Here is a 56,819-nt window from a genome sequence, read left to right as displayed (position 1 = left end):
CAGGTTCAAATGATGCTGCTATAAAAGGTGAATGGGTAGCAACAATAAACTGTGCTTCGGGAGCCAATTTTTTATAATGATCCATTAAATCCATTTGCATGTCTGGATAGAGCGAACGTTCTGGTTCGTCTATCAAAATAATGGAATCTTTGGTGTCTAGTTTGAATAAAGGTAGAAACGACAATAACAATCCTTTAGTTCCTGTACTGGTATTTTGGATTGGAATTATCTCATCCGTTGTTTTTTTCTTAATTGGTACTGAATATTCTGTATTGGTGATATCAATTGCTAAATTTAATTTTTCAAATAGAGGATTTAGTTTAAAAGCAACCTTTTCTAGTACATTAGGATTGACTTTTTGCCATTTCTCATATTCAAAACGAAATTTTTCCACATCTTTAATGTATCCTTTATGGACAAGCTCTGTCATTATTTGAGTAAAATTTTTACGATAGTGTAAAATGTCATTCAAGAGATACAACCAAATTTCAGGAGCTACATTATCATCAAATAAGATATTAGGATTGGTGAGCTCACTTTTAGGATTTAGAACTTCATCACGATATTTTTCTAGAATATCAATTGGGTTTTTCGTGAAAATTTCGAGGTTTTTCTCTGAAATTAAGTTTGCTTTAAAATAAGAGGAAGGTTTTTTTGAATCAAATATTACTTGCGATTGGTAATCCTCGTTGTGGTTAAGTAGTGTTTGGTTGAGAATTTCATAATATACTGTTGGAATTTTTTTTTCTTCTTCAATTTTTAGTTTATAATTTATGTCACCCAATGAAAAATCTATTATTCCGGATAAATAATCATCTGAATTTTTTTCATTTGAAAAGTTGTTTTTATCCTCATATTTATATGCTTTGTGTAAATTACATACTTGCTCATAAATCAATTCCAACAACCCAGTCTTCCCTGTAGCACTTTGCCCAATAAAACAAATTTTATCCAAAGGTTTACCCGCTTTCGCTTTGTCCTTATAATCCAAAGGGTAAGTGAAATCAAAATCTAGATTTTCTAAATGTCTATATTGTTCTATATGTAATTTTGAAATTTTCATAAGGGGAAACTTTATTACAAAGCTAATTAAAAAATTATTGTCATTTTTGACTGCAAACTGCGACTAAAAACTCAAAAACTACTCACTAATAACTCTCAACGTATTCTTAACATCCTCAGCAATTCGTCTCGCTTCATTAATGTCAGCGTTCACGATCGTCACGTGCCCCATTTTTCTAAAAGGACGGGTTTGTTTTTTACCGTAGATATGTGGTGTCACACCGTTCCAACCTAAAACGGTTTCTATGTTTTCGTAAACCACATTTCCAGAAAAGCCTTCTTCACCAACTAAGTTTACCATGATTCCGGCCACTTTACTTTCGGTATTTCCGAGAGGCAAGTCAAGTACGGCACGCAAATGATTTTCAAATTGTGAGGTGTAACTTGCTTCAATTGAGTAATGTCCAGAGTTGTGTGGGCGAGGAGCCACTTCGTTGATAAGGATTTCGTCGTCTTCCGTTTGAAACATTTCTACAGCCAATAAACCAACGTGGTTAAATTGTTCCGAAACATTCAAGGCAATCGCTCTCGCTTTTTCGGCAACAGCGTCGTCAATGCGCGCAGGACAAATCACATATTCAACCTGATTGGCTTCTGGGTGAAATTCCATTTCGACCACAGGATAGGTTTTTATTTCGCCCGATGGATTGCGGCAAACAATCACCGCCAATTCATTTTTGAACGGAATCATTTCCTCTGCAATACATTCTACATCTGGCATACCTTCAAAATCGGTTGTGGCGCGAATTACTTTCACACCATTTCCGTCATAACCAAATTCAGTGCATTTCCACACAAACGGAATCAATATTTCTTCCATTTCAACCGCATGTTGCAACGCTTTTAAATTTGGAAAACGAGTATAAGGTGCCGATGGAATATTTTTCTGAACATAAAAATCTTTCTGAATCCCTTTGTTCTGAATCAAACGCAAGGTTTTTGGCGAAGGATAAACAGGCAATCCTTCCGCTTCAAGTTTTTCAAGTGCCTCAAGATTTACCAACTCTATTTCAAAAGTCAAAACATCAACTATTTTTCCAAAATTGTAAACCGTTTCAAAGTCCATCAAATCACCTTGAAAAAATTGATTGCACGCCACCTTGCTAGGTGCATCTTCACTCGGATCAAGGACATACGTTTGAATGTCAAATTTTCGCGTATCAAATAACAACATTTTACCAAGTTGTCCACCGCCTAGAATTCCCAATTTAAAATCAGAAGAAAAATAATTCATTTGTTTTAGTTGTTGTTTATTAACACTCAAAAGCAGTTGCTTCGCTCGTGTCATAGTAGTTGTCTGTGTTACCGCAAAGATACTTTATATAGGTCAAATTGAAAAGTGCTATTTTAGTTTCTTCAAAATATGCTTCGATACGGCTTTGTAACCCGCGCTATGAGTGCTAAAATCTTTAATGAGAATGGTTTGCAATTCAGGATGAATCCACTTGTATTCTAATCCTAATAGGTAGAGGCAACGCATGGCATACACCTTTGCTGCCACTTTGCAATCTGTGATTAACCAATCAAAATGCAGTGCAATCATCTTTTGTCGCTCCACATCAGTAAATTGAATACTGCTGTTACCGGTTTTATAGTGCGCTTCAAGCAGTAAAAACAATACTTTAGCAACGGGTCTAATCGCACTTTCATTCGTCAAAAGTTTACTTTTCGAACAAATCAAGGGTACATAAGGTTGCAACCACTCCAGTTTCTCATACGCTACGAGTTCAAGTGCCCAACAAGCTTTGTAGTGGTCTTCATTGTCAATTTCGAAACAAATTCGCATAAAGGTATTCATCAGTTCAGGGTGCTCCATCACATAGTTGGCGGCCATTTGGCGACTATTTTTATAGCCTGTTGTCTGCGCAATAATAGTGGTCAATTCGTTCATGATACTCATTAATAAGCTTTAAAAATACAAATTATCAATCAATTGCAATACTCAAATGTGAATTCTGTATCTTTGCCCTTTATTTTAAATTCCAAAAAGTGATTCAACTACATGACAAGATGTTTGTACCATTTATTTCTGCACAAGAAATAGACGATGCAATACAAAGTTTAGCTAAACAAGTAGAGGCCGATTTTGGCCATGAAACCCCAGTTTTTATTGGTGTTCTCAACGGTTCATTTATGGTTGTTTCAGATTTCATGAAATACTATAAAAAAAACTGTGAAGTTAGTTTTATAAAAATGGCATCGTACCAAGGTACAACGACTACCGAAGTGGTTAAGGAATTAATAGGTCTAAACCAAGACTTAACAGGACGCTCAGTGGTAATAATCGAGGATATTGTTGATACCGGAAATACCTTGATTGAATTAAAAGAATTGTTCAAAGCTCAAAATGTAAAAGAGCTGAAAATCGCTACTCTTTTCTTTAAACCAGAAGCCTACAAAAAAGACATCAAAATTGATTACATAGGTATCAGTATTCCAAACAAATTCATCGTTGGATTTGGATTGGATTATGATGAATTGGGACGCAATCTACCCGAAGTATATCAGCTAAACGATAAATAAAAAAATAACTACACATAACTATCATGATTAACATTGTTTTATTTGGGAAGCCAGGAGCAGGAAAAGGAACACAAGCAGAATTCTTAAAAGAAAAGTACAATTTGACACATCTTTCTACAGGAGATATTTTTCGTTTCAACATGAAAAATGATACCGAATTAGGGAAATTGGCAAAATCATACATCGATTTAGGAGACTTAGTTCCAGACGAAGTGACTATCAAAATGTTAGAAGATGAGGTGAATAAAAATACGCAATCAGCTGGATTCTTATTCGACGGATTCCCACGTACAATCGCTCAAGCAGATGCGCTAGATACCTTCTTGAAAATTAAAAACTGGAATATTACAGCAACAATAGCCTTAGAGGCAGATGATAATATTCTAGTTGCTCGTTTATTAGAAAGAGGGAAAACCTCAGGAAGAGCTGATGATCAGGACGAAGAAAAAATTCGTAACCGTTACGATGAATACAATGAGAAAACAGCACCTCTTATAGGGTACTATCAAGAACAAAATAAGTTTCACGCCGTTGATGGTATCGGAACAATAGAGGAAATCACGCAAAGATTGACACAAGTTATTGATAATTTGTAGCCAATCCAGCTGTACGTTACAAGTCCTCGTTCCAAAAACTATTTTTCTATAGTCATAAAAGGAGCTTCTTTCAGTCGCTCTTTTATGCCAAGAAAAATTAGTTTTTGGAACTCCGGGCTTTTCACTACCATCTGGGCTAAAAACGAATAGTGGTCAAAAGCCATTAAGAACCCATAAACAACATGTGTCTTTTACTTCATAATTTATAAAAAGTGGAAATAGTTATTATTTTTTTTCTGATACTCCTCAACGGACTTTTTTCAATGTCTGAAATCGCATTGATTTCGGCTAGAAAAAATCGACTAGAATCAGCCGCGAAAAAAGGGAATAAAAACGCTAGAATTGCTCTAGAACTGGCTAATTCCCCAAATAAATTTTTATCAACGGTACAAATAGGAATCACCTTAATAGGCATCTTAACCGGTATTTATAGTGGAGACAAAATCACCACTGACGTACAGGATTTTGTGAGTACTTTTGAAGTATTAAGACCCTATGCATCTACAATTGCAGTAGGTGTAGTAGTAGTTGTTTTAACTTTTTTCTCTTTAGTCTTGGGAGAGTTGTTGCCAAAACGTATTGGGTTAAATCATCCAGAACGTATAGCAAAATTTGTAGCTATGCCTATGAGAATAGTTTCTATTGTGACAGCACCTTTCATTTGGTTGTTGACCAATTCAACTGAGTTTTTGTTAAAGGTGATGCAAATCAAACCAACTGCTGATGGTAGGGTAACAGAAGAAGAAATAAAAGCCATCATAAAAGAAGGTACTGAAGGAGGAGAGATCCAAGAGATTGAACAAGATATCGTAGAACGTGTTTTTCATATTGGAGATCGCCGAATCAATTCGTTGATGACGCATAGAAAAGCAGTAGTTCTATTACCCTTGAAGGCAAATAAAGAGGAAGTACGAAAGATTATTTTAGAAGAAATTCATTCTATTTACCCCGTTTATGGAGAGAAATATGATGATATTGTTGGAGTAGTAGAGTTGAAAAATATTTTTGCAGACATTGAAAAGGATGACTTTAGCCTGCAAAAAAGCATGAGCCAAGCACGCTACATGATGGAGTATACTTCTGCTTACAAAGCATTAGAACAATTTAAAAAATCAAGTGTTCGTTACGCATTAGTTTCCGATGAATATGGCGTTTTTCAAGGAATGATTACCCTGAATGATATACTAGAAGCCTTAGTGGGGGATGCATCCGATTTTCATAAGGAAGATTTTCAGCTTATAGAAAATAAAGATGGTAGTTGGCTCGTGGACGGACATTATTCGTTACACGATTTTTTGACTTATTTTGAACTAGACGATTTAATCAATGATTATGAAGTAACCACAGTGAGCGGACTAATCATGACCGAATTGACACACATACCCAAAGAAGGCGAAATCCTAGTTTGGCAAAAAATGGAATTAACAGTCATCGATATGGATGGCGCAAAGATTGATAAAGTGATGGTAAAAACCATCAAACATTAAAATAGTTCTCATTCAAAGTTTTTAGTCGTAATATGCACTGAAAACCGCGACTGCGACTGAATACTATAGGAAATATGACAGAGGGGAATTTTGTAGATTACGTAAAAATATTTGTTTCATCTGGTAAAGGTGGAAAAGGATCTACTCACTTACATAGAGAAAAATTTATTGAAAAAGGTGGACCAGATGGTGGTGATGGTGGTCGTGGTGGTCACGTAATTTTGGTAGGAAGTAAAAGTCTTTGGACTTTGTTTCACCTTAAGTTTGCACGTCACGTCAAAGGTGGTCACGGAGGTGATGGTGGTGGCGCACGTAGTACGGGAGCCGACGGAGATGATAAGTTCATCGAAGTGCCATTGGGAACAGTGGTAAAAGACAAAGAAACAGGCGAAATCCTTTTTGAAATTACCGATGATGGAGAGAAACAAATTCTTTCTCGCGGTGGTAAAGGTGGATTGGGTAACTGGCACTTTAGAAGTTCAACCAATCAAACACCTCGTTACTCACAACCTGGATTGCCTGGAGTAGAGATGGATGTTATCCTTGAATTGAAAGTCTTGGCAGATGTTGGTTTAGTAGGTTTCCCAAATGCGGGAAAATCAACTTTACTTTCTGTATTGACTTCAGCAAAACCAAAAATTGCTGATTATCCGTTTACAACTCTAAAACCAAACTTAGGAATCGTCGCTTACAGAGATTTTCAATCTTTTGTAATAGCAGATATCCCAGGGATTATTGAAGGTGCAGCAGAAGGAAAAGGTTTAGGCCATTACTTTTTACGCCATATTGAGCGTAATTCGACCTTATTGTTCCTTGTACCTGTAGATACGCCAGACATCAAAGGGGAATACGATATCTTGGTTAACGAATTGACCAAATACAATCCGGAAATGCTTGATAAAGAACGTTTGTTGGTTATTTCAAAATGTGATATGCTAGATGATAGTTTACAAGAAGAACTTAAAGTAGAATTAGACGAAGCATTCAAAGATATTCCATACATGTTTATCTCTTCTGTAGCTCAACAAGGATTAACAGAGTTGAAAGATAAACTTTGGAAAATGTTGAACGACTAATAAGGGTTATTCTCTTAAAATAAACAAGTCCGTTTCTATCTAGAAACGGACTTGTTTGCTTTAAATTTACTATTACAGATCATTTGAAATCGCTATTCGATCAAAACCCAAAAATCATTATTAAAAAATAGTTCTTAGTATGAGAATTTGAAGAGTTATAGCGTATTGTTTATTGCTTATAGCTATCAAATAAATACTCCAAAGTTTCGGGAATATTATTGGCTTGCATTTTGGGATAGATAATGTTCATATTCAGCCAATTTTCTATTATTTGACCAAAATCATTTCCAACATCATATACTACAGGAACGCCTAGCTTCTTTAGGGCTTGAGCATTGCATTCTTGCTCATAATGATTTTTTATGGGAATCGATAAAATTTTCTTGCCGAGGTATAAAGCTTCTGCTGGAGTTTCAAATCCGCCACCGGTTATAATACCATCGCAATTGATTAAACTTTTATTGAATTTTTTTTGCCCCACAGGGAAAAAGTGTATATTACCAATCACATGTTCGTGTTCTACAGTGTCCAAAAACCAATGAAAATGTACATCAGGTAACGATTGGAACGCTTTTTCGAGACATTCCTTATCAAAAGAAGGTAGGTAAACAGTAATATGGCCGAGGTTTTGTGGCGTGGAATGTACTATGTCGTCCTTAATAATGGGAGGTCGAATAAAGGAATCGTAATTCTCAAAATGTAATCCGAGGTTCTGAGGTGCAGGTGCATAATGTTTGAAAATCAATTCGCCCATGATACTTCTTTTTTCTGGTCTAGGGGTATTATCCGAAATGAAACTTGCTTGATGTCCAAATTGTACTGAATGAACTTTTTGCATTTTGCATGCCAAAGCGGTAACCGAATCAAAATCATTTATGATGACATCATAATTTTTTAAGGGTAAATTATCGGCATCTTTGTAAATTTGACGGGGTCGAATATTTTTCACAATGTTAGGATAGTGTAAACCACCACATTTACTATAATACAAACTGCACCCTTTACTCTTGAATTTTACAGGAAGGTCAATGTCCAAAGTAGCATTATTCCCGCTGAGAAAAAAATCGACTTCGCCAAATTTCTTTAAATAAGGGTAAAGTTGTGTCGCCCTGCTGATGTGCCCGTTGCCAGTGGCTTGGATAGCATAAAATATTTTCATTTGGTTTTAATAATAAAAGCTAGTAAATGTTTTTTGTATAAAAATTTAAGCTCTAAATTGATTCAACTAAAGTAAAAGCTAATTGTTAGGAGAAGGTTTTTTAAAGTTTTTATTACCGTTATGATTTCATCAAGTAATTTATAAGAGAGGTTCTTCAAAAAATAAGGAATACCTATAAAATTTTCTTTATTTTTGAAGAATGAAATATCTTTTTATTTTATTATTTCCAATGATTTTGATGGCTCAATCTAGCTTTGAGAAAGCCAAAGAAAATTTTGACATGGATAAAAGTGAGCAGTCTCAAAAACAGTATGAATTGATATTAAAAAGTGATGCCAATAATCTCAAAGCCTTAGAAGCATTGGGGGATATTGCGGGGTTCAATAAATATTGGGATAAAGCGTTAGTATATTACAGTAAACTCAAACTACTGAAGCCGTATGAGGCGGATTATTACTATAAGTATGGTGGTGCATTGGGTATGAAAGCATTGGCAGTAAATAAGTTTCGAGCACTTGGAATGATTGGAGATATCAAAGCGTCTTTTGAAAAAGCCGTTGAGTTGAATCCAAAACATGTTGAAGCACGATGGGCTTTGATTGAACTATACCTCAAACTTCCTGCAATTATTGGTGGAAGTGAGTCCAAGGCAATTGCTTATTCCAATCAATTATTATCCTTGTCACCGGTTGATGGCTATTTAGCGCGAGGGCATATTGAAGAATATTATAATCGCTACAAAACGGCTGAATATTATTATAAAAAAGCAATTGCGGTAGGAGGCTCCAAGCATTCGTATAAAAAATTAGCTAGTCTCTACAAAGATAAAATGAACGAACCAGAAAAAGCGAAAGTGATTTTGGATGATTACAAACAAAAATAAACGTCAATTGATAACCATCAATTAGGCAACAACTTATAAAGAATAAATAATGAAAACACATTTTATTGCCATTGGAGGGAGCGCAATGCACAATCTAGCTTTGGCACTACACAACAAAGGATATCAGGTTACAGGGAGTGATGATGCAATTTTTGAACCATCAAAATCTCGTTTGGACAAAAAAGGAATACTGCCGGTAGAGCTAGGATGGTATCCCGAAAAAATCACGAATGATATTGAAGCTATTATTCTAGGAATGCACGCCAAAGCCGATAACCCAGAATTGTTGAAAGCACAAGAGCTAGGTTTGAAAATATATTCGTATCCAGAATTTTTGTATGAACAATCCAAGAACAAGACTCGTGTTGTTATCGGTGGATCGCACGGTAAAACAACGATTACTTCAATGATTTTGCACGTGATGCATTACCATAATATCGAAGTTGATTATATGGTAGGCGCACAGTTGGAAGGTTTTGATACAATGGTACACCTTACAGAAAAAAATGATTTTATGGTGCTCGAAGGAGATGAATATTTGTCATCACCAATTGATAGACGTCCAAAATTTCATTTGTACCAACCTAATATTGCTTTGATCTCTGGAATTGCGTGGGATCATATCAATGTTTTTCCTACCTATGAGAATTATGTAGAGCAATTTGAAATTTTTGTTGCGAAAATCACCAACGGTGGAATCTTAGTCTATAATGAAGAAGATCACGAAGTAAAACATGTGTCTGAAGCAGCTGGGAATCCTATTCGAAAATTACCATACACAACACCAAATTATAAAGTAGAAAACGGAACCACTTTGCTAGAAACGCCAGAAGGCGATATGCCTATTGAAGTGTTTGGAGCGCATAATTTGAATAATTTGGCAGGCGCAAAATGGATTTGCCAAAATATGGGTGTGGATGAAGCCGAATTTTATGAAGCTATCTCTAGTTTTAAAGGCGCGTCAAAACGTTTGGAGAAAATCGGTGAAAGCAAAGGCAAGGTGGCTTACAAAGATTTTGCACATTCACCAAGTAAAGTAGCGGCAACCACCAAAGCTGTAAAAGAACAATACCCAGATCGAAAACTTATTGCATGTCTCGAGCTGCATACCTACAGTAGTTTGAATGCTGAATTTTTAAAAGAATATGAGGGCGCTTTAGAGTATGCAGATGTAGCTGTTGTTTTCTACTCGCCAGATGCTGTGAAAATTAAGCAGCTAGAAGAGGTAACCTATGAGCAAATCGCAACCGCTTTTAATCGAAAAGATTTAATTATCTATACCAACCCAGTGGCTTTTAAAGAATACTTGTTTAGTTTGCAATTTGACAATTCGGCATTGCTATTAATGAGTTCAGGAAACTATGGTGGATTGAATTTTGACGAGGTAAAAGCTTTAATGCTATAATGTTTTTATAAGTCGAAAATAAAAAGAGGTTGTGTTTTAAAAATTAGTAGTTTTATGTTTGGTTCGCTATACTATAAACTACTGATTTTTTTACGTTATGGAAAACAATCATTTCCCAATTACCCACTGGTCCGAGGATGATAAACCTCGCGAAAAGATGATGCTCAAAGGTAAAAATGCTTTGAGTGATGCAGAGCTGATTGCCATTCTTATTGGTTCGGGTAGCCGAAATGAATCCGCGGTGGAGTTAAGCAAACGAATCCTAAATTCAGTAGGCGGAAACCTAAATGCTTTAGGTAAAATGACATTAACTCAGTTAACCGAGTTTAAAGGGATCGGAGAGGCTAAAGCAATTTCGATCATGGCGGCATCAGAACTTGGTCGTAGACGGAGGGCAGAGGATGCTGTAGAATTGACCAAGGTAACTTCAAGCAAATTAGTATTCGAAATCATGCAACCCATCATTGGGGAATTACCACACGAAGAATTTTGGATTTTGTATCTCAATAATTCAAACAAAATCATTTCCAAAAGACAATTGAGTATTGGCGGTATTACAGGTACGCTCGTAGATGTACGCTTAGTTTTTAAGAATGCTTTGGAACTAGGAGCAGTATCACTTATTTTGTGCCACAATCATCCCTCAGGAACTTTGGTGCCTAGTGAAGCAGATAAGAATATTACTCGAAAGTTAAAAATGGCAGGTGATAGCCTAGAAGTTAAAGTTTTGGATCATTTGATTGTTACCGAGAATAATTACTTTAGCTTTGTAGATGAAGGAATTTTTTAAGCAATATGACATTACCACACATAACAGACATTTTTTTTGATTTGGATCATACCCTTTGGGATTTTGATAAAAATTCGACACTAGCTTTCGCAACCATTTTCGCCGAAAGGCATCCAAGTATTCAAATTGATACTTTTATCAAAGAATATGTACCAATCAATCAATCGTGTTGGAAATTATTTCAGTATGATAAAATAACTCATCAAGAACTTCGTTATAATCGTTTAAAATTCTCTTTTGATGCCTTAAAATATTCGATTACAGACCAAGAAATTGATTTTATTTCAGATCAATATATCGATATACTACCAGATAGCAATCATCTTTTTGATGGTGCTATTGAAATTTTGGAGTATTTACAATCCAAATATACACTGCATATCATTACGAATGGTTTTGCTGAGGTGCAATGTCGTAAAATGACTAATTCCCAATTGACACCCTTTTTTGCAACTATCACTAATTCTGAAATGGCGGGAGTCAAAAAGCCAAATCCTATTATTTTTGAATATGCGTTGAATTTAGCAAATGCAACTAAAGAAAATAGTATTATGATCGGTGATTCTCTAGATGCAGATATTCAAGGTGCTTTGGATGTAGGTTTGGATGCCATTTATTTTGGAGAAAGTAATCCAGAGATTCACACAAGTATCAAACAAGTGAATCACTTATTAGACCTGAAAAAATATTTATAAAATGACAACTATAATAACAATAATTAAACTAAATATGAAAACGAAATTAATACTACTCTTTGCTATCCTATCGAATTCTCTTTTTGCACAATCAATCAATGATTATGCAGCTGTGATAATCCCTGTGAGATATAGTTTTCAAAGTGAAGACAATCAGTACAGACTATCGACCTTAACCAAATTCAATTTAGAAAAAGCTGGGTTTGTAGGTATTTATTCAAACGTAAATTTTGCAAACGAGTTTCCAGATCGCTGTAGTGTACTTAATGTAGATGTAGTAAAAGATTCTGGTTTCTTGACTACAAAATTATACATTGAATTTAAAGACTGTTATGGAAAAGTGGTGTACACTTCAGAAGTCGGTAAAAGTAAAGAAAAAGATTATGGCGAAGCCTATAAAGAAGCTCTGAATGATGCGTTCGAATCGGTTTACAAATTAGAATATAAATACAGTGGGAAACCAGTAGCTGCAAAAGCTATAGTTACAAATCAAGTCGAAACAGTAAAAGCTGTTGTTGTCAATACCCCCATTTCTACCGTTGTGACCAATTCAGCTGCAGATGTATTGTATGCACAACCCACACAAACGGGTTACCAGTTAATTGATAAAACACCCAAAGTAGTCATGAAATTAATGAAAACTGGAAATCCAAATTCTTTCATCGCCATCAAGGGAGATATTCAAGGGGTATTATCACTCAAAGATAATCAATGGTTTTTTGATTCGTATCAAAACGGTACTTTAGTATCTGAAGTAATAGCGGTAAAATTCTAATTAGCAAACCAGTTGAAGGATAGTAGTCAAAGGCTTAATACCCATACTTACCTTTCCATCGATTTTTCAAAAATTCTCGTGTTGTATTTTCACGAGAATTTTGACCTGGATTGTACAGGACAGTTTCAGTTAATTCTGTGGGTAAGTATTCTTGTACTTCAAAATTGTTTACATAGTCATGTGAGTACTTATACTCATCACCATAACCCAATTCTTTCATTAATTTTGTTGGTGCATTTCGTAAATGAATAGGCACCGATAAATCGCCAGTTTGTTTTACCAATTGCTGTGCTTGATTGATAGCCATATAACTCGCATTACTTTTAGGAGAAGTTGCCAAATAAATGGCACACTGACTCAAGATAATTCTACTCTCTGGATAACCAATTGTAGTCACAGCCTGAAACGTATTGTTGGCCATAATCAATGCTGTTGGGTTGGCGTTTCCAATATCTTCACTAGCAGCAATAAGCATTCGTCTTGCGATAAATTTCACGTCTTCGCCACCTTCAATCATTCTGGCCAGCCAATAAACGGCACCATTGGGATCACTCCCTCGAATCGATTTTATAAAAGCCGAAACAATATCATAATGCTGTTCACCACTTTTGTCATACAAAACCGTATTTTGTTGTGCCAATTGCAACACACGCTCGTTTGTAATTTTAATTTTGTCGCCAGAAGAAGCATTTATGACCAATTCAAAAATATTTAATAGCTTACGGCCATCACCACCAGAAAGACGCATTAAAGCCTCTGTTTCGGTTAATTCTATACTCTTAGCCTTTAAATAAGGATCCGTTTTTAAAGCTCTGTTCAATAAAGCTAATAAATCCTCCTTTGTGAACGGATTTAATATATAGACCTGACAGCGAGAGAGTAAAGCTGGTATTACCTCAAAACTCGGGTTTTCAGTCGTAGCCCCAATCAATGTAATCCAACCTTTTTCGACCGCTGCCAATAAAGAATCCTGTTGTGATTTACTAAACCGGTGGATCTCATCAATAAACAAAATGGGGTTTTTGGTCGTAAACAAACCACCACTCTGCTTTGCCTTGTCAATCACTTCTCGAATGTCTTTTACCCCCGAGTTGATGGCGCTCAATACATAAAAGGGTCGCTTAGATTCTTGTGCAATAATCTGGGCCAAAGTAGTTTTACCAGTTCCAGGAGGTCCCCACAATAGTAGTGAAGGGATGAGGCCTCTTCCTATTTGATGTGTTAACGAGCCATTGGGTCCCACAAGGTGCGCTTGGCTTATGTATTCTTCTAAGGATTGTGGACGTATACGTTCTGCTAATGGTGCTTCCATTTTTTTATTGTAAAATATATAAATTGGTAATCCTATATAAAAGTAGGATACAACAAAATTAAGGATTCTATTTTTAATTTGGAGCTATTCCCGCTCTACACTATATCTTTTATATCTCAAAAAAGAGTTATATAAATATGCCGTTTCGATCGGAGCTAAAATGGACTCGTGTTCTCAAGGGCAATTATGGCAAAAAGAGGAGTCAATAGTCACATAGTATGACATAATTGCACAATTGTCCTTTTTGGTTACATTATTGATTCCTTTATTGCAAAGAATAATTTATGGACAATGATATTAAATATTCCAATAGTGTTTGGGGGGTACCACTTTTTTTTGTGCTTTCCCTCTGGGTAGTATATTGGCTCCAAATACGATTTGATTACGATTTTATAGAAAACGGAATTTATCCAAGAACATTTTCGGGTTTACAAGGAGTAATATTTAGTCCATTTATCCATGCCGATTTAAGTCATTTGTATAATAATTCTTTGCCGCTGTTCGTTTTATTGGCTGCACTTCAATTTTTTTATGCCAAAGAATCGACTGCAATAATTGTTCTCGGAATCCTATTTTCAGGTTTAGGAACTTGGTTAATCGGTCGTTCTAGTTACCATATTGGGGCCAGTGGATTGATATATGTACTGTTTAGTTATATTTTTTTCAAAGGTATCCTCAGTAAATATTATCGATTAGTAGCATTGTCGTTAACAGTTATCATGGTCTATGGCGGAATGGTATGGTATGTGTTCCCCAAGGTAGATGAAGTGGTCTCTTGGGAAGGACACCTTGCAGGATTAATTACGGGTTTGATATTAGCTTTTATAAAAAAGACACCCGAACATCAAAAAATTATTAAATACGATTGGGAACGTCCAGAATATGATCCTTCTGGAGATAAATTCATGCAACGCTTCGATGAAAATGGAAATTTTGTGAATCTTCCAATTCCAGAACCTGTTCCTGAGGAATATTTTTATTCCAATTGGAATGTTAATTATGAATTAGTAGAAAATAAAAAAAACGAATCAGAAGCAGAGTTCTAATTCGTTTTAGATTGTATTTATTTCCAAAGTATCTAGTTCTCATTTCAGAGGCTAGGGAATTTAACTTCTCTGTCTTACTGCTTCGTATAAAAAAGCACCACAAGCTACAGATACATTCAGTGACCCGATAGTTCCAAACATAGGTAATTTTGCTTTTTCATCAACGATTTTAAGAACCGATGGATTAACACCTCGATCTTCAGATCCCATAATGATAGCGACTCCTTCATTTAATGAGATGTCATATATGTTCTTGTCTGTTTTTTCTGTTGCAGCTACGGTTTTAATACCACTTGCTTGTAGTAAGAAAATAGCATCTTTAATGTGTTCCACTTTACAAATCGGAATATTAAATACTGCACCTGCAGAAGTTTTTACAGTATCTCCGTTTACAGGAGCCGATCCCGACTTTTGAACAATAATTCCATTCACGCCTGTACATTCAGCAGTACGTATTATAGCACCAAAGTTACGAGCATCTGATATTTGATCTAATATTAAAAACAATGGAGCTTTTCCATTTTCTAATACTGTCTCAATCAAAGTCTCCAAATCAAAAAAGGAAATAGGAGAGATACTTGCAACTGCACCTTGATGATTGTTTGGTGTTAATCTATTTAATTTCTCAACTGGAACGTAAGAAAAATTGATATTGCCTCGTTTCAAAACTTTCATTAAGTCTTTCATCAATTCGCCCGAAGCTTCTTTTTGAATATATACTTTATCTACAGTAGCACCCGCTTGAATTGCTTCAATTATCGCTCTTATTCCAAATATTTGATGTTCTTTTTCCATGGTACAAAGATATAAAAAAACCATCAGCGAAAGCTGATGGTTTTAAAAAATTAGATATTCAGTAGTCTAATATTCATCTTCTAAGAATCCTGTTCTTTTATGTCCAGTATAAATCAAAACTTTTGTTGGATCATAGCTAAATGTAGCTTTAAATGATATTTTATCTACTACATGTCCTGCTTTAGATAATCCAGCACCTTTTTCAATTTTACCATCAGTGATAGTTACTGTTGTTCCATCTTCAAGTAAGTTGGGTACTGCTGTAGCTGTGAATGTACCTTTCGCAAGATCCATTGTTACTTTAGATTTTAAATACCAACCATGTTTTGCATCATCAATCCACATTGTATTGTCATTGGCAGCGGTGTTATATGTAGAATGTAAAGAATAATCTACTTCTATATCTCCAGTTGTATTGGTAATTTGTATATACCAATCTCCAGCATATGCTTCTGTAGATGTACCTCCTGCAGTTGGGTTTCCACCTTCGTCACATGATGCAAAAGAGGCGAAGACAAGAAAGCCAAGAAGGAGTTTTATTATATTGTTTTTTACTATATTCATTTTTATGATATTAAAGTTGAACTTGAGTTAATGTTGCTAAGAAATTATATGTTGTTGTACCTGTAACCCAGGTAGTATTCAAGACTAATTTCTTTGTAATAGGATTAACCGTTAATCCCGTTATATTTACTGTTCCTCCAAAGTAAGAATTTGTTTGCGTTCCTGGAAAGGTAAAGTTATTGGTTGGGATATCAATCGCTTTAATAATTCCTCCTGGAGATTCACTATGAGCGATTGCTCTACCAAACTCATACCAGCCTCCAAATGAATCAGATATTTGATATGTTCCGTCTGTATTTTTCCAAATATAGATGTATTCGATGTCAATATAAGAATCTCCATCATTTGTACCGTTTCTCAAAATAGTACTTGTGTAAACACCTTCGATACTATTAATTAAATCTCCAGTTTTATATACAATTACTTTTCTAGACCCTTTTCCAACAAATCCGTCAGAGTTTGTAGCGCTATAAGTAACAGCATACTCGTCCATTATTGAAGTGTCAAGAGTAGTTGATCCTCTGTATTTTCCTAGAGCTGTCGTTACAGTTGGTACTACTTTTGATCCTTCTTTTGCTACTGCTCCTGGATCAACATATGTAGATCCTTGTTTTACAAAATAGGGATTGTCTCCAGTAATAGTGAAAACTGCAAATGTTGTTATTTGTGATAAATTGTCCGTTTCTACATTAGAACAAGCAGTAAAAAGTGAGCTTGCAATAAAAATAGCGATGATTATTTTTCTCATAATTTTATATTTTATTTCCACCAAATGGCAGTTGTTATTGGTTGTAATACTGGTGTGTTTGGGTTTGCATTTCTTTCTGTTAAAGGATATGCTAATCGCTGTGGAAATAATCCATTTGTTGCACCATTTAAAGAATAAACAAATTGTCCTGCAATATAGGAAGCACTTGTTTGGTAAACAGTAGATGTTTTAGGATATCCAGTTCTATTTTTTTCAAAAAAGGCTTCAAAACCATTACCAGGAAAGCTTGCAATCCATTTTTGTGTGATGATTGCTTCAATTTTTTGTTCAAGAGTTCCTGTTGGGTAAGCATATGCTCCTGCCAATAATGTATCTGCAGTTAATCCATATCTTGCAAAGTTTGCATTTACAGCAGCTTCGTATAATTCTTTTGCACCTGTTCCAGAATTATATCTTTCCATAGCTTCTGCTTGTAGAAAGTAGCTTTCTTCTGCACTCAATAAAAATGCGGGTGTAAAAGCGCTTAGTTTTACAATTGCTATTGTTCCAGCGCCAACTGGGTTGTTGTAATCTCCTTGATTTAGGGAGTTTCCTGGAAGATAATATGCTGCTTTTCTACTATCTGCGTTAGCGTCAAAATAAGAAGCTAATGTTGTACTCATTCTTAAATTTGTAGCGACATTTAATTTTCTATTATTAAATTCAAACAAAGGGTTACTTTGATTCACTTCATTCTTAAATTGGTCCATTCCTGCATCAACTGTTAAGAATTCTGTTCCGGCTGTTATCATTGCTGTTATTCCAGCGCTTGCAATTGAAGCTCTACTACTGTTAGACTGTCTCATGAATACTTTAAGTTTTAAAGTGTTCGCGAATTTTGTCCATTCACTCATGTCTCCTGCAAATAATAAATCATCTTTGGCAGGAATACTACCTTTAGATGAAGATAGATCTTTTGAAAGTGCTAAATTCAAATCGTCTATCATGAAAGTGTAAACCTCTTCTCCTGTATTAAATTTAGGATTTAATAAAGTAATGTCATTAGCTTCTTTATATGGTATTGATCCGTAAAAATCGGTTAATACTTGAGATGCTTGTACTTCAAGAACAGTAGCTATTAAGAAGTAGTTCCAGTTTTCTTCAACCAAGGCTCTTCTTTTAATGTTTCTAATGTCTCCCAATGCATCATACATTCCGTCCCAAGCATAGTTGAAGTCTGATGTTCCAATCGAATAATTATCTATGTTTTTATACTGGTTTGCAGAATTACTTTGTGTCCAATACTGAGACCAAACTCCCCCAATAATGGCTAATGGAGCTCCCTCTGAACCAATCACTCCAATTATACCTGCAGGTAATTGTGCCGAAAGAGGCGCATTTATAGGATTTAGTGAATCTGGATCTGCATTGATGTCTAGGTCGGTATTACAGGCGGTAAATGTTGCTGAAATAACTAATATACTTATTATAAATTTTTTCATTTTCTTTCTTTTTAAAATGTTAGTTTGATGCTAGCACCATAACTTCTCTGTGAAGGGTTAGTTCCAAATTCACCTTGCTCACTTAATAATCCTGTTCCAAAAGTTGATAATTCTGGATCTACATATGGATTATCTTTAGGAGTCCATAAGGCTAAATTTTTACCATATAGGCTGAATGATGCTCTACTTAATCCCAATCTTTTAACTAATTCTGAGTTAAGGGTATATGTCAATGACACATCTCTTAGTCTAACAAAAGTTTTATCAATTACATGTGTTTGCTCGATTCCAGGATTATTAGTTGTATTATAGAAATTTGCAATTTCACCAATGCTTACTTCTTTTGTGTTTTCGGTATAGCCTGTTACTGCTCCATCACTATTGGTTACCTCATTAACTGAATTTGGAACAATAAATGTGTTTCTGTCATTGTATGTAGTCTCTATTCCATTTCCGACAAAGTTAGATAGTCTCTTAGTATAAGAGTACATTTTCCCACCTTGTTTCCAATCAAGTCCCATTGCTAAGGCAATGTTTTTATAGGTAAATACATTCTTCAAACCCATTACGAATTTTCTTTGTGCATTTCCGATATTTTGTTCATCATTTGTTATTTTGTAAAACCCAGTTGCTGGATCAACAACATATTGTCCTTGCTCATTTACTACAGGGACTTTTGCTGAAAACACTCCTAATGGTTGTCCTTTAACTGCATTAAAAGTTACTCCATAGTTACTAGCTAAATTTAATTTTTCTACTCCACCAGCGATATTCAGTACTTCACCTACGTTTTTAGTAAATGTTGTGGTGATATCCCATTTAAAGTCATTTGTTTTTACAGGAACAACATTTAAAAGTAATTCAACCCCTTGATTACGTACATCTAATATGTTTCCAGTTTGTGTCGCATATCCTGTTGATGTTGGTAAAGGTCTTTTGAATAATAGATCATTTGTTGTTCTACTATAAAATGATCCATCAAGAAAAACTCTTTTATTAAATAAACTAGTTTCAAAACCGAACTCGATTTCGTTTGTTCTTTCAGGTACCAAATCTTTATTTCCTAAATTTGATGAGAACTCGTATCCATTAACTCCTCCAATAGGCAAGAATATGTTTCCGAATCCTAATGATGCATTCCCGGATATTAATGCTGTTTGAGTTTGGTATGGATCAGTATCTTTACCAATTTCGGCATAAGATGCTCTTATTTTTAAGAAATAGTCTTGAGCGTCTAATACGATTGCACTTAATGCAGCAGATGAATAAAAGTATGAATTATTTCCTTGTGGTAAAGTTGACGACCAGTCATTTCTAGCTGTTACTGTTAAAAAATAACGGTTTTTGTATGCTGTTTCAACAGATCCAAAAGCACCAAAACTCTTTCTAAACAAATTGTTTTGTACAACTTGTGGTTTAACAGATGAGTTTGATAATTCATAGTATTCAGGAATATCTAAGTTTGTTATAGAAGCTTGTAATAAACTATTTTTCCTTTGATTTGTATTAAATCCTATAAAAGAAGTAATATTGATGTCATCATTAATTGTTGTATTGTAGCTTAAAATCATGTTAGAGTCAAATTGTACATTCTCTCTAGTGTTTTCTGTTACACCACCAACCGTTGGGATTGTCGCTGCATTATCTTGTGCAGATCCCGGAGTGAAGTTTATGATTGCACCGTAAGATTTTAGTTTTTCAACTCCATAATCTCCACCTACTTGGTAGCTAAGAGATAATTTTTCGTTAAATTGATAGTTGAAATTTACATTACCATATAACCTGTTTCCATCAATTTTAGTAGAGTTTTCATTTACTACAAAATATGGATTAGATGAATATGGTGTAAAGAAATTACTAGATGTTGCATAAGGATTGTTTATATAGTCTTTTTGATCAACTACACTAATATCTCTAGGTATTTGCAATAACTCTTGCATAAGTGTGTTACCTTGACCTGAAGCAGAACCTTGCCCTGTATTTACAGCATTTTGGTCCTTCTTAACATAGTTTATACTAGTTTTTACACTTAGTTTTTTTCCTTTTATTCCTGCATTTACACCAAATGTCTTTCTTAAATACGCATCAGCATTTGTAGGTATTATTCCATCAGAGTTAACATCAGTATAATTGATAGAGAAATTTGAATTTTCACTTCCACCACTAAGTCTTACGCTGTTTGTAAATGTATGTCCGATTGTGAAGAAGTCCCTTAGATTATTTTCAAGTGCTACATAAGGTTTTATTTGTTGTTGGTTGTCAATAATAGTCCCATGAAGTCTAACTTCACCATTAAAGGCAGGTCCCCATGAACCATTTTCATTACTAGCAGTGTTCGGAGATCCAGTCCAATTAGACCATGATTTTCCATTCCATCCTTGTCCAAATTCATTTTGTAAGTGTGGTACCCTTGCAACTTGTGAAAAATCAGATGAACTGCTTACTTCTACGGTTAATTTTTGATTATTTTTACCAGATTTAGTTGTAATAATAATAACTCCATTTGCAGCTCTTGAACCATAAAGTGCTGATGCAGCGGCTCCTTTTAAAACGGTCATACTCTCGATGTTGTTTGGATCTACATCTCCAATACCTGTTCCCGCATCATACGTTCTTGTCGCACTAGTTTCAGATGAACTTGAGGTATTGTTGTTAATAGGTGTTCCATCTACAATGTAAAGTGGGCTACTGCTTGATAACGAGTTAAACCCTCTAATAACTACCTTAGATGATGCTCCAACTTGTGCAGGGGCGCTAATGTCAACACCGGCAATTTTACCGGATAATGATTCAAAAACATTTGTATTGTTAACTTCGGTAAGTTCTTTACCAGTTACAATAGACGTTCCGGCTGCTAAAGCTCTTTTTTGTTTTTTGATACCAAAAGCAGTTACCACAGCTCCTTCTAATTGTACTGCAGTGCTTACTAATTTAGCGTTAAGTGTTGCTGAACTAGCGGTTAGCTCTTTAGTTTCCATGCCGATGTAGCTAAAGATAATAACTTGTTTTGGTGAAGCTTTAATGGAATATTTTCCATCAAAATTTGTTTGTGCACCAGATTTTGTTCCTTTTACAAGAATGCTTACTCCAGGTAAGGGCATTCCCATATCATCAGAAACAACTCCTGAAACAATTCTTTCTTGCGCAATGATAAATTGCGTTGTTAGTACTAAGATAAGTACTAAGATTCTACTGAATTTTAGTTTCATTTTAATAAATTTTGAATTAGTGTTACAAACATCTTAATTATTTGTTAACATTCCAAATATATTCGGAGCTATTCTTATGCATGCATATGAGTTTTAGGATTTAAACATAATAAAGGCGTTTTGTTGTAAATAATTCTTTTTTTTAACTTTTTAGAACTGAATATTATAATTGAGACTGACTATTGTGTTGGATAGGTTTGTTTTTTGTTGTTTTTCGACTCCATTTGCAAAGGTTAATTTTAGTAATCCGTTTTTTGTTTGAATGCCTAGCCCTATGCCGATTCCAGTGATGCTTTCACTTTTGTCTGTTGTAGAAAATGGATCTTTGAATACTGAATAGTCAAAAATAGAGTGGAGGTAGAGGTTAGGAGATACTACATACCTATATTCTGTAATTATCGAAGTAAGGAATTGTGCTTGTAAACTATTTTCTGCAAATCCTCTAATATTGGCTGTTCCACCAAAGCGATATAATTCGTTAGTGAAATAGCTTGGGCTTTTTAACAAATAATTTTGTAAATTAAGGTATAAATAGTTTTTTAAATTAAATTGAAAAGTAAAGCTTGCTTTTAAGTCAATGTAAAGTTGTTTGTTGGAGATGCTATTTTCTGATAAGTCGTTGTTGGTTCTTTTTCCGAAACCAGTTTTAATAGAGAGTGAGCTTTTTTGAGGAAATAAAGGTCTATTATAGTCGTAATTGGTATATTCGTAATTGGCTGTAAAAAATGAGTTTTTATAATCTTTTACTGTGGTATTATTGCTGTTCTGAATATCGCTTGATTCGGTAAACTGTACTCCTATATACAGACGGCTATTGTAGTTTATAAGGTATCCTATATCTGCTGCTGTTTTTGTGTTTTGAAAAATACTATCTTGTTTGAAAATGTTTATTTGTGCTTTCAAACCAATATTGGAGTTGAAAATATAAGGAACTTCTAAGTTGGTTGTAAATGTTTTTTGATTTTTCCCATCGGTTTTCCAGTATAGTGAAAATTGTTCACCAGCATTTAATGTGTTTTCTAGTTTTAGATCTAGGTAGCCATTTATGATTAGTTTGTTGTTGTCTCCAGTGTTAAATCCTAGGTATCCGTCAAAAGTATTTGATTTTCTTTTTTCAAGATAAACGTATATTTTAGTGCTGTCTTGTAATAATAGAATTTCGGGAAATTTAATTTGATTCATGAAACGGTATTTTTGAACGTCTTGGTAGATGTTTAAGACTGTGCTTTTGTTGAATATTTGTTTTTTAAATTTTAAATTTAATTGTTTGAGGTGTCCTGGTGGTAATATGTTTTTTTTGTCATTAGGATCCTGTTTTACTATGATTTCGTCTATTATTCGATTTGTTCCGCTGGTAAATAGTAAGTTTGCACTAATGTTATTTTGCTGTTTTTTAATATTGCTTAGGTTTATTTTTGCTAATGCATACCCTTTTTTTTCTGCTTTTTGTAAAGTTGAGGAAAGAAAGTTTTTTATTTCAATATAAGGTACGGTTATGCTGTCATTTTTAATAGGGTTTATGAATTGTCGTAATTCTGGATTTGTACCTATATATATATGTATGTATTTTGTTTGCTTTCCAAGTACAAAACTAGAAGTGTAAGTAGAGTCGTTTTTTTTTATAATAGTTCCTGGTATAGTTGTTATAAATCCAATGTTCAATAGTTTTTGTGTAGTTTTTTCTATTTCTTGACTTATGGCTTTTAGATTACTGTGTTTGGATTGATATGCTGTTGAGTCTATGATGCTGGTTTCTGTTAAGGTGTTTCCTTTAATTTTTAAATAAAAATTTTGGGCTGATAATGTCAGTCCTGAGATAAAAAGTAGATATAAAAGAATATGTTTTTTCAAGAAATTATAATTTTTATAAATGTAATGCAAATATCAATTGTTTGCAGGTAAAATCAAATATCTAAATAATCTTGTTGAAAATTAATGAATTAACGTTTGCGGAGTAAAAAATATTTCATACATTTGCAACCCCGTAAAAAGCGGGAATTAAAATTACATAATAAAATTTTAGTATTAATTATGCCAACAATTCAACAATTAGTAAGAACAGGAAGAACTCAGATAACTAAGAAGAGTAAATCGGTTGCTTTAGATTCTTGTCCTCAAAGAAGAGGGGTTTGTACGCGTGTTTACACTACTACACCAAAAAAACCAAACTCTGCAATGCGTAAAGTAGCGCGTGTACGTTTGACAAATGGTAATGAAGTGAATGCCTACATCCCTGGTGAAGGACACAATTTACAAGAGCACTCGATAGTATTAGTTAGAGGTGGAAGGGTAAAAGATTTACCAGGTGTTAGATATCACATCGTTCGTGGTGCCCTTGATACGTCAGGAGTAGCAGGAAGAACGCAAAGAAGATCTAAGTACGGTGCTAAACGCCCAAAAGAAGCAAAAAAGTAATTTAAAACGTTAGGAGTTATAAGTTAATAGTTATGCATTTACATTTGAATGTTATTCAGTGCTTGTAATGCACAGCAGTTATCCTATGACCTATAACTTTTTATTAAAAAAAAGACATGAGAAAAAGAGCGGCAAAAAAGAGACCACTTTTACCAGATCCAAGGTTTAATGACCAATTGGTAACACGTTTTGTGAACAACCTAATGTGGGATGGTAAGAAATCAACAGCTTTTAAAGTTTTTTATGATGCAATTGACATCATTGAGGCTAAAAAGCAAGATGCAGAAAAACCTTCATTGGAAATATGGAAAGACGCCTTGACAAACGTTATGCCTCACGTAGAAGTACGTAGTCGTAGAGTTGGTGGAGCAACATTCCAAATTCCTATGCAAATTAGACCAGACAGAAAAATCTCTATGGCTATGAAATGGTTAATTCTTTATTCAAGAAGAAGAAACGAAAAGTCTATGGCTCAAAGGTTAGCGAATGAATGTTTAGCTGCGGCTAAAGAAGAAGGAGCTGCTGTTAAGAAAAGAATGGATACTCACAAAATGGCAGAAGCGAACAAAGCTTTCTCTCACTTTAGATTTTAATTCTTAAGAAATGGCTAGAGAACTTAAATATACAAGAAACATAGGAATTGCTGCTCATATTGATGCTGGTAAAACAACAACAACAGAGCGTATATTATTCTATACAGGAAAATCACACAAAATTGGTGAAGTACACGATGGTGCTGCAACAATGGACTGGATGGCACAAGAACAAGAAAGAGGTATTACAATTACTTCTGCTGCTACAACTTGTGAATGGAATTTTCCAACTACTCAAGGTAAAGTTTTGCCTGAGACATTGCCTTATCACTTTAATATTATTGATACTCCAGGACACGTTGACTTTACAGTTGAAGTAAACCGTTCTTTACGTGTTCTTGATGGTTTGGTTTTCTTATTTAGTGCTGTTGATGGTGTTGAACCTCAATCTGAGACTAACTGGAGATTAGCGGATCAATACAAAGTGCCTCGTATCGGATTTGTTAATAAAATGGATAGGCAAGGTTCTAACTTTTTGATGGTTTGTCAACAAGTAAGAGATATGCTTAAATCTAATGCTGTAGCGATCACTTTGCCAATTGGTGAAGAGAATGATTTTAGAGGTGTTGTGGATTTAGTAAGAAACCAAGCTATTGTTTGGGATGATGCAGGAATGGGAGCAACTTATGAAGTTGTAGATATCCCTGCTGATATGGTTGACGAAGTAAAAGAATACAGAGATATTCTTATCGAAGCGGTAGCTGATTATGATGAGGATTTGCTTGATAAGTACATGGAAAACCCTGATTCTATTACAGAAGAAGAGATTAATATTGCTTTAAGAGCTGCTGTAATGGATATGGCTATCATTCCTATGATTGCTGGATCATCTTTTAAAAATAAAGGAGTTCAATTCATGTTAGATGCAGTATGTAAATACTTGCCTTCTCCAATGGATAAAGATGGTATCGAAGGGATTCATCCTGATGATGCTGAGCTTTTAGAAGAAGATCAAACTAAAATCTTGCGTAAGCCAGATGTTAAAGAGCCATTCGCTGCTTTGGCATTTAAGATTGCTACTGACCCATTCGTAGGTCGTTTGGCTTTCTTCCGTGCTTATTCAGGACGTTTAGATGCAGGTTCTTATGTTTTGAACACACGTTCAGGAAACAAAGAAAGAATTTCTCGTATCTACCAAATGCATGCTAACAAGCAAAACCCAATCGATTATATCGAAGCTGGAGATATTGGAGCAGCAGTTGGTTTTAAAGATATTAAAACTGGAGATACATTGTGTGATGAAAAACACCCAATTATTCTTGAGTCTATGAAATTCCCAGCGCCAGTAATTGGTATCGCTATTGAACCTAAAACTAAGGCTGACGTAGATAAAATGGGTATGGCTTTGGCTAAATTAGCTGAAGAAGATCCTACATTTACAGTTAGAACTGATGAGGCTTCGGGGCAAACTATTATTTCTGGTATGGGTGAGCTTCACTTAGATATCTTGGTAGATCGTATGAGACGTGAATTCAAAGTTGAAGTAAACCAAGGTGAGCCTCAAGTTGAATACAAAGAAGCTTTTACAAAATCTGCAGTTCATAGAGAAACTTACAAAAAACAATCAGGAGGTCGTGGTAAATTCGGTGATATCGTATTTAAATTAGAGCCAGCTGATGAAGTTGATGGTAAGCCAGGTGTTGGCTTGCAGTTTGTTAATGCTGTAAAAGGTGGTAACGTTCCTAAAGAATATATTCCGTCTGTAGAGAAAGGTTTCCGTGAAGCTATGAAGGCTGGTCCTTTAGCTGGATATCAAGTGGATAGTTTAAAAGTAACTTTGACAGACGGATCTTTCCATCCTGTCGATTCAGATGCTCTTTCTTTTGAATTAGCAGCTAGAATGGGTTATAAAGAAGTAGCTAAGGCTGCTGGGGCTGTTGTTCTTGAGCCAATCATGAAAATGGAAGTTATTACACCAGAAGAAAACATGGGAGATATCGTAGGTGATATCAACCGTCGTAGAGGTCAGGTGAATGACATGGGAGATAGAAATGGTGCTAAAACTATTAAGGCAGATGTGCCATTATCAGAAATGTTTGGATATGTTACTACATTGAGAACATTATCTTCTGGTCGTGCAACTTCTACTATGGAATTTTCACACTACGCTGAAACGCCTTCTAATATTTCAGAAGCAGTAATCAAAAAAGCAAAAGGAAACGCTTAATTTTAAGAAAATGAGTCAAAAAATCAGAATAAAACTAAAATCTTACGATCACATGTTGGTAGACAAGTCTGCTGAAAAGATTGTAAAAACGGTTAAAACTACAGGTGCAGTTGTTACAGGTCCAATTCCATTACCAACTCACAAAAAACTTTTCACTGTTCTACGTTCTCCGCACGTTAATAAAAAAGCAAGAGAGCAATTCGAAGTTATGTCATACAAGAGATTGATTGACATTTATTCTTCTTCATCTAAAACTATTGATGCTTTGATGAAATTAGAATTGCCTAGTGGAGTTGAAGTAGAAATCAAAGTTTAGGTTTCTAAGTAAGAGAATTTGAGAGCACTTTGTTTAAGTGAAAACTTTTTTTGGATTGTGTGTAAATAAGTTATACTTTTGCACCACTTTAAAAATAAGAGTTCACTTAAATGATGTGTTCTATTTTTATATTTAATAATTAATAATTAATAATTATGTCTGGGTTAATTGGTAGAAAAATCGGCATGACTAGTCTTTTTGACGAGAACGGGAAAAATATTCCTTGTACTGTAATTGAGGCGGGTCCATGCGTTGTTACCCAAGTCAGAACCAAAGGTGTTGACGGGTACGAAGCGTTGCAACTTGGTTTCGATGACAAAAACGAGAAACATTCCACAAAAGCGGCTTTAGGTCACTTTAAAAAAGCGGGAACTGTAGCTAAGAAAAAAGTCGTTGAATTCAAGGAGTTTGCAGAAGGAAAAAAATTAGGAGATCTTATTGATGTTTCTATTTTTATTGAAGGAGAGTTTGTAGATGTACAAGGTGTATCTAAAGGTAAAGGTTTTCAAGGGGTTGTAAAACGTCACGGTTTTGGTGGTGTTGGTCAAGCAACTCACGGTCAACATAACCGTCTAAGAGCGCCAGGTTCTGTAGGAGCGTCATCTTATCCGTCTAGAGTATTCAAAGGAATGCGTATGGCTGGAAGAATGGGAACCGACAATGTAAAAGTTCAAAACCTTAGAGTTTTAAAAGTAGTTGCTGAAAAGAACCTACTTGTTATTAAAGGATGTGTTCCTGGACATAATAACTCTTATGTAATCATCGAGAAGTAATGGAAGTAAAAGTATTAGATTTCAACGGAAAAGATACTGGAAGAAAAGTACAACTTTCTGATTCAGTATTCGCAATTGAACCAAATAATCACGCTGTATACCTTGATGTTAAGCAATATTTAGCTAATCAAAGACAAGGAACGCACAAAGCTAAAGAAAGAGCTGAAGTGACGGGAAGTACACGTAAGATTAAAAAACAAAAAGGAACTGGTACTGCCCGTGCGGGAAGTATTAAGAATCCATTGTTTAAAGGTGGAGGTAGAGTTTTTGGACCTAGACCAAGAAGTTATTCATTCAAATTGAATAAAAGCTTGAAGCGTTTAGCGAGAAAATCTGCTTTCTCAATCAAAGCAAAAGAGTCAAATATTATCGTTCTTGAGGACTTTAATTTTGAAGCACCAAGCACTAAAAATTTCATTAATGTTTTGAAGGCTTTAGAGTTAGATAATAAAAAATCACTATTTGTATTGGGTGAGTCAAATAAAAATGTATATTTGTCGTCACGCAATTTGAAAGCATCAAGCGTGGTAAGTAGCTTAGAATTAAGTACTTATGCTATTTTGAATGCTAATAATTTAGTGCTTTTGGAGAGTTCTTTGGAAGTAATTGAAGAAAATTTAAGTAAATAATAGGATATGAGTATCATAATTAAACCTATAGTAACGGAAAAAGTAACCAAAGAAAGTGAAGTTTTAAACCGTTTTGGATTCGTTGTTAACAAAAAAGCAAATAAAGTCGAGATTAAGAAAGCTATTGAAGCTGCTTATGGTGTGACTATTTTGAGTGTTAACACAATGAATGTAAGACCAGATAGAACTACTAAATACACTAAAAGTGGTTTAATCAGTGGAAAGACAAATGCAATTAAGAAAGCAATTGTTCAAGTACAAGAAGGAGAAACAATTGATTTTTACAACAATATCTAAGATAGAAAAATGTCAGTAAGAAAATTAAAACCTATTACCCCAGGTCAGCGATTTAGAGTTGTGAATGGTTATGACGCTATTACAACTGATAAGCCGGAACGCTCTTTGATAGCGCCGATAAAAAACTCTGGAGGTAGAAATAGTCAAGGAAAGATGACCATGCGCTACGTAGGTGGTGGTCACAAGCAGAGATATCGTATTATTGATTTCAAACGTACAAAAGAAGGAATTCCAGCTACAGTGAAATCAATCGAATATGATCCAAATCGTACTGCGTTTATCGCTTTATTAGCTTATGCTGATGGTGAGAAAACTTATGTTATTGCTCAAAACGGATTGAAAGTTGGTCAGAAATTAGTTTCTGGTCCGGAATCTCAACCTGAAATTGGTAATACATTACCTTTAAGCAGAATCCCATTGGGAACTGTAATCTCTTGTATTGAGTTACGTCCAGGTCAAGGAGCAGTAATTGCTCGTTCTGCTGGAACTTTTGCTCAATTAATGGCGAGAGATGGAAAATTTGCTACAATCAAAATGCCTTCAGGTGAAACAAGATTAATCTTGTTGACGTGTGCGGCTACAATTGGAGCAGTATCTAATTCTGACCACCAATTGGTAGTATCTGGAAAAGCAGGTAGATCAAGATGGTTAGGTAGAAGACCTAGAACAAGACCTGTTGCAATGAACCCTGTTGATCACCCAATGGGTGGTGGAGAAGGTCGTTCTTCTGGTGGACATCCACGTTCAAGAAATGGAATACCAGCAAAAGGTTATAGAACACGTTCTAAGAAAAACCCGAGTAATAAGTATATCGTAGAACGTAGAAAGAAATAATAAGATATGGCACGTTCATTAAAAAAAGGACCTTTCGTTCATTATAAGTTAGACAAGAAAGTTCAAGAAAACATCGCAGGTGGAAATAAAGGGGTAGTAAAGACTTGGTCTAGAGCTTCTATGATTACTCCTGACTTCGTTGGACAAACTATTGCGGTTCATAACGGTCGTCAATTTGTACCAGTTTACGTAACAGAAAACATGGTAGGTCACAAATTAGGAGAATTTTCACCAACTAGATCTTTTAGAGGTCATGCTGGAGCAAAAAATAAAGGTAAAAAATAAGAAGCAATGGGAGTTCGTAAAAGAGAAACAGCAGATGCGAGAAAAGAGGCTAATAAGTCTATTGCTTTCGCAAAATTGAATAACTGCCCTACTTCACCTAGAAAAATGCGCTTAGTAGCGGACTTGGTAAGAGGTCAGAAGGTAGAAAGAGCACTTAACATCTTGAGATTTAGTTCTAAAGAAGCTTCAAGAAAATTAGAAAAGTTAGTTTTGTCTGCAATCAACAATTGGGAGCAAAAAAACGCTGATGCTAGTATTGAAGAAGCTGGTTTATTTGTTAAGGAGATTAGAGTAGATGGTGGAATGATGTTGAAAAGACTTCGTCCAGCTCCACAAGGTCGTGCACACAGAATTAGAAAACGTTCAAACCACGTAACAATCGTGTTAGGATCTATTAATAACACACAAGCAATTTAATAAAGATGGGACAAAAGACAAATCCAATTGGAAATAGACTTGGTATCATCAGAGGATGGGACTCTAACTGGTATGGTGGGAATGATTACGGTGATAAAATCGCTGAAGATCACAAAATCAGAAAGTATATCCATGCTCGTTTATCAAAAGCTAGTGTATCAAAAGTAATTATCGAGAGAACTTTGAAACTTGTAACCGTTACTATCACTACTGCTAGACCTGGTATTATTATCGGTAAAGGTGGACAAGAGGTAGACAAGTTAAAAGAAGAACTTAAGAAGATTACAGATAAAGAGGTTCAAATCAACATCTTTGAAATCAAAAGACCTGAGCTTGACGCGTATCTAGTTGCTACAAGCATCTGTCGTCAAATCGAAAGCCGTATTTCTTACAGACGTGCAATTAAAATGGCTATTGCTGCCTCTATGCGTATGAACGCTGAAGGGATCAAAGTTTTAATTTCTGGTCGTTTGAATGGTGCTGAGATGGCGCGTTCGGAAGGTTTCAAAGAAGGAAGAGTTCCTTTATCAACTTTCAGAGCTGATATTGATTATGCATTAGCTGAAGCGCATACTACTTATGGTAGAATGGGTATCAAAGTGTGGATCATGAAAGGTGAAGTTTATGGAAAGAGAGATCTTTCTCCACTTGCTGGAATGGACAAAAAACAAGCTGGCGGAAAAGGTGGAGATTCTCCTCGTGGAAAATCTAACTTTAATAAAGGTGGAAAACCAGACGCTCGTAAAAGAAAGTAATTTTTAAATTAAAGAAAAATGTTACAGCCTAAAAGAACAAAATACCGTAAGGTACAAAAAGGTAAAATGAAAGGGAACTCTGGAAGAGGGCATGAACTTTCTAATGGAATGTTTGGTATTAAATCTGTACATGAAGATGGTATGTTTCTAACTTCTCGTCAAATTGAAGCTGCACGTATTGCTGCTACTCGTTTTATGAAAAGAGAGGGACAATTATGGATCAAAATATTTCCAGACAAACCAATTACTAAGAAACCTCTTGAGGTACGTATGGGTAAAGGTAAAGGAGCAGTTGAGTATTGGGCTGCCGTTGTTAAACCCGGAAGAATTATGTTTGAAGTTGGAGGAGTTCCTTTGTCAGTTGCAAAAGAGGCGTTACGTCTTGCAGCTCAAAAGCTTCCAGTAAAAACTAAATTCGTTGTTGCTAGAGATTTCGAAGCATAATCTATATTATATTATGAAACAATCAGAAATAAAAGATCTTTCTGCAGCACAGTTGCAAGAAAACCTTAGCCAGGCTAAGAAAACATATGCTGACCTAAAAATGGCTCATGCTATCTCTCCAATTGAGAATCCGCTTCAAATTAGAAGTTTAAGAAGAACAGTTGCAAGATTAGCCACTGAGTTAACTAAAAGAGAATTGCAATAATTGTAATCTGCTGAAAGATGGAAGAAAAAAGAAATTTAAGAAAAGAAAGAATAGGTGTTGTAACGTCTAACAAAATGGATAAATCTATTGTTGTTGCACAAGTTACTAAAGTAAAACACCCGTTATACGGTAAGTTTGTATTGAAAACTAAAAAGTATCATGCACACGACGAAACGAACAACTGTAACATTGGAGATACTGTAAGAATTAGCGAAACGCGTCCTTTAAGTAAAACTAAATGTTGGAGATTAGTTGAAATCCTAGAAAGAGCTAAATAATTATGGTACAACAAGAATCAAGACTAAAAGTAGCAGATAACACAGGAGCTAAAGAAGTTTTAACTATCCGTGTTTTAGGAGGTACCAAAAGAAGGTATGCTTCTGTTGGTGATAAGATTGTAGTTTCTATAAAAGATGCAACTCCAAACGGGAACGTTAAAAAAGGAGCTGTTTCAACTGCAGTTGTAGTACGTACCAGAAAAGAAGTGAGAAGAGCCGATGGTTCTTATATCCGTTTCGATGACAATGCATGTGTTCTTTTGAATGCTGCAGGGGAAATGAGAGGAACTCGTGTTTTTGGACCGGTAGCAAGAGAACTTCGTGAAAAACAATTCATGAAAATTGTATCATTAGCACCAGAAGTGCTTTAATTCGTTTTAAGATGATAAAGCTAAAAATAAAAACAGGGGACATCGTAAGAGTAATTGCTGGTGACCATAAAGGTGAAGAAGGTAAAGTATTACGTGTTGACCGTGAGAAAAACAAAGCTATTGTAGAAGGTGTAAACATGGTTTCGAAACATACGAAACCAAGTGCTAAAAGCCCTCAAGGTGGAATTGTAAAAAAAGAAGCTTCTATTCAAATATCTAATATCTCTCTAATTGATCCGAAAACAAAGGAAGCAACTAGAACAGGAGTTAGAATTGAAGGAGATAAGAAAGTAAGATTTTCAAAAAAATCTAATCAAGTACTATAGTAATGGCATATATACCTAGACTAAAAGAAGAATATAAGAGTAGAGTTATCTCTGCTCTTACAGAAGAGTACGGATATGTAAACGTAATGCAGGTTCCTAAATTGGACAAAATCGTTTTAAGCCGTGGTGTTGGAGCAGCTGTTTCTGACAAAAAACTTATTGACTATGCAGTTGATGAGTTGACAAAGATAACTGGACAAAAAGCGATATCTACTATCTCTAAGAAAGATGTTGCATCTTTCAAATTGAGAAAAGGGATGCCAATTGGAGCGAAAGTTACTTTGCGTGGAGAAAGAATGTATGAGTTTTTAGATAGACTTATTACATCTTCTTTACCACGTGTTAGAGATTTCAGTGGAATTAAAGCTACTGGTTTCGACGGAAGAGGAAACTACAATCTTGGGGTTTTAGAACAAATCATTTTTCCTGAAATTGATATTGATAAGGTAAACAAAATATCTGGTATGGATATCACTTTTGTTACTACTGCTAAAACTGATAAGGAAGCAAAGTCATTATTGACTGAATTGGGATTACCTTTTAAAAAGAATTAAGATATGGCTAAAGAATCAATGAAAGCCCGTGAGGTTAAAAGAGAAAAAACGGTAGCAAAGTATGCTGAGAAAAGAAAAGCTTTGATAGAAGCTGGAGATTTCGTAGGTTTGCAGAAATTACCGAAAAATGCTTCGCCAGTTCGTTTGCATAATAGATGTAAATTAACAGGTAGACCAAGAGGGTATATGCGTCAATTCGGTATTTCACGTGTAACATTTCGTGAGATGGCTAATAATGGATTGATACCAGGGGTTAAAAAAGCTAGCTGGTAAAATATTGAGTTTTAATTGGTTAAAGGTTCGACAGAAAGTCTGGAGAAAACCATAATCGCAAATATATACATATGTATACAGATCCTATTGCAGATTATTTAACAAGGGTTAGAAACGCTGTGGCTGCAAACCACAAAGTTGTCGAAATTCCTGCATCTAATCTAAAGAAAGAAATTACTAAGATCTTATTCGATCAAGGTTATATCTTAAGTTACAAGTTTGAGGACAATTCTGTTCAGGGTTCAATCAAAATCGCTTTAAAGTATGATAAAGATACTAAGGAGCCTGTAATCAAAGATATCCAAAGAATTAGTAAACCAGGTTTACGTAAATATTCAAGTTCGGCTTCTATTCCTAGAATCCTTAATGGATTAGGAATTGCTATTGTTTCTACATCGAAAGGTTTGATGACAGGAAAAAAAGCAAAACAACTTAACGTTGGTGGAGAAGTAATTTGTTACGTATACTAATTAAAAGACGATAAGAAGATGTCAAGAATAGGTAAAAGTCCAATTGCAATCCCTGCCGGAGTAACTGTTGAAGTTAAAGACGGTATTATTACAGTTAAAGGAAAAAACGGTCAACTAACACAGGAGTTTTCGGACGTTACTGTTACAGTTGAAGGCGATCAAGTTCAAGTTGAAAGATCGTCTGATCATAAAGACCAAAGAGCAAAGCACGGTTTGTACCGTTCATTGATCAATAATATGATTATTGGTGTAACGGAAGGTTTTACTAAATCATTAGAATTGGTAGGAGTTGGTTATAGAGCTTCTAATCAAGGACAAAGATTAGATTTGGCTTTAGGGTTTTCTCACAATATTGTTTTAGATATTGCTCCAGAGGTGTCTTTGGAAACAATCTCTGAAAAAGGTAAAAACCCAATTGTGAAGTTAACATCATTTGATAAGCAACTTTTAGGTCAAGTAGCGGCAAAAATTAGAGGTTTCCGTAAGCCTGAGCCGTACAAAGGAAAAGGTGTGAAATTTGTAGGTGAAGTATTAAGAAGAAAAGCAGGTAAATCAGCTTAAAAAATTAAGATTATGTCATTAACGAAACCTCAAAGAAGACAGAGAATTAGATTCAGAATTAGAAAAACAATTAGTGGTACTGCTACTAATCCAAGACTATCTGTTTTTAGAAGTAATAAAGAAATTTACGCACAACTTATAGATGACGTAAATGGAGTTACTTTATTAGCTGCTTCATCAAGAGAAAAAGAAATAGAAAAAGGTACGAATATTGATGTTGCTACTGCAGTTGGGAAACTTGTTGCAGAAAAAGCATTAAAATCTGGGATAGAAGTAGTAACGTTCGATAGAGGAGGTTATTTGTATCACGGTCGTATTAAATCATTAGCTGAAGGCGCGAGAGCGGCTGGGCTTAAATTCTAATAAGTATGTCTAATAAATACAAAAGTATAGAATTAGTAAAGCCAGGAGGTCTTGAATTAAAAGATCGTTTGGTAAGTGTAAATCGTGTTACTAAGGTTACAAAGGGTGGTAGAGCATTTGGTTTTTCTGCAATTGTAGTAGTAGGTGATGAAAATGGTGTTGTAGGACATGGATTAGGAAAATCTAAAGATGTTTCTGAAGCAATTGCGAAAGCAGTAGAAGATGCTAAGAAAAATTTAGTAAAAATTCCTTTGAATGGTCAATCAGTACCTCACGAACAAAAAGGTAAATTTGGTGGTGCACGTGTATTCTTAATTCCTGCCTCTCATGGTACTGGAGTTATTGCTGGTGGAGCTGTTCGTTCAGTTCTTGAGTCAGTAGGAATTCACGATGTATTATCTAAATCTCAAGGATCATCAAATCCTCATAACGTAGTAAAAGCAACTTTTGATGCTTTATTACAAATGAGAAGTGCTTATACTGTTGCAAAACAGAGAGGACTTTCATTAGAAAAAGTTTTTAAAGGTTAATTCAAGGAAATTATGGCTAAATTATTAGTAAAACAAGTTAGAAGTAAAATCAACTGTCCACTTTCTCAAAAAAGAGGATTAGAAGCTTTAGGTCTACGTAAAATGGGTCAGGTTGTAGAACATGATTCAAACCCTGCAATCCTTGGGATGATAAACAAAGTTAAACACTTAGTTTCTGTTGAAGAAGCTAAATAACAAATATGTTATGAATTTAAGTAACTTACAACCAGCTGAAGGGTCAACGCACAATCAAAATAAAAGATTAGGTAGAGGAGAAGGTTCTGGAAAAGGTGGTACTTCTGCAAGAGGTCACAAAGGAGCAAAATCTCGTTCTGGTTATTCTAAAAAGATTGGTTTTGAAGGAGGGCAAATGCCACTTCAAAGACGTGTGCCTAAGTTTGGTTTCACAAACATCAACCGTAAAGATTACGAAGGTGTTAATTTGGATACTCTTCAATTATTAGTTGATAATGGTATTATTACAGATGCTGTCGATATGACAACTTATGTAGCAAACCGTTTGGCTACAAAGAATGAAATCGTTAAGATTTTAGGAAGAGGAGAATTAAAAGCAAAATTAAAAGTAACTGCTCACAAATTTACTGCAACTGCAAAAGCCGCTATTGAAGCTGCTGGTGGAGAAGCTGTAACGATATAATTTTTCAATTAAGTATGAAGAAATTTATTGAATCAATTAGTAATGTTTGGAAAATCGAAGAATTAAAGAATAGAATCTTAATAACATTAGGTTTACTTTTAGTTTATCGTTTTGGAGCTCAAGTAACACTTCCTGGAATTGATGCGACCCAATTAGCTAATTTAGCGGGTCAAACTAAAGAAGGGATTGGTTCAATTCTTGACATGTTTACTGGAGGTGCATTTTCACAAGCATCAGTTTTTGCTTTAGGAATCATGCCTTATATTTCGGCATCTATTGTTGTTCAGCTGATGGGAATTGCTATTCCTTATTTGCAAAAATTACAAAGTGATGGAGAAAGTGGTAGAAAAAAGATTAATCAAATTACACGTTGGTTGACTATTGTTATTACATTAGTTCAGGGGCCAACGTATATTTATAATCTATACAGAACTCTACCTAGTAGTGCATTTTTATTAGGGTTTAATTCTTTTGAATTCTTATTTTCTTCAGTTGTCATTTTAGTTACGGGTACAATTTTTGCCATGTGGTTAGGAGAAAAAATAACTGATAAAGGAATTGGAAATGGTATTTCACTATTAATTATGGTGGGTATTTTAGCAAGATTTCCTCAGGCATTTATTCAAGAATTTACAACAAGAGTAACTAATAACAATGGTGGACCAATGTTATTGGTTATCGAAATCATTATTTGGTTATTAGTTATTATTGCTTGTGTTTTATTGACTATGGCAATACGAAAAATACCAGTTCAGTACGCTCGTCGTACTGCTTCAGGAGATTTTGAACAAGATAGTTTGGGTGGAAACAGACAATGGATTCCTTTGAAGCTTAATGCTTCTGGAGTTATGCCTATTATCTTTGCTCAAGCAATCATGTTTGTCCCTGCAGCTGTCGCTGGATTGTCAAAATCTGATGCATCACAATCTATTGTTGGCGCTTTTAGTAATATGTTTGGTTTTTGGTATAATTTTGTTTTTGCAACTTTAATTGTTGTTTTTACATATTTCTATACTGCTATTACCGTACCTACTAATAAGATGTCTGATGATTTAAAGAGAAGTGGTGGTTTTATACCTGGTGTAAGACCGGGAGCTGAGACCTCAGATTTCTTAGATAAAGTGATGTCTTTAATAACTTTTCCAGGATCTTTATTTCTTGCTTTGATAGCTATTTTTCCTGCTATTGTAGTAAGTGTAATGGATGTCCAGCAATCTTGGGCAATGTTTTTTGGGGGTACCTCATTAATAATTATGGTTGGTGTTGCGATTGATACAATTCAACAAATCAATTCATATTTGTTAAATAAGCATTATGACGGATTAATGAAAACTGGAAAAAATAGAAAAGCAGTAGCTTAATTTTATGGCAAAACAATCAGCAATAGAACAAGACGGATCAATCATTGAAGCATTATCAAATGCTATGTTCCGTGTAGAGTTAGAAAATGGACATGTTGTAATTGCTCATATATCTGGAAAGATGCGAATGCATTATATCAAATTATTACCCGGTGATAAAGTGAAACTAGAAATGAGTCCTTACGATTTGTCAAAAGCAAGAATTACTTATAGATATTAAAAGAATTCACAATGAAAGTAAGAGCATCAGTAAAAAAGAGAAGTGCCGAGTGCATTATCGTACGTAGAAAAGGAAGATTATACGTAATAAACAAAAAGAATCCTAGATTTAAACAAAGACAAGGATAATTATGGCAAGAATAGCAGGGGTAGATATCCCAAAAAACAAGAGAGGTGTTATAGCACTTACCTATATCTTCGGATTAGGAAGAAGTAGAGCTATTGAGATTTTAGAAAAAGCTCAAGTAAGCCAAGATAAAAAAGTTCAAGACTGGAATGATGACGAGATCGGAGCAATTCGTGAAGTAGTTGGAGGTTTCAAAATTGAAGGAGAATTACGTTCTGAAGTTTCTTTAAACATCAAACGTTTAATGGATATTGGATGTTACAGAGGTATTCGTCATAGATCAGGTCTTCCTTTAAGAGGACAAAGAACTAAGAATAACTCTAGAACTAGAAAAGGTAAAAGAAAAACTGTTGCTAACAAGAAGAAAGCAACTAAATAATAAGTAATATGGCTAAAGCAACAGCAAAAAAACGTAAAGTTATCGTTGAATCAACGGGTGAAGCTCATATTTCTGCTACTTTCAATAACATCATCATTTCTTTGACTAATAAAAAAGGTGAAGTTATTTCTTGGTCTTCAGCTGGTAAAATGGGTTTTAGAGGTTCTAAAAAGAACACTCCATACGCAGCCCAAATGGCAGCAGAAGATTGTAGTAAAGTAGCTCTTGAAGCAGGACTTAAAAAAGTGAAAGTTTATGTAAAAGGACCTGGTAATGGACGTGAGTCTGCTATTCGTTCTATTCATAACGGTGGAATCGAAGTAACTGAAATCATTGATGTTACTCCAATGCCTCACAATGGATGTCGTCCTCCAAAAAGACGTAGAGTTTAAATAATAATAATTAAGTATAACAAGGTAGAACTAAAGATTATCGAAGGATATGACCTGAATTCATAATCTCTACTTTAAAAAAATTAACAGAAATGGCAAGATATACTGGTCCAAAAACTAGAATTGCTCGTAAATTTGGCGAGGCAATTTTCGGAGACGATAAAGCTTTCGAAAAAAGAAATTACCCACCTGGACAACACGGGATGGCTAAAAAAAGAGGTAAAAAATCTGAATATGCTGTCCAATTAATGGAAAAGCAAAAAGCTAAATATTCTTATGGAATTTTAGAAAAACAATTCAGAGGTTTATTTAAAAAAGCATCTGCTACTAAAGGTGTAACTGGTGAAGTTCTTTTACAATTATGTGAAGCAAGATTGGATAACGTTGTTTTTAGAATGGGTGTAGCTCCTTCTAGAAGAGGTGCTAGACAATTAGTTTCTCACAGACATATCACTGTTAATGGTGAAGTTGTAAATATTCCTTCATACCATTTAAAACCTGGTGATAAGGTTGCTGTTCGTGAAAAATCTAAATCAATAGAGGCTATCGAACGTTCTTTGTCTAATTCAAGTCATGTTTATGAGTGGATTACTTGGAATAATGACGTTAAAGAAGGTACTTTCGTTTCTGTACCAGCTAGACTTCAGATTCCAGAAAACATTAAAGAACAATTAATCGTAGAGTTGTACAACAAATAATAATTGACTTAGTCGAAATTTATGGCAATATTTAATTTTCAGAAGCCCGATAAAGTTATCATGATCGATTCAACCGATTTTGAAGGTAAATTTGAATTTAGACCTTTAGAACCTGGTTACGGATTGACTGTTGGTAATGCACTTAGAAGAGTTTTGCTTTCAGCATTAGAAGGTTATGCAATTACATCTGTCCGCATAGAAGGTGTAGATCATGAGTTTTCTACTATCTCAGGAGTTGTTGAAGATGTTACCGAAATCATCCTTAATCTTAAACAAGTACGTTTCAAACGTCAAATTGAAGATATAGATAATGAATCAGTTAGTATTTCTGTTACTGGTAAAGATCAATTAACAGCTGGTGATTTTCAAAAATTCATTTCAGGTTTCCAAGTTTTGAATCCAGAACTAGTTATCTGTAATTTAGATAGTAAAATCAAACTGAACTTAGATTTAACAATCGAAAAAGGTAGAGGATACGTTCCTGCTGAGGAGAACAAAAAACAAAATGCTGCAATTGGTACCATTTTTACAGATTCAATTTTTACTCCGGTAAAAAATGTAAAATATGCAATTGAAAACTTCCGTGTGGAGCAAAAAACAGATTATGAGAAATTAGTTTTTGAAATTAAAACTGATGGTTCTATCAATCCTAAAGATGCACTTACTGAGGCTGCTAAAGTTTTAATTCACCATTTCATGTTATTCTCTGACGAAAGAATTACACTCGAGGCTGACGAAATTGCACAAACAGAATCTTATGATGAAGAGTCATTACATATGAGACAACTGCTTAAAACTAAGCTTGTTGATATGGACTTGTCTGTTAGAGCATTAAATTGCTTGAAAGCGGCTGAAGTTGATACACTTGGTGATTTAGTATCGTTCAATAAAAATGACCTAATGAAATTCCGTAATTTTGGTAAAAAATCTTTAACAGAACTTGATGAACTTGTTGCTGTGAAGAATTTAACTTTCGGTATGGACTTAGCGAAATACAAACTAGATAAAGAATAAATTACTCATATTTTGCTCTCCATAGAGGATAGTAGCAAGATGAGGGTTTAAAAAAACACGTCATGAGACACGGAAAAAAATTCAATCACTTAAGCAGACAGACAGCACATAGAAAATCTATGTTGGCTAATATGGCTTGTTCTCTTATCGAGCACAAACGTATTAACACTACTGTAGCTAAAGCAAAAGCGCTTAAACAATTTGTTGAGCCTTTAATAACAAAATCTAAAGATGATACTACGCACAATCGTCGTATTGTTTTCGCTTACTTACGTAGCAAATATGCTGTAACTGATTTATTCAGAGATGTAGCTGCTAAAGTTGGTGACCGTCCAGGTGGATACACACGTATCATTAAAGTTGGAAATCGTTTAGGAGATAATGCTGATATGGCAATGATCGAATTAGTAGATTTCAATGAAATCTACAACGGTGGTAAAAAAGAAGTTAAAAAAGCAAAAAGCCGTCGTGGTGGAAAAGCTAAGAAAGCAGATGAAGCTACTGAAGCTCCAGTTGCTGAAGGTGATTCTGAAACTACTACAGAAGCTACTGAGTAATTATGAAGATAATCATTCAATAAAAATTAAGGATAAGCTATTTATAGTTTATCCTTTTTTTTTGCCTAATAGTAGCTTTTCTAGTTTTCTACCAGGTAATTTTGAATACTTATTTTTACATTACTATTTAAAAATTTGTTTCCATTGTATTTATGGATTAAATTTGCACAATATTTATCCACAAATGAGTGTAGCTATGCGAAATTCTCTAAGCTATTAAAATTTAAATCAAAGAATGAAATATACAACAAGACAGAGCGCCATACTTTTATTAAGTGATGGTACGATTTTTCACGGAAAATCTATTGGTATTAGCGGAACAACTTTTGGGGAGGTTTGTTTTAATACAGGGATGACAGGTTACCAAGAAATTTTTACTGATCCTTCATATTTTGGTCAGATTATGGTTGCGACCAATCCTCATATTGGGAACTATGGTGTCAACGAGAATGAAGTTGAGTCTGGAGGAATAAAAATTGCTGGATTAGTTTGTAAAAACTTTAGTTTTAATTATTCTCGCGAAGATTCTTCTGGAAGTTTAGAAGATTATTTTGTTAAACAAAATTTGATTTGTATTTCTGATGTAGATACAAGAGCTTTGGTGAGCTATATTAGAGAGAATGGCGCTATGAATTCTGTTATTTGTACCGATGGTACTCCTGTTGAAGAATTGAAGGTTGCGTTATCTAATATTCCAGATATGAAAGGTTTGGAATTGGCATCAAAAGTATCTACAAAAGAGCCTTATTTTTATGGTAATGAAAATGCTACTTACAAGGTTTCGGCTTTAGATTTGGGAATTAAGACAAATATTCTTCGTAATCTTGCTAAAAGAGATTGTTATATTAAAGTTTTTCCTTTTGATTCAACTTATGCTGATTTAGCTTCATTTAATCCAAATGGTTATTTTTTATCTAACGGACCTGGTGACCCAGAACCATTATCGAGTGCAATTAATGTTGCTCAAGAGATTTTGAAAAATGATAAGCCTTTGTTTGGGATTTGTCTTGGTCATCAAGTAATTGGTTTGGCCAATGGAATTTCTACTTACAAGATGTTTAATGGTCATAGAGGGATCAATCATCCAGTGAAGAATTTGATTACTGGAAAAGGAGAGATAACTTCTCAAAACCATGGTTTTGCAGTCAATAAAGAAGAGTTGGAGTCTAATGCTGATTTGGAGATTACACACCTTCATTTGAATGATGGAACAGTGGCTGGTATGCGTATGAAAAATAAAAATTGTTTTTCTGTTCAATACCATCCAGAAGCTAGTCCAGGCCCACACGATTCGGCTTATTTGTTTGACCAATTCGTTGATAATTTAAAAGGATAATGTTTAGTTAATAAAGTATTTGAAATTAAATTTTATATTTGTGTATTGTTTATAGCAAAATATATTTTGTTTCAAAAATAAAATACATCGTTTTCGTTAATAACATTAAGAAATTTTTACATTATCATTAGAATATATAGGATATATTTGTATATTAAAATTAAAAATTAAAGAAGTATGAGCATTATTATTAAAATTCACGCAAGACAAATTTTCGATTCTAGAGGGAATCCTACTATTGAAGTAGATGTAATCACTGATAGTGGTGTTTTAGGGAGAGCTGCAGTTCCATCAGGAGCTTCAACTGGAGAACACGAGGCTGTAGAATTACGTGATGGAGGAAAAGCTTATTTAGGAAAAGGAGTTTTGAATGCAGTGAAAAATGTAAATACACTTATCGCTGAAGAACTTGTTGGAACATCTGTTTTCGAACAAAATGTAATTGATCAAATGATGATTGATTTGGATGGTACTGCTAATAAATCAAAATTAGGTGCAAATGCTATTTTGGGTGTTTCTCTTGCAGTTGCAAAAGCAGCAGCTAATGAATTAGGATTGCCATTATATAGATATGTTGGAGGTGTTTCGGCGAATACTTTACCTGTTCCAATGATGAATATCATCAACGGTGGTTCACATTCAGATGCTCCGATTGCTTTTCAAGAATTTATGATTTTCCCTGTAAAGGCTACTTCATTTTCTCATGCAATGCAAATGGGTACTGAGATTTTTCATAGTTTGAAAAAAGTATTACACGATAGAGGTTTAAGTACTGCAGTAGGTGACGAAGGTGGTTTTGCTCCAACTTTAGCAGGAGGTACTGAAGATGCTTTGGATACTATTAAATTAGCAGTTGAGAATGCTGGATATACATTTGGTGACGAAATCATGATTGCTTTAGATTGTGCTGCAGCTGAATTTTATGTGAACGGTAAATACGATTATTCTAAATTCGAAGGAGAAACTGGTAAAGTGAGATCTTCTGCTGAACAAGTAGAATATTTAGCTGAATTAGTTGCAAAATACCCTATCATCTCTATTGAAGATGGTATGGATGAAAATGACTGGGATGGTTGGAAATTATTAACTGAAAAAATCGGTGATAAAGTTCAATTAGTTGGTGATGATTTATTTGTTACTAATGTAGAGCGTTTGTCAACTGGAATTGAAAGAGGTATTGCTAATTCAATTCTTGTAAAAGTAAACCAAATTGGTACTCTAACTGAGACTATTGCTGCAGTTAATATGGCAAAAAATGCAGGTTATACTTCTGTTATGTCTCACCGTTCTGGAGAAACTGAAGATAACACAATTGCAGATCTTGCAGTTGCATTAAACTGTGGTCAAATTAAGACAGGTTCTGCTTCACGTTCTGATCGTATGGCTAAATACAATCAGCTACTTAGAATCGAAGAGGAGTTAGGTGATACAGCTTACTTTCCTGGTTTAAATGCATTCAAACAAAAATAATTTTTGTTTCAAAATAAAATAAAAAGCCATTTACTTTTAGTAAATGGCTTTTTTTGTGAGTTTTAACATTTTCATTGCATTATTCATTTTTTAATTAATTTGAAATTCATTAGCTTTGAGGATTATTAAAAATAAGATTTATTTCCAAAGTATTATGTCAAAAACAGCTATATTAGAAATCGATGGTAAAAAGTATGAGTTTCCTATTTTTAAAGGGAGTGAAAACGAAGAAGCTATTGATATAAAGAAATTAAGAGATTTAACGGGTTTGGTTACTCTTGATCCAGGGTATAAAAATTCAGGTTCTTGTACAAGTGAAATAACGTTCCTAGATGGTGAACTGGGAATTTTACGTTACAGAGGTTATGCAATCGAAGATTTAGCAGCTAATGCTAATTTTCTTGAAGTTTCTTATCTTTTAATTTTTGGTGAAAAACCAACAGCTGAAATATTGGAGAAATTTGAGAATGATATTCGCAAACATACTTTAGTAAATGAGGAAATGAAAAGTATTTTGGATGGATTTCCAAAAACGGCTCATCCAATGGGTATTTTGGCTGCCATGACGAGTGCTTTGACTTCTTTCAATCCTAAATCGGTTGACGTAGATAATGAAAAAGATATGTATTGTGCTGTTTGTAAAACAATGGGTAAATTTTTAGTGATAGCTACTTGGACTTTTAGAAAGAACATGGGGTACCCAATGAATTATTATGATAATACAAAAGGATATGTAGAAAATTTCATGAGATTGATGTTTGAGATTCCTACAGAGCCTTATAAAGTAAGTCAAACAGTTATTGATGCATTAGATAAATTATTTATTCTGCATGCTGATCATGAGCAAAATTGTTCTACATCAACTGTAAGGATGGTTGGTTCTTCACATGCTGGTTTATTTGCTTCTATTTCTGCAGGTGTTTCTGCTCTTTGGGGACCACTACATGGTGGTGCTAATCAAGCAGTACTTGAAATGTTAGAAGAGATCCATAATAATGGTGGTGATACAGATAAATATTTGGCGAAAGCAAAGGATAAAGAAGATCCTTTTAGATTGATGGGTTTTGGTCATAGAGTTTATAAGAATTTCGACCCACGTGCTAAAATTATTAAAAAAGCAGCTAATGAAGTTCTTGAAACTTTAGGTGTTGAAGATCCAATTTTGGAAATTGCTAGAAAATTAGAGGCAGCAGCTTTAGAAGATGAGTATTTCAAATCTAGAAACCTATATCCTAATGTAGACTTCTACTCAGGGATTATCTATAGAGCTTTGGGGATTCCAACAGATATGTTTACCGTGATGTTCGCAATCGGTAGATTACCAGGTTGGATTGCACAATGGAAAGAAATGCGTGAGAATAAGGAGCCAATAGGACGTCCTAGACAAATTTATACAGGATCTACACTGAGAGAATTTAAATAATAAGCATTTGCTTAATTCATTAAAGCTTCACTAATTGGTGAAGCTTTTTTTTTATCTTTGTTTAATGTTAAAATAGTATATGATAGAATTAAATATAAATAATGAGACTTCAAGATTAAGAGCTGTTGTTTTGGGTACAGCTAATAGTAACGGGCCAATTCCTACAGCTCAAGAGACATATGATCCTAAGTCATTAGAGCATATCTTGGCAGGTACATACCCTTCGGAAAAAGATATGGTTGATGAAATGTCTTCTTTTGAGAAAGTACTCCTTAAGTTTGACGTAGAAGTCTATAGGCCCAAATGTATTGAGAATTATAATCAAATTTTTACACGAGACATAGGCTTTGTAATAGGAGATGTTTTTGTTAAGTCTAATATTCTTCCGGAAAGAGAACAGGAGTTAGATGCTATTCAGTATATTATAAATGAGATGAATCCATTAAAGGTTGTTAAACCACCTAAGGAAGTTCATATTGAAGGGGGTGATGTTATGTTATGGGGTAATCATGTTTTTATTGGGACATATAAAGGGAGTGATTACAAAGATTACATAACTGCTCGAACTAATGCCGAGGGAGTGGCATACATAAAATCTTTATTTCCTAATAAGATTGTAAAGGAATTTGATTTAATTAAATCTAAAATTGAGGCTAGAGATAATGCACTGCATTTGGATTGTTGTTTTCAACCTGTTGGAAAAGATAAGGCGATTATCTACAAAAGAGGTTTTAGAGAAGAAGCAGACTATTTGTATTTGGTTGCGCTTTTTGGTATGGAAAATTTATTTCATATAAAGCGAAATGAAATGTATAATATGAATTCAAATATTTTTTCAATAGATACTAATGTTGTAGTGTCAGAAAAGAAGTTTAAAAGATTGAATAAATGGTTGTGTGATAAAGGTTTTGTGGTAGAGGAGATCTCATATGCTGAAATTGCGAAACAAGAAGGTTTACTTCGTTGCTCTACTTTACCATTATTAAGAGATTAAAATTTATAAAATGAAACAGATTACAAATAATATTTTGATGATTCGTCCTGTAGCCTTTCGGATGAATGAACAGACTTTGGTGAATAATTATTATCAAACGGCTGATGCAGTAGCATTACCTGCTAGTATTAATACAAAAGCACAGCAAGAATTTGATGCGTTAGTACTGAAATTAAATAATGTAGGTGTGAATGTTATCGTAGTTGATGATACATTAGATCCAAGTACTCCCGATAGTATTTTTCCAAATAATTGGATTTCTTTCCATGAAAACGGTGATGTTGGTTTTTATCCAATGTTTGCAGAAAATAGACGTTTGGAAAGGAGAGAAGATATTTTGGATATTCTTGAGGATAAAGGTTTTGTTATTGAAGGAATAATCGATTATTCATCTGCCGAAGAAGATGGTTTCTATTTGGAAGGAACTGGAAGTATAGTTTTGGATAGAGCAAATGAAAAAGCATATTGTGCACTATCGCCTAGATCAGATGAAGAATTATTTATCGAATTTTGTGAGTATTTTGATTACGCTCCTATTATTTTTGAAGCTTATCAAACTATAGATGGAGAGCGAAAATTGATTTACCATACGAATGTAATGATGTGCATCGGGGAAACTTTTGCAGTTATCTGTGCAGATGCCATTGATGACAAACAAGAACGTAAAATGGTTCTGGAAAATTTAAAAAAGGATAATAAGGAAATTATTTTAATTAATGAGAAACAATTAAATAACTTTTCGGGTAATATGTTGCAAGTCTCGGGAGCTAACGGAAAAGGCTATTTGGTAATGAGTAGTGCAGCTTTTGAATCATTGTCAGTGAGACAGAAGGAGCAAATAGAAAATCATGTCGAAATTTTACATTCAGACTTAAGTACTATTGAGGGGCATGGAGGAGGAAGTGCACGATGTATGATGGCTGAGATTTTTTTAGAAAAGCACTAAGAACTGGAGTATAACAATTACAAAGATTAGTCGTTAGAGACATAACCGAATTATAAAAAGTTTACTTTTGTATTTCAAATAAAAAAAAATAGTTTTAGGTAATGAGAAATAAAAAAACACTAGTGCTTGGAGCCTCTGTGAAAGTGGAAAGAATGGCAAATAAAGCAATTACGAATTTGGTTAGTAAAGGACATTCTGTACTTGCCATCGGTCAGAATGCAGGAGAGGTATCTGGAATTAAAATCCAAACTAAAGCTATACCTTTGAAAAATGTTGATACAGTAACGCTCTACTTGAATCCTTCAAGGCAAAGAGATTATTATAATTATATTATAGAAGCGAGTCCAAAAAGGGTAATTTTCAATCCTGGATCCGAAAACCCGGAGTTTATGCAACTATTGGAGTTGAATAATATAAAATCTGAAGTAGCTTGTACCTTGACTTTACTAGCAACAAATCAATATTAATTATTTAGGTTAAAAGAGGTAATCTCTTTTGGCCTATTTCTTTTTTCAGCCATGGAATTCTCTTCAAAGTTAATAGAAAAAGCAGTTAATGAAATTGCGCAATTGCCAGGTATTGGTAAACGATCAGCATTGCGTTTGGTGTTGCATTTATTGAAACAACCCAAAGAGCAGACAGATTTTTTGTCACTAGCCTTGACAAATATGAGAGCAGATATTAAATATTGTATTAGTTGTCATAATATATCTGATAGTGAAATTTGTGAAATTTGCGCGAATCCTAATAGAAATCATCAAATTATTTGTGTTGTAGAGGATATTAGAGATGTAATGGCTATTGAAGGTACGGGACAATTCAGAGGGGTTTATCATGTTTTAGGGGGTAAGATTTCTCCAATTGAAGGAGTTGGTCCAAGTCAATTAAAGATTGGTCCACTTGTTGAAAAAGTAAAATCAGGTAAAGTATTGGAAGTCATTTTTGCATTGAGTTCAACAATGGAAGGAGATACAACGAATTTTTATATCTACAAACAAATTGTTGGTAGTGCGGTTGTTATGTCTACAATTGCAAGAGGAATCGCTGTAGGAGATGAATTAGAATACGCAGATGAAGTAACTTTAGGAAGAAGTATTTTGCATAGAATTCCTTTTGATAAGTCATTCAAAAATAATTAATGACCTTAAAAAGCCACCAAACTTTAAATGTAGTAAATGAAAAGCTATATTTGTTGTCAAAAATAAAGAAATGAATAAGTGTTTTTTCTATTTATTAGCTATTGCTACTCTGTTTTTAACTTCTTGTATTTCAACGCATGATTTAAATTATTTACAAAATAAAGAAGGTACGAATTCGGATTTTTTTATTTCAGCTGTTGCTTCAAAGCCATATAGAGTGCAAAGTAATGATGTCTTAAGTTTGAGTATTAAGGCTATAGATCCAAAATTAGTTTCAATTTTCAGTACAGTAGATGGGGAGGTAGGTAAGTCTCCTTCGGCATTGTATTTTGATGGTTTTACAGTAGACGATCATGGTAATATTAGAATTCCTGTTTTGGGAGAAATAAATGTTATTGGTTATACTACAGAGGAAATCCGCGTTAAGATTGAAAAACAATTATTAGCAGAATATTTTAATAAGGAAGCGAATCTTTTTGTTACAGTGAAATTAGCGGGATTTAAATATACTATAACTGGAGAAATTGGAAGTGCAGGAACAAAATTTTTATTTCAGAATCGTGTAACCGTCTTGGAAGCAATAGCTAATTCGGGTGACATAACATTAACTGGTAATAGGAAAGCAGTGACTATTATGAGGCAATCGCCAACAGGAGTGCAATTACACGATTTGGATCTTACTGATATTAATGTGATAAAATCTCCTTATTATTATTTGCAACCGAATGATTTTATTTTTGTAAAACCATTGAAACAAAAAACTTGGGGTACTGGAAAAACAGGGCTGGAGTCTATAACTACTTTTGTGTCACTGTTTTCGTTAGCAGCTACGATGTTCTTCCTACTAACCAAATAAAAGCTTGAGATAAGAATGTTAGATGTAAAAGATTTTTCAATTTTTGAAAACCAAGTAAGTTTTGACTTTAAAGGGTTTTTAATGAAAATACTGAGCTATTGGAAATGGTTTTTAATCAGTTTGATTATAACTTTTACAATTGCATATCAAGTGAATATTCGTAAACAAAAAATTTACGGAATGGAAACACTTATTTCTGTAAAAGAAGAAAGCAATCCACTTTTTACTGCCAATACTAGTTTAGTCTTTAATTGGGGAGGAATATCAGATCAAGTAAGTACTATTTCCACCATATTTAAATCGAGATCACATAATGAATTAGTAGTTGATAAATTGCAATTTTATATTGATTACTTAATTCAAGGAAAATACAATCTCGAAGATGCATATGGCGCAATACCTTTTCATGTTGTCTTAAAGAAAGACAAGGGTCAAATAGTGAATACTCTTATTGCTGTTAAGTTTGTAAGTGATAATGAATACGAAATCCGTATTCCATTTTCTTCGAATAATGTAGGAATGATTACTTATTCAAACAATTCATATAGTAATACTTCAGTTGTTATAGGGGATTTTGTTAAAAGATATAAAGTAGGAGAGATGGTTTCGTTACCTTTTCTTAATTGGAAATTACAGATAAATGACAATCCAGGACTTTATATAGGAAATGAATATTTTGTAAAGTTCAATGATTTTGACAGCTCAGTATCTAGGTATAGAGGAGTAAGTATTAATGCTGACGATAAAGGGAGTTCAATTTTAACTCTTGGAATGCAAGGGACGAATAAAGCAAGAATGGTTGTGTATTTAAACGCAACTGTAAGAATGTTGATAAAAAGACAATTGGATGAAAAAAATCAATTTGCAACAAATACCATTAGTTTTATTGATAGTACTCTTGTTTCAATGGAATCTCAGTTAAGGGAAACTGGTGACCAATTAAAAACATTTAGAAAAAATAAAAATATTTACGATATTGAAGCGGGAGGTGAGAAGTTTTCTGAAAAAATTTCTGATTTTGATATTCAAAAAGATGAATTAATACGTAAGTTGGCTTATTGTAATTCTTTGAAGGCATATTTAAAAAATAGTGTAGATTATTCTAAGCTTCCAGCTCCATCGGTTGCAGGTATTGATGATCCAAATATAGTTTCAAGTATTTCTAAATTAATAGTACTTTCTACACAACGATCAGAAATGGCTTATGCAGTAAAGAGTGATAAGATATTCAGAGATTTTGACATACAAATGGAGTCTGTTAAAAATGTATTGTTAGAGAATATTGCTACACTCAAAACGACAATACAGTATGACTTAACATTAGTTACAAGTAAAATTAATCAGACAGAGAATACTATCAAAAGATTGCCAGATGATCAACAGGAATTGATCAAGATCAAACGAAAATATGATTTGAGTGACAATATATATAGTACTTTTTTACAGAAAAGAAGTGAAGCTGATATTGTTAAAGCAGCAAATTTATCAGATATTCATTTTATAGATCCAGCTAAGGATATTGGAGGTGGTTTAATTGGACCCAAAACCTCTGTGAACTATGTATTAGCTTTGTTTATGGGGATTATGATTCCTTTAATTTTTGTGTTTATTCTTTTTTTTATTAATGATTCGATTCAAAATACAGAGGATATTACAACTAGAACCAAAATCCCATTAATTGGAGTGGTTGGGGTCAATCCCGAGAATTCAGTCTTAGCTGTTTTTGACCGACCAAAATCCGCTTTATCAGAATCTTTTAGAGCCATTCGGTCATCATTGCAGTTTTTATATAAACAACAAAATGTTGACGGCGCAAAGACTGTAATGGTTACTTCCTCAATCAGTGGAGAGGGAAAAACTTTTTGTTCTTTGAATATCGCAACCGTATTCGCATTAAGTGAGAAAAAAACAGTAATTGTTGGTTTGGATTTAAGAAAACCAAAATTAGCTAATGAGTTTGGATTGTCTAATGAAGTAGGAATTGTGAATTATTTGATTAATCAAAGTGAGGTTGCAGATATTGTTACCCCAACACATATTCCTTATCTAGATGTCATTCTTTCGGGGCCTATACCTCCAAATCCTTCTGAATTGATTTTATCAGAACGAATGAAAGAATTGATGATAGAATTAAAAAATACGTATGATTATATTATATTGGATACTCCGCCGGTTGGATTAGTATCCGATGCTATGGAGTTATCACAATATGTTGATGTAACGTTGTATATTGTCAGACAGAATTTTTCAAAAAAAGAAATGATTACCTTGCTAAATAATAGATTAAATAGAAAAGAACTAAGCAATGTAAGTATCGTTTTTAATGGGTATGAAAATAAAGCTAAATATGGGAGTGCATATGGTTATGGATATGGTTATGGAGCCTATTCAAATGGATATCACGATGATGAAAAGCCGAAAAACATTCTTCAAAAAACAGTAGGTAGATGGAGTAGTTTTAAAAAGAAAAACTAATAAGTACATGGAAATACAAAGAAAGCTAAAAGTATTGATTACGGGAGGAGCCGGTTTTATTGGGTCTAATTTGTGTGAGCATTTTTTATCAAAAGGATATAGTGTTATTTGTTTGGATAATTTTGCTACTGGACATAGGCACAATCTTGCTGCTTGTGTGCAAAATGAAAATTTCCGTTTAATTGAAGGTGATATTAGAAATCTTGACGATTGCCGTAATGCAGTTGAGGGAGTAGATTATGTTTTACATCAAGCAGCATTGGGGTCTGTTCCTCGTTCCATAAAAGACCCGATTACAACCAATGACGTCAATGTATCAGGCTTTTTAAATATGTTAACAGCTTCTAGTGACGCAAAAGTAAAACGATTTGTATATGCTGCTAGTTCATCTACTTATGGTGATTCAGAGGGGTTGCCAAAGGTAGAGGATGTAATCGGTAAACCACTTTCTCCTTATGCTATTACAAAATATGTAAATGAGCTTTATGCTGAGATTTTTTCCCGAACTTATGGAATAGAAACGATAGGTTTAAGATATTTTAATGTTTTTGGAAGAAAGCAAGATCCCAATGGTGCTTATGCAGCTGTTATTCCCAAGTTTGTAATGCAGCTAATGAATTTAGAAAGCCCTATTATTAATGGAGATGGTAATTATTCACGTGATTTTACCTATATCGATAATGTGATCCAAATGAATGAACTGGCCATTACAGCTACAAATAAATCAGCAGTTAATACAGTTTATAATACTGCTTTTGGTGATCGTAATACTTTAAATAATTTGATAAATTATTTAAAGAAATATTTATCAAAGTATGATTCTAGAATTGCTGATGTGTTAATAGAGTACGGTCCTAATAGAATGGGAGATATTCCGCATTCATTGGCTAGTATTGAGAAAGCAAAATTACTTTTAGAATACAATCCAAAGTTTTCGTTGGAACAAGGATTGCAAGAAGCAATAGATTGGTACTGGGTAAATCTGAAGAAATAAAAAAAATGGTTATAATGAATTTTAATAACTGCATGATGTATATTTGATATTCAGAAATAAAATTTTGTAGGAGTATAATAACTTAGATGTAGAACTTTTTTTGATCAATAGGGTGAAATTGTTAGACGTATAGTATTTATAAGTTAGTATTGAATTTAGATTTTTGTAATAGATTCAGGTTGAAAAGTGGATATTATTGTTTTATTATTAAATAGTTTTTAATTTTGAAAAATTGAATTAGTTTTCATGACAAAGCACGAGAAAAATTGGTTTGTAGTGTATACAAAACCAAAATGGGAGAAGAAGGTAGCAGAACAATTAGAGAAAATAGGAATTGAATGTTATTGTCCTTTGATAATAAAAGAAAGTCAATGGTCAGATAGGAAGAAAAAAATAGAAGTACCGTTGTTTAATTCCTATGTTTTTGTTCATTTAACGGAAGTAGAGCGTAATTTGGTGTTTCAATCTCCAGGTGCTGTTCGCTACCTTTTTTGGTTAGGGAAACCTGCAATTGTTCGAGAGATAGAGATTAATACAATTAAACAATGGTTAGAAAAACCGACTGCTAGTGAGATAACGATGTCACGTTATAATGTAGGAAGTAAAATAATAGTAGAGACAGGTCCCTTTACAAATCAAGAAGCGGTTATCAAAGAGGTAAATAAAAATCATTGTGTTTTGGTTTTAGAATCTTTGGGATGTGTACTTAAAATGGACTTATAATTAGTTTAAAATAAATAAAAAATATAAAGTTTTAGTAAATGAAAAAAATATTAATTACTGGTGGAGCTGGATTTATTGGATCTCATGTTGTTCGATTGTTTGTTACAAAGTATAGTGATTATCAAATTTTCAATTTAGATGCATTGACCTATGCGGGAAATTTAGAAAATATTACAGATATTGAAAATTCACCAAACTATACTTTTGTTAAAGGTGATATCGCTGATGAACAATTTATAAAAGAATTATTTCAAAAGCATCAATTTGATGGTGTTGTTCATTTAGCAGCAGAGTCTCATGTAGATCGTTCCATCGAGGATCCAATGGCATTTGTCAAGACAAACGTTATAGGTACTGTCAATTTGTTGAATGCAGCGCGTGAATTATGGAAGGGTAACTTTGAGGGTAAAAGATTCTATCATATTAGTACAGACGAAGTTTATGGTTCTTTAGGAGCAGAAGGACTTTTTACTGAAACAACAGCTTATGATCCAAATTCACCTTACTCAGCTTCTAAAGCGAGCTCGGATCATTTTGTGCGTGCCTATGGAGAAACCTATGGTTTGCCATATGTATTAACAAACTGTTCAAATAATTATGGACCGAATCATTTTCCAGAAAAATTAATTCCACTATTTATTAATAATATTATTCAAAAACAGCCATTGCCAGTTTATGGAGATGGAAACTATACTCGTGATTGGTTATTTGTAGTGGATCATGCTCGTGCAATAGATTTAGTTTTTCATGAAGGAACAAATCACGGAACATACAATATTGGTGGATTTAATGAATGGAAAAACATTGATTTGGTGCGATTATTATGTGGGATTATGGATGCTAAGCTAGGCCGTGAGCAAGGAGAATCGGCTGAATTGATTACTTATGTAAAAGATAGACCAGGCCATGATTTGAGATATGCAATTGATGCTAATAAAATTAATAGTGAATTAGGTTGGTCTCCATCAGTAACATTCGAACAAGGATTGGAGCAAACTGTAAATTGGTATTTAAATAATTCAGAGTGGTTGGCAAGTGTTACTTCAGGTGCTTATGCCTCTTACTATGAGAAACAATACCAATAGTTTTTAAAATAAAGATTGTGTTAATAGCGTATGAATAATTCAGATATAAAAATTGCAGTTGTAGGTTTAGGATATGTAGGGTTGCCCTTGGCACGACTATTTGCTACAAAACATACCGTGGTGGGCTTTGATATTAATCAAATTCGTATTGATGAACTTAATTCTGGAGTAGATAGTACTCTTGAAATAGAGTCCGAAGATCTAAAGGCGGTATTGTTGGATCAGAACCCTTGTTCAACTCAAGTTGATGATATTCCGGTAGGTCTATATTGTACAAGTGATTTGAGTGCTATTGCAGAGTGTAATTATTATATTGTAACGGTTCCCACTCCAGTTGATAAAAATAATCGTCCCGATTTGACGCCTTTGTATAAATCTTCGGAAACAGTGGGTAAAGTATTGAAAAAAGGAGATATTGTAATTTACGAATCAACAGTGTATCCTGGAGTGACAGAGGAAGAGTGTGTTCCTGTATTGGAAAAAGTGTCTGGTTTGCAATTTAATGTTGATTTTTTTGTAGGCTATTCACCAGAGCGTATTAATCCAGGAGATAAAGAGCATACCGTAGATAAGATACTTAAGGTTACCTCAGGTTCAACACCTGAGATTGGGCAAAAAGTGAATGAATTGTATTTGTCTGTTATTACGGCAGGAACTTATTTAGCCCCTTCTATAAAAGTAGCAGAAGCAGCCAAGGTTATAGAGAACTCACAACGAGATATTAATATTGCTTTTGTAAATGAATTGGCCAAAATATTCAATTTGATGGAGATTGATACTCATGAGGTACTTGAGGCGGCTGGGACCAAATGGAATTTTCTGCCTTTCAAACCAGGATTAGTTGGTGGCCATTGTATCGGTGTCGACCCTTATTATTTAGCTCAAAAAGCACAAGAAATCGGATATCATCCTGAAATTATTTTAGGAGGAAGACGACTTAATGATAGTATGGGTGAATATGTAGCTTCCCAAATTGTAAAGTTGATGATCAAAAGAGGCATTGCAGTTGGTCAAGCGAAGCTTTTGATGCTGGGTATCACTTTTAAAGAAAATTGCCCTGATGTTCGTAATACTAAGATCGTAGATTTAATTCTTTCATTAAAGGAATACGGTATCGATGTTACTATTTTTGATCCTCAAGCAAGACCGGAAGAAGTTAAAAAAGAGTACCAATTAAACATGGTGAATGAGGCTCCAAATGCCGTGTTCGATGCAGTAGTATTGGGAGTAGCTCATACAGAATTTCTTAGTATGGATTTGTTGCGATTTAAAAATACACAAGCTATCGTCTATGACATAAAGGGTGTTTTGAAGCAAGGTGTTGACGGAAGATTATAAGAAATCAAAAAAGATAATTTTAAAAATATAGATTTAAAACCAATTTATTATGGAAAATAAAAGATCAATTACTCATGTGGTTCTAACGGGAGGAATCGGAAGTCGCTTATGGCCATTGTCTCGTAAGAGTATGCCTAAACAGTATTTATCTCTATTTGAAGGTAGATCATTGTTTGAATTAACTGTTGAAAGAAATCGTGCAGTTGCTGACAAAATTATGGTGGTAGGAAATATCGATAATTCTCATTTAAGTAAAAAAGTAATGGAGAAGTCAAATCTTCCTTACATTAATATAGTTGAGTCAACTCCTAGAAATACAGCTGCAGCAATAGCATTTGCTGCCTTTGCATCTGAGCCAGAAGATATTTTAATCATAACTCCATCAGATCATATTATTGATTCAATGGATGCGTATAAGTCTGCTATGGATGAAGCTATTGATAAGGCTACAAATGGGTTTATTGTTACTTTTGGTATTCAGCCAACAAAACCTGAAACCGGGTACGGCTATATCGAGAGAAAAGGGGATAATGTAATTTCTTTTAGAGAAAAGCCGAACGAGATAACTGCAATGAATTTTATTGCTAAAGGTAATTTTTTATGGAATAGCGGTATGTTTTGTTTCAAAGCGAGTGTATTCTTAGAAGAATTGAAGGCATTTCAACCAGATGTTTATGAGAAATCGAAAATTGCATGGGAAAGAAATATTGATGGAGAATTAGACTTAGATTTATCTATGGATATACCATCAATCAGTGTTGATTATGCAGTGATGGAGCGTAGCAAAAAGATAAAGGTTGTTTCCTCTGATTTTGTGTGGTCAGATTTAGGTTCTTTTGAATCTGTTTATGACTATTTAGTTGCGAAAGGGCATCCTATTGATGAGAATGGAAATATGTCTATTGGGACATCAAATTATACTGCCTTTGTGGGAGTAAGAGATACGATATTCGTTTACACAGAGGACGCTAATTTGATTCTAAAAAAGAAAGCATCACAGGATGTGAAAAAGATATATAATAGGTTAGAAAAAGAAGATTCTGACTTATTAAATTAGACTTTAGAGATTTATTTGTAACACAGAAAAGTGAAGTTTATTGGGATTTATTGGTCCCATAAATAGTTAAAACTATGTACTTTAGTGCATTTCGCTTTTAGCTTCTAAAAATGTACTTTTGAGATATGGATTTTCAAAGAGTAAATGGACATACA

The 56,819-nt window shown here is 34.1% G+C and carries 67 protein-coding genes (1 of these 67 running past the window's edge); 56 read left to right on the top strand and 11 right to left on the bottom strand.

The features are described 5' to 3' along the window. The 3 genes from M2326_RS00335 to M2326_RS00325 form a co-directional block, all read right to left on the bottom strand. Positions 1–1,063, bottom strand: partial view of an AAA family ATPase gene (locus M2326_RS00335; RefSeq protein ID WP_264617570.1) — the 5' portion only. Its footprint begins 254 nt before the window's first position; only the first 1,063 of its 1,317 coding nucleotides appear in the window; the start codon lies at positions 1,061–1,063; its stop codon lies off the left edge, out of view. 78 nt (positions 1,064–1,141) lie between these two features. Beyond that, complete coding sequence (locus tag M2326_RS00330; protein ID WP_264617569.1) at positions 1,142–2,296, bottom strand: 5-(carboxyamino)imidazole ribonucleotide synthase; 1,155 nt, start codon at positions 2,294–2,296, stop codon at positions 1,142–1,144. Between the two features lie 108 nt (positions 2,297–2,404). Further along, positions 2,405–2,962, bottom strand: coding sequence for a hypothetical protein (locus tag M2326_RS00325; protein ID WP_264617568.1), 558 nt, complete (start codon positions 2,960–2,962; stop codon positions 2,405–2,407). A gap of 89 nt (positions 2,963–3,051) precedes the next feature. On the opposite strand from M2326_RS00325, the gene hpt reads away from it, so the two are divergent. The 4 genes from hpt (at position 3,052) to obgE (ending at position 6,744) form a co-directional block, all read left to right on the top strand. Beyond that, a complete protein-coding gene (gene hpt / locus M2326_RS00320) occupies positions 3,052–3,585 on the top strand; it encodes a hypoxanthine phosphoribosyltransferase (RefSeq protein ID WP_170111541.1) in 534 nt (177 codons plus the stop codon). Between the two features lie 23 nt (positions 3,586–3,608). After that, positions 3,609–4,181: an adenylate kinase gene (locus M2326_RS00315; protein ID WP_108740304.1), complete on the top strand. Its 573-nt coding sequence runs from the start codon at positions 3,609–3,611 to the stop codon at positions 4,179–4,181. A gap of 263 nt (positions 4,182–4,444) precedes the next feature. Beyond that, positions 4,445–5,668 carry a hemolysin family protein gene (locus M2326_RS00310; protein WP_413603250.1) on the top strand — a complete coding sequence of 408 codons (1,224 nt, stop codon included), beginning with the start codon at positions 4,445–4,447 and terminating at the stop codon, positions 5,666–5,668. Between the two features lie 74 nt (positions 5,669–5,742). After that, positions 5,743–6,744, top strand: a complete 1,002-nt coding sequence (gene obgE / locus M2326_RS00305) for a GTPase ObgE (protein ID WP_264617566.1) — start codon at positions 5,743–5,745, stop codon at positions 6,742–6,744. Between the two features lie 169 nt (positions 6,745–6,913). Here the strand turns inward: obgE and M2326_RS00300 are convergent, their stop codons facing one another. Beyond that, entirely contained in the window at positions 6,914–7,903 is a 990-nt protein-coding gene (locus tag M2326_RS00300; protein WP_264617565.1) for a glycosyltransferase family protein, read from the bottom strand. A 199-nt stretch (positions 7,904–8,102) separates the two neighbouring features. Here M2326_RS00300 and M2326_RS00295 point away from each other — a divergent pair, with 199 nt between their 5' ends. From M2326_RS00295 to M2326_RS00275, 5 genes are all read left to right on the top strand, one after another. After that, positions 8,103–8,786 (top strand): tetratricopeptide repeat protein, encoded by a 684-nt coding sequence (locus M2326_RS00295; RefSeq protein ID WP_264617564.1) that lies wholly within the window; start codon positions 8,103–8,105, stop codon positions 8,784–8,786. Positions 8,787–8,835: 49 nt separating this feature from the next. After that, positions 8,836–10,191 carry a UDP-N-acetylmuramate--L-alanine ligase gene (locus tag M2326_RS00290; protein WP_264617563.1) on the top strand — a complete coding sequence of 452 codons (1,356 nt, stop codon included), beginning with the start codon at positions 8,836–8,838 and terminating at the stop codon, positions 10,189–10,191. Positions 10,192–10,288: 97 nt separating this feature from the next. Next, positions 10,289–10,981 carry a RadC family protein gene (gene radC, locus M2326_RS00285; RefSeq protein WP_264617562.1) on the top strand — a complete coding sequence of 231 codons (693 nt, stop codon included), beginning with the start codon at positions 10,289–10,291 and terminating at the stop codon, positions 10,979–10,981. A gap of 5 nt (positions 10,982–10,986) precedes the next feature. Beyond that, a complete protein-coding gene (locus M2326_RS00280; protein WP_264617561.1) occupies positions 10,987–11,676 on the top strand; it encodes a YjjG family noncanonical pyrimidine nucleotidase in 690 nt (229 codons plus the stop codon). A gap of 34 nt (positions 11,677–11,710) precedes the next feature. After that, on the top strand, positions 11,711–12,451 hold the full coding sequence (locus tag M2326_RS00275) for a hypothetical protein (protein ID WP_264617560.1): 741 nt from the start codon (positions 11,711–11,713) through the stop codon (positions 12,449–12,451). 34 nt (positions 12,452–12,485) lie between these two features. Here the strand turns inward: M2326_RS00275 and M2326_RS00270 are convergent, their stop codons facing one another. Continuing rightward, positions 12,486–13,763 (bottom strand): replication-associated recombination protein A, encoded by a 1,278-nt coding sequence (locus M2326_RS00270; protein WP_264617559.1) that lies wholly within the window; start codon positions 13,761–13,763, stop codon positions 12,486–12,488. 284 nt (positions 13,764–14,047) lie between these two features. Between M2326_RS00270 and M2326_RS00265 the strand changes: the two genes are divergently transcribed. Next, positions 14,048–14,809: a rhomboid family intramembrane serine protease gene (locus M2326_RS00265; RefSeq protein WP_264617558.1), complete on the top strand. Its 762-nt coding sequence runs from the start codon at positions 14,048–14,050 to the stop codon at positions 14,807–14,809. 60 nt (positions 14,810–14,869) lie between these two features. Here the strand turns inward: M2326_RS00265 and rlmB are convergent, their stop codons facing one another. The 6 genes from rlmB to M2326_RS00235 form a co-directional block, all read right to left on the bottom strand. Beyond that, positions 14,870–15,604: a 23S rRNA (guanosine(2251)-2'-O)-methyltransferase RlmB gene (gene rlmB, locus M2326_RS00260; protein ID WP_264617557.1), complete on the bottom strand. Its 735-nt coding sequence runs from the start codon at positions 15,602–15,604 to the stop codon at positions 14,870–14,872. A 66-nt stretch (positions 15,605–15,670) separates the two neighbouring features. Then, a complete protein-coding gene (locus M2326_RS00255) occupies positions 15,671–16,168 on the bottom strand; it encodes a lipid-binding protein (protein WP_264617556.1) in 498 nt (165 codons plus the stop codon). 10 nt (positions 16,169–16,178) lie between these two features. Next, positions 16,179–16,916: a DUF5011 domain-containing protein gene (locus M2326_RS00250; protein ID WP_264617555.1), complete on the bottom strand. Its 738-nt coding sequence runs from the start codon at positions 16,914–16,916 to the stop codon at positions 16,179–16,181. Between the two features lie 11 nt (positions 16,917–16,927). Next, positions 16,928–18,358, bottom strand: a complete 1,431-nt coding sequence (locus tag M2326_RS00245) for a SusD/RagB family nutrient-binding outer membrane lipoprotein (protein WP_264617554.1) — start codon at positions 18,356–18,358, stop codon at positions 16,928–16,930. 11 nt (positions 18,359–18,369) lie between these two features. After that, entirely contained in the window at positions 18,370–21,567 is a 3,198-nt protein-coding gene (locus tag M2326_RS00240; RefSeq protein ID WP_264617553.1) for a SusC/RagA family TonB-linked outer membrane protein, read from the bottom strand. 150 nt (positions 21,568–21,717) lie between these two features. Beyond that, the gene (locus M2326_RS00235) at positions 21,718–23,418 is read right to left on the bottom strand and encodes a BamA/TamA family outer membrane protein (protein WP_264617552.1); all 1,701 of its coding nucleotides are present in this window, start codon (positions 23,416–23,418) and stop codon (positions 21,718–21,720) included. A 180-nt stretch (positions 23,419–23,598) separates the two neighbouring features. Between M2326_RS00235 and rpsL the strand changes: the two genes are divergently transcribed. The 46 genes from rpsL to M2326_RS00005 all read left to right on the top strand — a co-directional run bounded on the left by rpsL (position 23,599) and on the right by M2326_RS00005 (position 56,664). Further along, positions 23,599–23,982: a 30S ribosomal protein S12 gene (gene rpsL / locus M2326_RS00230; protein WP_007136570.1), complete on the top strand. Its 384-nt coding sequence runs from the start codon at positions 23,599–23,601 to the stop codon at positions 23,980–23,982. A gap of 116 nt (positions 23,983–24,098) precedes the next feature. Next, positions 24,099–24,575: a 30S ribosomal protein S7 gene (gene rpsG, locus M2326_RS00225; RefSeq protein ID WP_264617551.1), complete on the top strand. Its 477-nt coding sequence runs from the start codon at positions 24,099–24,101 to the stop codon at positions 24,573–24,575. A gap of 10 nt (positions 24,576–24,585) precedes the next feature. Then, positions 24,586–26,742 (top strand): elongation factor G, encoded by a 2,157-nt coding sequence (gene fusA, locus M2326_RS00220; RefSeq protein ID WP_264617550.1) that lies wholly within the window; start codon positions 24,586–24,588, stop codon positions 26,740–26,742. Between the two features lie 10 nt (positions 26,743–26,752). Beyond that, the gene (rpsJ, locus tag M2326_RS00215; protein ID WP_007803605.1) at positions 26,753–27,058 is read left to right on the top strand and encodes a 30S ribosomal protein S10; all 306 of its coding nucleotides are present in this window, start codon (positions 26,753–26,755) and stop codon (positions 27,056–27,058) included. A 155-nt stretch (positions 27,059–27,213) separates the two neighbouring features. Further along, the gene (gene rplC, locus M2326_RS00210) at positions 27,214–27,831 is read left to right on the top strand and encodes a 50S ribosomal protein L3 (RefSeq protein ID WP_264617549.1); all 618 of its coding nucleotides are present in this window, start codon (positions 27,214–27,216) and stop codon (positions 27,829–27,831) included. Continuing rightward, positions 27,831–28,460 (top strand): 50S ribosomal protein L4, encoded by a 630-nt coding sequence (gene rplD, locus M2326_RS00205; RefSeq protein ID WP_264617548.1) that lies wholly within the window; start codon positions 27,831–27,833, stop codon positions 28,458–28,460. Before rplC ends, rplD begins: the two co-directional genes overlap by 1 nt. Positions 28,461–28,466: 6 nt before the next feature. Next, positions 28,467–28,757, top strand: coding sequence for a 50S ribosomal protein L23 (rplW, locus tag M2326_RS00200; protein ID WP_007136564.1), 291 nt, complete (start codon positions 28,467–28,469; stop codon positions 28,755–28,757). Positions 28,758–28,766: 9 nt separating this feature from the next. Next, entirely contained in the window at positions 28,767–29,591 is an 825-nt protein-coding gene (gene rplB, locus M2326_RS00195) for a 50S ribosomal protein L2 (protein WP_264617547.1), read from the top strand. Between the two features lie 6 nt (positions 29,592–29,597). Further along, complete coding sequence (gene rpsS / locus M2326_RS00190; RefSeq protein WP_007136562.1) at positions 29,598–29,876, top strand: 30S ribosomal protein S19; 279 nt, start codon at positions 29,598–29,600, stop codon at positions 29,874–29,876. A gap of 6 nt (positions 29,877–29,882) precedes the next feature. Then, positions 29,883–30,293, top strand: a complete 411-nt coding sequence (rplV, locus tag M2326_RS00185; protein ID WP_108740330.1) for a 50S ribosomal protein L22 — start codon at positions 29,883–29,885, stop codon at positions 30,291–30,293. A 5-nt stretch (positions 30,294–30,298) separates the two neighbouring features. Continuing rightward, positions 30,299–31,048 (top strand): 30S ribosomal protein S3, encoded by a 750-nt coding sequence (gene rpsC / locus M2326_RS00180; protein ID WP_239868223.1) that lies wholly within the window; start codon positions 30,299–30,301, stop codon positions 31,046–31,048. Between the two features lie 18 nt (positions 31,049–31,066). Continuing rightward, on the top strand, positions 31,067–31,492 hold the full coding sequence (rplP, locus tag M2326_RS00175; RefSeq protein WP_016989325.1) for a 50S ribosomal protein L16: 426 nt from the start codon (positions 31,067–31,069) through the stop codon (positions 31,490–31,492). Between the two features lie 13 nt (positions 31,493–31,505). Then, positions 31,506–31,697 carry a 50S ribosomal protein L29 gene (gene rpmC, locus M2326_RS00170; protein ID WP_108740332.1) on the top strand — a complete coding sequence of 64 codons (192 nt, stop codon included), beginning with the start codon at positions 31,506–31,508 and terminating at the stop codon, positions 31,695–31,697. Between the two features lie 17 nt (positions 31,698–31,714). Beyond that, positions 31,715–31,975 (top strand): 30S ribosomal protein S17, encoded by a 261-nt coding sequence (rpsQ, locus tag M2326_RS00165; RefSeq protein ID WP_239868221.1) that lies wholly within the window; start codon positions 31,715–31,717, stop codon positions 31,973–31,975. Positions 31,976–31,977: 2 nt separating this feature from the next. Next, positions 31,978–32,346, top strand: a complete 369-nt coding sequence (gene rplN, locus M2326_RS00160) for a 50S ribosomal protein L14 (protein ID WP_239868219.1) — start codon at positions 31,978–31,980, stop codon at positions 32,344–32,346. An 11-nt stretch (positions 32,347–32,357) separates the two neighbouring features. After that, positions 32,358–32,672 (top strand): 50S ribosomal protein L24, encoded by a 315-nt coding sequence (rplX, locus tag M2326_RS00155; RefSeq protein WP_264617546.1) that lies wholly within the window; start codon positions 32,358–32,360, stop codon positions 32,670–32,672. 2 nt (positions 32,673–32,674) lie between these two features. Then, complete coding sequence (rplE, locus tag M2326_RS00150) at positions 32,675–33,226, top strand: 50S ribosomal protein L5 (RefSeq protein WP_239868214.1); 552 nt, start codon at positions 32,675–32,677, stop codon at positions 33,224–33,226. A gap of 3 nt (positions 33,227–33,229) precedes the next feature. After that, positions 33,230–33,499 carry a 30S ribosomal protein S14 gene (gene rpsN / locus M2326_RS00145; RefSeq protein ID WP_024981518.1) on the top strand — a complete coding sequence of 90 codons (270 nt, stop codon included), beginning with the start codon at positions 33,230–33,232 and terminating at the stop codon, positions 33,497–33,499. A gap of 71 nt (positions 33,500–33,570) precedes the next feature. Further along, positions 33,571–33,969: a 30S ribosomal protein S8 gene (gene rpsH / locus M2326_RS00140; protein ID WP_264617545.1), complete on the top strand. Its 399-nt coding sequence runs from the start codon at positions 33,571–33,573 to the stop codon at positions 33,967–33,969. An 18-nt stretch (positions 33,970–33,987) separates the two neighbouring features. Beyond that, on the top strand, positions 33,988–34,530 hold the full coding sequence (rplF, locus tag M2326_RS00135; RefSeq protein WP_264617544.1) for a 50S ribosomal protein L6: 543 nt from the start codon (positions 33,988–33,990) through the stop codon (positions 34,528–34,530). A 12-nt stretch (positions 34,531–34,542) separates the two neighbouring features. Further along, on the top strand, positions 34,543–34,893 hold the full coding sequence (rplR, locus tag M2326_RS00130) for a 50S ribosomal protein L18 (protein ID WP_264617543.1): 351 nt from the start codon (positions 34,543–34,545) through the stop codon (positions 34,891–34,893). Positions 34,894–34,898: 5 nt separating this feature from the next. Further along, entirely contained in the window at positions 34,899–35,423 is a 525-nt protein-coding gene (gene rpsE / locus M2326_RS00125) for a 30S ribosomal protein S5 (RefSeq protein WP_264617542.1), read from the top strand. A gap of 12 nt (positions 35,424–35,435) precedes the next feature. After that, positions 35,436–35,618, top strand: coding sequence for a 50S ribosomal protein L30 (gene rpmD / locus M2326_RS00120; protein ID WP_017495010.1), 183 nt, complete (start codon positions 35,436–35,438; stop codon positions 35,616–35,618). Positions 35,619–35,628: 10 nt separating this feature from the next. Beyond that, complete coding sequence (gene rplO / locus M2326_RS00115) at positions 35,629–36,081, top strand: 50S ribosomal protein L15 (RefSeq protein WP_264617541.1); 453 nt, start codon at positions 35,629–35,631, stop codon at positions 36,079–36,081. Between the two features lie 14 nt (positions 36,082–36,095). After that, positions 36,096–37,442 carry a preprotein translocase subunit SecY gene (secY, locus tag M2326_RS00110; protein ID WP_264617540.1) on the top strand — a complete coding sequence of 449 codons (1,347 nt, stop codon included), beginning with the start codon at positions 36,096–36,098 and terminating at the stop codon, positions 37,440–37,442. A 4-nt stretch (positions 37,443–37,446) separates the two neighbouring features. Then, on the top strand, positions 37,447–37,662 hold the full coding sequence (gene infA / locus M2326_RS00105; protein WP_026714631.1) for a translation initiation factor IF-1: 216 nt from the start codon (positions 37,447–37,449) through the stop codon (positions 37,660–37,662). Positions 37,663–37,673: 11 nt separating this feature from the next. Further along, positions 37,674–37,790: a type B 50S ribosomal protein L36 gene (gene ykgO / locus M2326_RS00100; RefSeq protein WP_002987490.1), complete on the top strand. Its 117-nt coding sequence runs from the start codon at positions 37,674–37,676 to the stop codon at positions 37,788–37,790. A 2-nt stretch (positions 37,791–37,792) separates the two neighbouring features. Beyond that, on the top strand, positions 37,793–38,167 hold the full coding sequence (gene rpsM, locus M2326_RS00095) for a 30S ribosomal protein S13 (protein WP_264617539.1): 375 nt from the start codon (positions 37,793–37,795) through the stop codon (positions 38,165–38,167). A gap of 8 nt (positions 38,168–38,175) precedes the next feature. After that, entirely contained in the window at positions 38,176–38,559 is a 384-nt protein-coding gene (gene rpsK / locus M2326_RS00090; protein WP_007803677.1) for a 30S ribosomal protein S11, read from the top strand. A 92-nt stretch (positions 38,560–38,651) separates the two neighbouring features. Further along, a complete protein-coding gene (rpsD, locus tag M2326_RS00085) occupies positions 38,652–39,257 on the top strand; it encodes a 30S ribosomal protein S4 (protein WP_239868193.1) in 606 nt (201 codons plus the stop codon). Between the two features lie 21 nt (positions 39,258–39,278). Next, the gene (locus M2326_RS00080; RefSeq protein ID WP_035659211.1) at positions 39,279–40,271 is read left to right on the top strand and encodes a DNA-directed RNA polymerase subunit alpha; all 993 of its coding nucleotides are present in this window, start codon (positions 39,279–39,281) and stop codon (positions 40,269–40,271) included. A gap of 62 nt (positions 40,272–40,333) precedes the next feature. After that, entirely contained in the window at positions 40,334–40,828 is a 495-nt protein-coding gene (gene rplQ / locus M2326_RS00075; RefSeq protein WP_264617538.1) for a 50S ribosomal protein L17, read from the top strand. Positions 40,829–41,063: 235 nt separating this feature from the next. Continuing rightward, positions 41,064–42,164, top strand: a complete 1,101-nt coding sequence (gene carA, locus M2326_RS00070; RefSeq protein ID WP_264617537.1) for a glutamine-hydrolyzing carbamoyl-phosphate synthase small subunit — start codon at positions 41,064–41,066, stop codon at positions 42,162–42,164. Positions 42,165–42,341: 177 nt separating this feature from the next. After that, a complete protein-coding gene (gene eno / locus M2326_RS00065; RefSeq protein WP_264617536.1) occupies positions 42,342–43,634 on the top strand; it encodes a phosphopyruvate hydratase in 1,293 nt (430 codons plus the stop codon). 154 nt (positions 43,635–43,788) lie between these two features. After that, the gene (locus M2326_RS00060; protein WP_264617535.1) at positions 43,789–45,057 is read left to right on the top strand and encodes a citrate synthase; all 1,269 of its coding nucleotides are present in this window, start codon (positions 43,789–43,791) and stop codon (positions 45,055–45,057) included. A 79-nt stretch (positions 45,058–45,136) separates the two neighbouring features. Continuing rightward, positions 45,137–46,051 carry a dimethylarginine dimethylaminohydrolase family protein gene (locus tag M2326_RS00055; RefSeq protein WP_264617534.1) on the top strand — a complete coding sequence of 305 codons (915 nt, stop codon included), beginning with the start codon at positions 45,137–45,139 and terminating at the stop codon, positions 46,049–46,051. A gap of 10 nt (positions 46,052–46,061) precedes the next feature. Next, complete coding sequence (ctlX, locus tag M2326_RS00050) at positions 46,062–46,997, top strand: citrulline utilization hydrolase CtlX (protein WP_264617533.1); 936 nt, start codon at positions 46,062–46,064, stop codon at positions 46,995–46,997. 101 nt (positions 46,998–47,098) lie between these two features. Further along, on the top strand, positions 47,099–47,464 hold the full coding sequence (locus M2326_RS00045) for a CoA-binding protein (RefSeq protein ID WP_264617532.1): 366 nt from the start codon (positions 47,099–47,101) through the stop codon (positions 47,462–47,464). 51 nt (positions 47,465–47,515) lie between these two features. Then, a complete protein-coding gene (gene recR / locus M2326_RS00040) occupies positions 47,516–48,136 on the top strand; it encodes a recombination mediator RecR (protein WP_264617531.1) in 621 nt (206 codons plus the stop codon). Between the two features lie 70 nt (positions 48,137–48,206). Further along, positions 48,207–48,992 carry a polysaccharide biosynthesis/export family protein gene (locus M2326_RS00035; protein WP_264617530.1) on the top strand — a complete coding sequence of 262 codons (786 nt, stop codon included), beginning with the start codon at positions 48,207–48,209 and terminating at the stop codon, positions 48,990–48,992. A 15-nt stretch (positions 48,993–49,007) separates the two neighbouring features. Further along, entirely contained in the window at positions 49,008–51,467 is a 2,460-nt protein-coding gene (locus M2326_RS00030; protein WP_264617529.1) for a polysaccharide biosynthesis tyrosine autokinase, read from the top strand. Between the two features lie 7 nt (positions 51,468–51,474). Then, complete coding sequence (locus M2326_RS00025; RefSeq protein WP_264617528.1) at positions 51,475–52,461, top strand: SDR family oxidoreductase; 987 nt, start codon at positions 51,475–51,477, stop codon at positions 52,459–52,461. Between the two features lie 246 nt (positions 52,462–52,707). Next, on the top strand, positions 52,708–53,184 hold the full coding sequence (locus tag M2326_RS00020; RefSeq protein WP_264617527.1) for a UpxY family transcription antiterminator: 477 nt from the start codon (positions 52,708–52,710) through the stop codon (positions 53,182–53,184). A 38-nt stretch (positions 53,185–53,222) separates the two neighbouring features. After that, complete coding sequence (gene rfbB, locus M2326_RS00015) at positions 53,223–54,269, top strand: dTDP-glucose 4,6-dehydratase (protein WP_264617526.1); 1,047 nt, start codon at positions 53,223–53,225, stop codon at positions 54,267–54,269. 30 nt (positions 54,270–54,299) lie between these two features. Then, complete coding sequence (locus tag M2326_RS00010; RefSeq protein ID WP_264617525.1) at positions 54,300–55,607, top strand: nucleotide sugar dehydrogenase; 1,308 nt, start codon at positions 54,300–54,302, stop codon at positions 55,605–55,607. Positions 55,608–55,656: 49 nt separating this feature from the next. Next, the gene (locus tag M2326_RS00005; RefSeq protein ID WP_264617524.1) at positions 55,657–56,664 is read left to right on the top strand and encodes a mannose-1-phosphate guanylyltransferase; all 1,008 of its coding nucleotides are present in this window, start codon (positions 55,657–55,659) and stop codon (positions 56,662–56,664) included. The last annotated feature ends 155 nt before the right edge of the window (positions 56,665–56,819 follow it).

This window comes from Flavobacterium psychraerolatum (assembly GCF_025960985.1).
In the GTDB taxonomy this organism is placed as follows: domain Bacteria; phylum Bacteroidota; class Bacteroidia; order Flavobacteriales; family Flavobacteriaceae; genus Flavobacterium.
This window is presented reverse-complemented; position numbering and strand designations above follow the sequence as displayed.

Bases quoted from the DNA above. Each gene is read 5' to 3' on its own strand.
- M2326_RS00290 (WP_264617563.1), top strand. From the start codon at position 8,836: ATGAAAACACATTTTATTGCCATTGGAGGGAGCGCAATGCACAATCTA.
- rpsH (WP_264617545.1), top strand. From the start codon at position 33,571: ATGTATACAGATCCTATTGCAGATTATTTAACAAGGGTTAGAAACGCT.
- rplB (WP_264617547.1), top strand. From the start codon at position 28,767: ATGTCAGTAAGAAAATTAAAACCTATTACCCCAGGTCAGCGATTTAGA.
- rpsE (WP_264617542.1), top strand. From the start codon at position 34,899: ATGTCTAATAAATACAAAAGTATAGAATTAGTAAAGCCAGGAGGTCTT.
- M2326_RS00035 (WP_264617530.1), top strand. From the start codon at position 48,207: ATGAATAAGTGTTTTTTCTATTTATTAGCTATTGCTACTCTGTTTTTA.
- rplD (WP_264617548.1), top strand. From the start codon at position 27,831: ATGGAAGTAAAAGTATTAGATTTCAACGGAAAAGATACTGGAAGAAAA.
- M2326_RS00270 (WP_264617559.1), bottom strand. From the start codon at position 13,763: ATGGAAGCACCATTAGCAGAACGTATACGTCCACAATCCTTAGAAGAA.
- M2326_RS00275 (WP_264617560.1), top strand. From the start codon at position 11,711: ATGAAAACGAAATTAATACTACTCTTTGCTATCCTATCGAATTCTCTT.
- M2326_RS00020 (WP_264617527.1), top strand. From the start codon at position 52,708: ATGACAAAGCACGAGAAAAATTGGTTTGTAGTGTATACAAAACCAAAA.
- M2326_RS00030 (WP_264617529.1), top strand. From the start codon at position 49,008: ATGTTAGATGTAAAAGATTTTTCAATTTTTGAAAACCAAGTAAGTTTT.
- M2326_RS00300 (WP_264617565.1), bottom strand. From the start codon at position 7,903: ATGAAAATATTTTATGCTATCCAAGCCACTGGCAACGGGCACATCAGC.
- fusA (WP_264617550.1), top strand. From the start codon at position 24,586: ATGGCTAGAGAACTTAAATATACAAGAAACATAGGAATTGCTGCTCAT.
- rplF (WP_264617544.1), top strand. From the start codon at position 33,988: ATGTCAAGAATAGGTAAAAGTCCAATTGCAATCCCTGCCGGAGTAACT.
- rplN (WP_239868219.1), top strand. From the start codon at position 31,978: ATGGTACAACAAGAATCAAGACTAAAAGTAGCAGATAACACAGGAGCT.
- M2326_RS00055 (WP_264617534.1), top strand. From the start codon at position 45,137: ATGATAGAATTAAATATAAATAATGAGACTTCAAGATTAAGAGCTGTT.
- ctlX (WP_264617533.1), top strand. From the start codon at position 46,062: ATGAAACAGATTACAAATAATATTTTGATGATTCGTCCTGTAGCCTTT.
- carA (WP_264617537.1), top strand. From the start codon at position 41,064: ATGAAATATACAACAAGACAGAGCGCCATACTTTTATTAAGTGATGGT.
- M2326_RS00255 (WP_264617556.1), bottom strand. From the start codon at position 16,168: ATGAATATAGTAAAAAACAATATAATAAAACTCCTTCTTGGCTTTCTT.
- M2326_RS00330 (WP_264617569.1), bottom strand. From the start codon at position 2,296: ATGAATTATTTTTCTTCTGATTTTAAATTGGGAATTCTAGGCGGTGGA.
- obgE (WP_264617566.1), top strand. From the start codon at position 5,743: ATGACAGAGGGGAATTTTGTAGATTACGTAAAAATATTTGTTTCATCT.
- M2326_RS00080 (WP_035659211.1), top strand. From the start codon at position 39,279: ATGGCAATATTTAATTTTCAGAAGCCCGATAAAGTTATCATGATCGAT.
- rpsN (WP_024981518.1), top strand. From the start codon at position 33,230: ATGGCTAAAGAATCAATGAAAGCCCGTGAGGTTAAAAGAGAAAAAACG.
- M2326_RS00240 (WP_264617553.1), bottom strand. From the start codon at position 21,567: ATGAAACTAAAATTCAGTAGAATCTTAGTACTTATCTTAGTACTAACA.
- infA (WP_026714631.1), top strand. From the start codon at position 37,447: ATGGCAAAACAATCAGCAATAGAACAAGACGGATCAATCATTGAAGCA.
- eno (WP_264617536.1), top strand. From the start codon at position 42,342: ATGAGCATTATTATTAAAATTCACGCAAGACAAATTTTCGATTCTAGA.
- rpsK (WP_007803677.1), top strand. From the start codon at position 38,176: ATGGCTAAAGCAACAGCAAAAAAACGTAAAGTTATCGTTGAATCAACG.
- M2326_RS00025 (WP_264617528.1), top strand. From the start codon at position 51,475: ATGGAAATACAAAGAAAGCTAAAAGTATTGATTACGGGAGGAGCCGGT.
- recR (WP_264617531.1), top strand. From the start codon at position 47,516: ATGGAATTCTCTTCAAAGTTAATAGAAAAAGCAGTTAATGAAATTGCG.
- secY (WP_264617540.1), top strand. From the start codon at position 36,096: ATGAAGAAATTTATTGAATCAATTAGTAATGTTTGGAAAATCGAAGAA.
- rlmB (WP_264617557.1), bottom strand. From the start codon at position 15,604: ATGGAAAAAGAACATCAAATATTTGGAATAAGAGCGATAATTGAAGCA.
- M2326_RS00325 (WP_264617568.1), bottom strand. From the start codon at position 2,962: ATGAGTATCATGAACGAATTGACCACTATTATTGCGCAGACAACAGGC.
- rpsL (WP_007136570.1), top strand. From the start codon at position 23,599: ATGCCAACAATTCAACAATTAGTAAGAACAGGAAGAACTCAGATAACT.
- M2326_RS00010 (WP_264617525.1), top strand. From the start codon at position 54,300: ATGAATAATTCAGATATAAAAATTGCAGTTGTAGGTTTAGGATATGTA.
- rplE (WP_239868214.1), top strand. From the start codon at position 32,675: ATGGCATATATACCTAGACTAAAAGAAGAATATAAGAGTAGAGTTATC.
- M2326_RS00280 (WP_264617561.1), top strand. From the start codon at position 10,987: ATGACATTACCACACATAACAGACATTTTTTTTGATTTGGATCATACC.
- rpsS (WP_007136562.1), top strand. From the start codon at position 29,598: ATGGCACGTTCATTAAAAAAAGGACCTTTCGTTCATTATAAGTTAGAC.
- M2326_RS00295 (WP_264617564.1), top strand. From the start codon at position 8,103: ATGAAATATCTTTTTATTTTATTATTTCCAATGATTTTGATGGCTCAA.
- rfbB (WP_264617526.1), top strand. From the start codon at position 53,223: ATGAAAAAAATATTAATTACTGGTGGAGCTGGATTTATTGGATCTCAT.
- rplP (WP_016989325.1), top strand. From the start codon at position 31,067: ATGTTACAGCCTAAAAGAACAAAATACCGTAAGGTACAAAAAGGTAAA.
- ykgO (WP_002987490.1), top strand. From the start codon at position 37,674: ATGAAAGTAAGAGCATCAGTAAAAAAGAGAAGTGCCGAGTGCATTATC.
- rplX (WP_264617546.1), top strand. From the start codon at position 32,358: ATGATAAAGCTAAAAATAAAAACAGGGGACATCGTAAGAGTAATTGCT.
- rplO (WP_264617541.1), top strand. From the start codon at position 35,629: ATGAATTTAAGTAACTTACAACCAGCTGAAGGGTCAACGCACAATCAA.
- radC (WP_264617562.1), top strand. From the start codon at position 10,289: ATGGAAAACAATCATTTCCCAATTACCCACTGGTCCGAGGATGATAAA.
- rpmC (WP_108740332.1), top strand. From the start codon at position 31,506: ATGAAACAATCAGAAATAAAAGATCTTTCTGCAGCACAGTTGCAAGAA.
- M2326_RS00060 (WP_264617535.1), top strand. From the start codon at position 43,789: ATGTCAAAAACAGCTATATTAGAAATCGATGGTAAAAAGTATGAGTTT.
- M2326_RS00045 (WP_264617532.1), top strand. From the start codon at position 47,099: ATGAGAAATAAAAAAACACTAGTGCTTGGAGCCTCTGTGAAAGTGGAA.
- rplR (WP_264617543.1), top strand. From the start codon at position 34,543: ATGTCATTAACGAAACCTCAAAGAAGACAGAGAATTAGATTCAGAATT.
- rpsQ (WP_239868221.1), top strand. From the start codon at position 31,715: ATGGAAGAAAAAAGAAATTTAAGAAAAGAAAGAATAGGTGTTGTAACG.
- rpsD (WP_239868193.1), top strand. From the start codon at position 38,652: ATGGCAAGATATACTGGTCCAAAAACTAGAATTGCTCGTAAATTTGGC.
- rplC (WP_264617549.1), top strand. From the start codon at position 27,214: ATGTCTGGGTTAATTGGTAGAAAAATCGGCATGACTAGTCTTTTTGAC.
- rpmD (WP_017495010.1), top strand. From the start codon at position 35,436: ATGGCTAAATTATTAGTAAAACAAGTTAGAAGTAAAATCAACTGTCCA.
- rplW (WP_007136564.1), top strand. From the start codon at position 28,467: ATGAGTATCATAATTAAACCTATAGTAACGGAAAAAGTAACCAAAGAA.
- rpsC (WP_239868223.1), top strand. From the start codon at position 30,299: ATGGGACAAAAGACAAATCCAATTGGAAATAGACTTGGTATCATCAGA.
- M2326_RS00245 (WP_264617554.1), bottom strand. From the start codon at position 18,358: ATGAAAAAATTTATAATAAGTATATTAGTTATTTCAGCAACATTTACC.
- M2326_RS00250 (WP_264617555.1), bottom strand. From the start codon at position 16,916: ATGAGAAAAATAATCATCGCTATTTTTATTGCAAGCTCACTTTTTACT.
- rpsM (WP_264617539.1), top strand. From the start codon at position 37,793: ATGGCAAGAATAGCAGGGGTAGATATCCCAAAAAACAAGAGAGGTGTT.
- M2326_RS00310 (WP_413603250.1), top strand. From the start codon at position 4,445: ATGTCTGAAATCGCATTGATTTCGGCTAGAAAAAATCGACTAGAATCA.
- rpsG (WP_264617551.1), top strand. From the start codon at position 24,099: ATGAGAAAAAGAGCGGCAAAAAAGAGACCACTTTTACCAGATCCAAGG.
- M2326_RS00265 (WP_264617558.1), top strand. From the start codon at position 14,048: ATGGACAATGATATTAAATATTCCAATAGTGTTTGGGGGGTACCACTT.
- rpsJ (WP_007803605.1), top strand. From the start codon at position 26,753: ATGAGTCAAAAAATCAGAATAAAACTAAAATCTTACGATCACATGTTG.
- M2326_RS00005 (WP_264617524.1), top strand. From the start codon at position 55,657: ATGGAAAATAAAAGATCAATTACTCATGTGGTTCTAACGGGAGGAATC.
- rplV (WP_108740330.1), top strand. From the start codon at position 29,883: ATGGGAGTTCGTAAAAGAGAAACAGCAGATGCGAGAAAAGAGGCTAAT.
- M2326_RS00315 (WP_108740304.1), top strand. From the start codon at position 3,609: ATGATTAACATTGTTTTATTTGGGAAGCCAGGAGCAGGAAAAGGAACA.
- rplQ (WP_264617538.1), top strand. From the start codon at position 40,334: ATGAGACACGGAAAAAAATTCAATCACTTAAGCAGACAGACAGCACAT.